Genomic DNA, 57,553 nt, shown 5'->3' with positions numbered 1-57,553 from the left:
CCACGGCCGGTCAGCTCTCCGCACCGCCCGACAACAGCAGGACGACGAAAGGAAACACGTGAGCAGGCAACGGAGAGCCGGTGCGGCCGGCTGTGCCCTGATCCTGTCCGGGGCGGGGCTCTGGCTCGCCTCCGGCCCGGCGCAGGCGGCCGAGTCCTCGTTCAAGACGGAGTGCGTCCCGCCCTCCATCTCGGGGCTGCCACCGGTCCAGGGCACCACGGTGGCGGACGTCACCGCACCGGCGACCGCCAAGGTCGGCGACGAGATCGACGTGGTCTGGAAGACGACCCAGGCCGCCTCGAAGAACCCCGACGTCCTCGACCTCGGCGCCGACACCGTGCAGCCCACGGGCACGGTGAAGGTGGCCGGCGCGCAGAGCGGCGACCTCAAGGTGCAGGGCGAGCGGAAGAACCCGGCGATCAAGAAGAACAGCCCGATGGTGCTGTCCGACATGAAGGGCAAGCTGAAACTGACCGCCGCCGGGGAAGTGACGCTGACCCCGGACGCGTACACCATCAACGTCAGCAAGCCGATCTCCACCGACACCAAATGCACACCGAAGGAGACGGTCAAGCCCGCCGTGACCATCAAGGTCACGGACGGCGGCGGCGCGACCACAGGCGGCGCGACCACAGGCGGTACGGCCGCGGGCGGCACCGACACCGGGGGCGCCTCGACGGGCGGTACCACCGCGGGCGGCACCGACGGCGGCTCGGGCAGCGGCGGCACCGGCTCCGGAGGCACCGGCTCCGGCGGGGCCGCGGCGGGCGGCGGCACCGGCGGCGGTGACGGGAAGACCGACTTCACCGGCAAGGAGGTGTCGATCCCCTACGCGTGCAAGACGCCCATCGGCGACAAGAACGGCACGTCCCCGGTGCGGATCGACGCCAAGAAGGACGGCGGGAACTACGCCCTGACGGTCAAGTTCAAGGGGTCCGTGATGGACAGCCCCGCCGACATCCCGGCCGACTCGGTCAAACCGTCGATGGCGGTGAAGCTGGGCGGCGCCGACAAGGGCACCGTGAACGTGGAGGGCCCGACCAACAAGGAGGCCATCAAGTCCGGCGACCCGATGACGATCCCCGACCTGACCGGCACCTACAAGCCGGGCGCCGACGGCAAGTCGACCCTGTCGCCCGGCGTCCTCATCGTGAAGGCGCTGGGCACGACGACCACCTGTACGCCGACGAAGACGGAGGTCTCCCTGGAGATCGACACGGCGGCGGTGGAAGGCGGCGCGAGCGGCGGCGCCGCCGGCTCGGCGGGCGGCTCGGCGAGCGGCTCGGCGGGCGGTTCGGACGCCACGGGCGGCGGCCTCGCCGAGACGGGCGCCTCGAACGACGGCATGCTGCGCGCCCTCGGCCTGGTGGCCGGCACGGTGATCCTGCTGGGGGGTGCGGTGTTCACGTTCCTGCCGAAGCGCCGCGCGGCCCGGGGCAGGTGACGACACCGGACAAGTGAAAGGGCCCGGCCGCACCATCAGGTGCGGCCGGGCCCCTTCCTCGGCTCAGGCGGACCGAGCGGTGACGGTCAGTGCACGCCGCCCATCAGCGGCTTGACCTTCCGGCGGAACATGAACACCGCGACACCGGCGAGGACCGCGATCGCGCCCTGCGAGGCGAACCACCACTGGCTGTCGGTCGGGGCACCGATCAGCTGGAGCAGCGCGATGACGGAGTCGCCCGCGGTGACCGCGAGGAACCACACGCCCATCATCTGGGAGCCGTACTTCTGCGGCGCCAGCTTGGTGGTGAGCGACAGGCCGACCGGGGAGAGCGTCAGCTCACCGATGGTCTGGATCAGGTAGACCGCGCACAGCCACAGCGGCGTGACCTTCGTGTCGCCGGTGGCGGCGGCCTGCGCCAGCATCATCACGAAGAAGGACAGGCCGATCAGGAAGACGCCGTTGGCGAACTTCGAGATGGTGCTGGGCTCCTTGCCCCGCCGGTTGAGCGCGAGCCACGCCCACGCCGCGACCGGCGCGAACGCCATCACGTACAGCGGGTTCAGGGACTGGAACCAGCTGGAGGGGAACTCGAAGCCGAACAGGGTGTTGGCGGTGTGGTCGTTGGCGAACACCGTCAGCGTGGAACCGGTCTGGTCGTAGATGCCCCAGAACACGGCGGCCACGACGAAGAACCAGATGTACGCGGAGACCCGGGACTGCTCGGTGTCGCTCAGCTCGCGGTCGCGCTTCATCTTGACCAGGTACCAGACCGGCAGCAGCAGGCCGAGGACGGTGAGCGGCCACAGCATCCAGTTCACGGTGAACCAGCCGCCACCGCCGACGATGCCGTAGAAGACGACGGCCAGGGCGGTCCAGAATCCGATCTTCTTCCAGATCGCGGTCTTCTCGGCCGCGGACATGGGGGAGGGGACGACGGTGGACTCGGACGACAGGTGGCGGAAGCCGAAGAGGAAGCACATCAGGCCGAGGGCCATGCCCACACCGGCCATCGCGAAGCCGAGGTGCCAGCTGAACTTCTGGCCGACCGTGCCGATCGTCAGCGGTGCCACGAAGGCGCCGAGGTTGATCGCCATGTAGAAGATCGAGAAGCCGCCGTCACGGCGCGGGTCGTTCTTGTCCGGGTACAGCTGGCCGACCATCGTGGAGATGTTGGCCTTCAGCAGACCCGATCCCGCGGCGATGAGGCCGAGGCCGAGGTAGAACGTGCCGGCCGACGGCAGGGCCAGCGTGAAGTGGCCGACCATGATGATCGCGGCGCCGACCGCGGTGGTCTTGCGCGGGCCCCAGACCCGGTCGCCGAGCCAGCCGCCCGGCAGGGCGAGCAGGTACACCAGAGCGTTGTAGACCGAGTAGATGGCGAACGCCGTCGCGGCCGAGAGACCGAGACCGCCGTCGACCACAGCGGCCGACAGGTACAGCACGAGCAGTGCCCGCATCCCGTAGAAGCTGTAGCGCTCCCACATCTCCGTCAGAAACAGAAAGGCCAGGCCGAGGGGGTGGCCAAGGAAGGTCTTGCCGCCGGCGACAGGCGCGGTGGCTTCCTTCGTCAGGCTGGACGCCATGGTGGTTCCTTGCTCGCTCGGGACGCCGCCGATCCCTTGTGGGGGGTTGGAAACGTGCGCCCGGGTGGGGGGTCGGCCGGCACCGGAGTCCTACCGTCCTCCCCACGCCCGGGGGATCGCCCGCACGAGGTGTCGCACGGGACGAGGTACGGCGGACCCGGGATCCACACCCCGGCGCGCATCCTTACGCGCGGGGCCCGGCCACAGGTCGTTCCTTTTGGCGCTGACCGCGGTCAGCTCACACAGGAAAGGGACCCTGGTGCGCAGTGCGCCCCTAAAGGTCCCCCATTAGTGCATCAGGCGTTCGGTCACCATACGACACGACAGTGCCGGATATGGAAGGACTTGAGAGATGGATCACAGGCCCTCGTGGAACCGGATCGCTGATTCCAAGGTGTTCATCAGGATCGCACCCCACTGCTGGAGGGAGCGACCCCGGAGGGGAAGGTTCCGCTTTGCCCGGGGGAGCGCTCTGGCCGATCGCCCCACAGCCGTCCTCCGGCGCGGACTACCATCACCCCATGACCCGTGTACTGCTCGCCGAGGACGACGCGTCCATCTCGGAGCCGCTGGCTCGCGCCCTGCGCCGGGAGGGTTACGAGGTCGAAGTCCGTGAGGACGGACCCACCGCCGTCGACGCCGGACTCCAGGGAAGCATCGATCTCGTCGTCCTGGACCTGGGCCTGCCCGGGATGGACGGCCTGGAGGTCGCCCGCCGGCTGCGCGCCGAGGGGCACACGGTGCCGATCCTGATCCTCACCGCGCGCGCCGACGAGGTGGACACGGTCGTCGGCCTCGACGCCGGCGCCGACGACTACGTCACCAAGCCGTTCCGCCTCGCCGAACTCCTCGCCCGCGTCCGGGCGCTGCTCCGGCGCGGCTCCGCCGAGCCCAAGGAGACCCCGGCCACGCACGGCGTGCGCATCGACGTCGAGTCGCACCGCGCCTGGATGGGCGACGAGGAACTCCAGCTCACCGCCAAGGAGTTCGACCTGCTGCGGGTCCTCGTGCGCGACGCGGGCCGGGTCGTCACCCGGGACCAGCTGATGCGCGAGGTGTGGGACACGACCTGGTGGTCCTCGACCAAGACGCTGGACATGCACATCTCGTGGCTGCGCAAGAAGCTCGGCGACGACGCGGCGAACCCCCGGTACATCGCGACGGTGCGCGGCGTGGGGTTCCGCTTCGAGAAGAGCTGAAGCCCCGCTTCTGAAGCGGCGCGGCCCCGATCCGGGACACTGAAGCCATGCGCCGCCGACTCATCAACTCCACCCTCGCCGTCGTCCTGGTCGTGATCGCCGTGTTCGGGGTCTCCCTCGTCATCGTGGAGACCCGGACCATCAGCAACAGCGCCCAGGACCGCGTCGAGTCGGAGGCCGTCCGGCTCGCCTCCATCGTGGACAGCCGGCTGCTCAGTGGCGAGCAGGTCACCGGCGACATCCTCGCGGACCAGGTCGCCATCGAGGAGCGCTACGCGATCGTCTCCATCCCGGGCCGGGCCCCCATCGAGCTCGGCGCCGAACCCCAGGGCGACGTCATCACGTACACCGCCGAGGGCGAGCGGGGCGAGAAGGTCACCGTCGAGGAGCCCCGCTCCGCGGTGACCCGCGAGGTCGGCCGGACCCTGCTGATCATCGCGGGGGTGGCGCTGCTCGCGGTCGTCGCCGCCGTGCTGCTCGCCGTCCGCCAGGCCAACCGCCTCGCGTCCCCCCTCACCGACCTCGCCTCCACCGCGGAGCGCCTGGGCTCCGGCGATCCGCGCCCGCGGCACAAGCGCTACGGCGTCCCCGAGCTGGACCGCGTCGCCGACGTCCTCGACGGCTCCGCCGAGCGGATCGCCCGCATGCTGACCGCCGAGCGGCGGCTGGCCGCCGACGCCTCCCACCAGCTGCGTACGCCGCTGACGGCGCTCTCGATGCGCCTGGAGGAGATCACCATGACCGATGACCTGGCCGAGGTGAAGGAGGAGGCGACCATCGCGCTCGCGCAGGTCGAGCGGCTCACCGACGTCGTGCAGCGGCTGCTCACCAACTCCCGTGACCCGCGCACCGGTTCGGCCGTCACCTTCGATCTGGACGAGGTGATCAAGCAGCAGCTGGAGGAGTGGCGCCCGGCCTACCGCAGCGCGGGCCGGGCCATCGTCTCCTCCGGCAAGCACCACCTCACCGCCGTCGGCACGCCCGGCGCGGTCGCCCAGGTCCTCGCCGCGCTCATCGAGAACTCGCTGATGCACGGCGGCGGCACCGTCGCCCTGCGCACCCGCGTCACCGGCAACCAGACGGTGATCGAGGTCACGGACGAGGGACCGGGCGTCCCCTCCGAGCTGGGTTCGCGGATCTTCGAGCGGACCATCAGCGGCCGGAACTCGACGGGCATCGGCCTCGCCGTCGCCCGCGACCTCGCCGAGGCCGACGGCGGCCGCCTCGAAATGCTCCAGGCGTCCCCGCCCGTCTTCGGCCTCTTCCTGTCGCGGACACCGATGAAGCGGCCCGGCAGCGGCGACACGGACGGCACGAACCCCGGGACGGTCCGTTAACGCCTCAGGGACTCAGGACTCAGGACTCAGGGCCTCAGGGCCGCACGCGGTGTACCGGCGGCGCGTCCGACTCGTCCAGGAACGATTCCGCACTGGCCACGGTCTCCCGGGCGGGCAGCGCCTTGAAGACCCAGCTCCGGTAGGACCAGAAGCGGAACAGGGTCGCCAGGCCCATGCCGAGGAACTTGAAGACGTTGCTCTGCAGCTGGCTGTCCCAGCCGAAACCGTACGTCGCCGCGTACAGGACACCGTTCTCGATCACCAGGCCGACGACGCTGAACAGCAGGAACAGCGTCAGCTCCTTGGCGCGGCCGCTCTTGTCCCGGTCGCGGTAGGTGAAGTAACGGAACCCCACGTAGTTGAAGACGATGGCGACGACCGTCGCGATGACGCTGGCCCGCACCACCTGGAGGTCCGTGCCGTGCCGCATCAGGTTGAAGACCGCGAAGTTCACCAGCACACCGAGCGCGCCGACGACGCCGAACTTGGCTATCTCGCGGGCCAGGGTGTCGAAGCGCGGCCGCAGAGCGCCGATGCGGCCCGGTGCCCCGCTCTCCGTACCGGATCGTCGGCCGGTGGTCGCCTTCATAGTGGTCGCCTCAGCCCCCGTCGTCCCCGTGAATGTGGTCGCGCGGCCCGTGAGAACCGTCTCCGCCATGCTAACCACGCACTGTCGAAGCCGCCTCCGGACCCGATCTGTGGACGTTCCTCCAAGACACGGGCCGTGCGAGCACCGGTTGAACGGCCGATATCCTGGAGGCGTGACGTTCCCGGTAGTCGGCATGGTCGGCGGTGGCCAGCTCGCTCGTATGACACACGAGGCGGGCATCCCGCTCGGCATCAGGTTCAAGCTCCTCAGTGACACTCCGCAGGATTCCGCGGCACAGGTCGTCGGTGACGTCGTCGTCGGCGACTACCGCGACCTGGAGACGCTGCGGGAGTTCGCGCGCGGCTGTGACGTGATCACGTTCGATCACGAACACGTGCCGACCGAGCACCTACGGGCCCTGGAGGCGGACGGCATCCCCGTCCGCCCCGGCCCCGCGGCGCTGCTCTACGCCCAGGACAAGGGCGAGATGCGCGCGAAACTCACCGCGCTCGGCGTCCCGTGCCCACGCCACCGCATCGTGCGCGACGCGGCGGACGTCGCCGCGTTCGCCGCCGAGGGCGACGGCTTCCCCGTCATCCTCAAGACGGTGCGCGGCGGCTACGACGGCAAGGGCGTGTGGTTCGTGCGCTCCGAGGCCGACGCGGGCGAGCCGTTCAAGGCGGGCGTACCGGTCCTGGCCGAGGAGAAGGTCGACTTCGTCCGCGAGCTGGCGGCCAACGTCGTGCGCTCGCCGCACGGACAGGCCGTCGCCTACCCCGTCGTCGAGTCCCAGCAGGTCGACGGCGTCTGCGACACGGTCATCGCCCCGGCACCCGGCCTCGACGAGAGCCTCGCGGGCGAGGCGCAGGAGCTGGCGCTGCGCGTCGCCAAGGAACTCGGCGTCGTCGGCCACCTCGCCGTCGAACTCTTCGAGACCCGCGGACCCGACGGAAAGCCCGGCATCCTCGTCAACGAACTGGCGATGCGCCCGCACAACTCCGGCCACTGGACCCAGGACGGCGCGATCACCTCGCAGTTCGCCAACCACGTCCGCGCCGTCCTGGACCTCCCGCTCGGCGACCCGCGCCCGCGCGCCCCCTGGACGGTGATGGGCAACGTCCTGGGCGGCGACTTCCCGGACATGTACAGCGCGTACCTGCACTGCATGGCCCGCGACCCGCAGCTCAAGATCCACATGTACGGCAAGGACGTGAAGCCCGGACGCAAGGTCGGCCACGTCAACACCTACGGCGACGACCTGGACGACGTGCTGGAGCGCGCCCGTCACGCAGCCGGCTATCTCAGAGGAACGATCACGGAATGACCTCTCCCGTTATTGGCATCGTCATGGGATCCGACTCGGACTGGCCCGTCATGGAGGGCGCCGCGAAGGCGCTCGCCGAGTTCGAGATCCCCTACGAGGTCGACGTCGTCTCCGCGCACCGCATGCCCCGCGAGATGATCTCCTACGGCGAGCACGCCGCCGAGCGCGGCCTGAAGGCCATCATCGCGGGCGCGGGCGGCGCCGCCCACCTGCCCGGCATGCTCGCCTCCGTGACCCCGCTGCCCGTCATCGGCGTCCCGGTACCGCTGAAGTACCTCGACGGCATGGACTCGCTGCTCTCCATCGTGCAGATGCCCGCGGGCGTCCCGGTCGCCACCGTCTCCGTCGGCGGCGCGCGCAACGCAGGACTGCTCGCCGCCCGCATCCTCGCCACCCACGACGAGGAACTGCTCACCCGCATGCGCGAGTTCCAGCAGGAGCTGAACGACCAGGCCACCGAGAAGGGCAAGCGACTGCGCGCCAAGGCCGACGGCGCCGGCGCCGGTTTCGGCTTCGGCAAGTGAGCGGGAGGACGAGCGACATGACGGACGCATCGCGGCAGGCCCGGGAGATACTCGCCGAGTTCCCCGTCGTCGACGGCCACAACGACCTGCCGTGGGCACTGCGCGAACAGGTCACGTACGACCTCGCCGCCCGCGACATCGCCGCCGACCAGAGCGCCCACCTCCACACCGACCTGGCACGGCTGCGGGCCGGCGGCGTGGGCGCGCAGTTCTGGTCCGTGTACGTACGCACCGACCTCACCGGGGACGCCGCGGTCAGCGCCACCCTCGAACAGATCGACTGCGTCGACCAGCTGATCGCCCGCTACCCCGGCGACCTGCGGGCCGCCCTGACCGCCGCGGACATGGAAGCGGCGCGCGCGGAAGGCCGTATCGCCTCGCTCAAGGGCGCAGAGGGCGGCCACTCGATCAACAACTCCCTCGCGACGCTCCGCGCCCTGTACGCGCTCGGCGTGCGCTACATGACGCTCACCCACAACGACAACATCGCCTGGGCCGACTCCGCGACGGACGAACCGGGTGTGGGCGGCCTGTCGGCCTTCGGCCGCGAGGTCGTACGCGAGATGAACCGCGAGGGCATGCTCGTCGACCTCTCGCACGTCGCCGCCACCACGATGCGCGCCGCCCTCGACACCTCCACCGCGCCCGTGATCTTCTCCCACTCCTCGGCGCGGGCCGTCTGCGACCACCCCCGCAACATCCCGGACGACGTCCTGGAGCGGCTCCCCGGCAACGGCGGAGTGGCGATGGTGACGTTCGTGCCGAAGTTCGTGCTCCAGGCCGCGGTCGACTGGACCAGCGCGGCCGACGAGAACCTGCGCGCACACGGTTACCACCACCTGGACTCCTCCCCCGAGGCGATGAAGCTGCACCGCGCCTTCGAGGAGTCCACACCGCGCCCCGTCGCCACCGTCTCCACGGTCGCCGACCACCTCGACCACATGCGGGAGGTCGCCGGCGTCGACCACATCGGCATCGGCGGCGACTACGACGGCACGGCGTTCACCCCGGACGGCCTCGACGACGTGTCCGGCTACCCGAACCTGATCGCGGAACTCCTCACCCGCGGCTGGTCCCGGACCGACCTCGCGAAACTCACCTGGAGCAACGCCGTACGGGTCCTGGGCGCCGCCGAGGACGTGGCGCGGGACCTCCGAACCCGGCGCGGCCCCTCGAACGCGACACTGCGACAGCTGGACGGCCAGGACTGACACACCGCGCGGAGCGGACACGGGGCGGGCGCCGGACGGCGCCCGCCCCGTTCGGCTCAGCGGCTCCCCCGAACGGAGCCGCTCACCGCGAAGGGGACCCCGGCGCGTGCCACGGTGGACGCACGCCTGTCCCCACCCTTCTGGCCGGAGCCGTGCCATGGCAGACCTGCAGGACGAACTGAACGCCACCACGGAAGTGGGCGAGCTCGACCGCCCCTCCGCGCCGGCCGAACACCCCGAGCACCCCGAACACCCTGAGCCGCCCCACCCCGAGACCGACCCGCTCCCGGCCCGCGACCTGCTCGCCCGGCACCCCGTCGCGGACGGGTACTGCGGCCTGCCCGGCACCCTGGACACCCTGCCCTGGTACGACCTCGAACTCGGCGAGTGCGCTGTCGAGACCGACCTCCCGCGCCTGCGCGCGGGCGGCACCGGCGCCCTCCTGTGGGCGCTGGCCACCACCGACGACCGGCCGGTCACCTCGACGCTGGAACAGATCGACCTCGTCAACCACGTCGTCGCCCGCTACCCGGACGGCCTCCGCCTGGCCCGCTCCGCCTCCGAGACCGCCGACGCCCGCGCCCACGGCCGGATCGCCGTCCTCATCGGCCCCGCACCCGCCGCCGCGGTCGGCGACTCGCTCGGCACCCTCCGCGCCCTGCACGCACTGGGACTGCGCGTCCTCTCACTGAGCGGCGCCCGCTGGGCACCCCCGGACCAGGGACTGACCCGCTCCGGCGAGGAAATGGTCCGCGAGATGAACCGGCTCGGCATGCTCATCGACCTCACCGGCGCCTCCCCCGTGACGGCCACCCGCGTCCTCGACGTGTCCAAGGCCCCCACGGTCCTCACCCGCTCCGGCGCCCGCGCCCTCAACAACCACCCCGACAACGCCCCCGACGAACTCCTGGCGGCCCTGCGCGTCAACCGCGGCCTGTGCCTGGTGCCCTGCTCCGTGGCGCGCACCGGGCCCGCGCTGCGCGACATGGCGGACCACCTGGACCACGTACGCCGCGTCGCGGGCCCCGAGGCGGTCGGGCTCTCCGGGATGTACGACACCGGGGACACGCACCCCGAGGGCCTCCCCGACGCCGCCGGCTACCCGGCACTGATCGCCGAACTCATCGACCGCGGCTGGCCCGAGCCGGACCTCTCCCTGCTCACCTGGGGCAACGTCCAACGCGTACTGCGCGGCGTCGAGTTCACCGCACGGGCCGCGCGCCGCCGCCGGGGCCCGTCGACGGCGATGCGCTGACCCCGCGCCCTCAGCAGGCGCGGGCAGACCTCAGCCGGCGCAGAGGCAGAACGGATGCCCGACCGGATCGGCGTACACCCGCCAGGTACGGCCGGGGTCGCCCGCGTCGAGCACCGTCGCACCGAGCGCCAGCACCTCCTTCTCCGCGCGGTCCAGGTCCTCGACGGTCAGGTCCAGGTGGAGCTGCTGCCCGCGCTCGGCCGACGGCCAGGACGGCGGCACGTACCCGGGCGACCGCTGGAACGCCAGCTGCCCACCGCCCGGCACCTTCAGGACGAGCCAGTCACCGTCCTCCTCGGAGTGCGTGAGCGTCCCGTCGAGAACAGCCGCGTAGAACCCGGCGAGCTCACGCGGATCGGGACAGTCCAGGGCGACGACATCGAGCTTCGCAATGGCCATGGTTCCTCCTTGAGTCACCCACAGAGGGCTTCTGTCGGTACGACCGTTACCCCATGACCACCCCGCACCGGGCGCCGCCACGCGGAGGCCCGCCGAGGCCGAGCGCCCATCAGGCCGACGGGCGCCCCATCGCCCGGTACGTCCAGCCGGCCTCCCGCCACAGCGAGGCGTCCAGCGCGTTACGGCCGTCCAGGATCGTCCGCGCCGTGACCACCGCGCCCAGCTCCGCCGGGTCCAGCTCCCGGAACTCCCGCCACTCCGTCAGATGCAGCACGACATCCGCGCCCCGCACCGCGTCCAGCGCCGACTCCGCGTACCCCAGCGTCGGGAAGAGCCGCCGCGCGTTGTCCATGCCCTTCGGGTCGTACACCGTGACCTGGCCGCCCTGGAGGTGGATCTGCCCGGCGACGTTCAGCGCCGGCGAGTCCCGTACGTCGTCGGAGTCCGGCTTGAACGCGGCGCCGAGCACGGCGACCCGCTTGCCCAGGAACGACCCGCCGCCGAGCGCCTCACGGGCCATCTCCACCATCGCCCCGCGCCGCCGCATGTTGATCGAGTCGATCTCCCGCAGGAAGGTCAGCGCCTGGTCCGCACCGAGCTCACCTGCGCGCGCCATGAACGCCCGGATGTCCTTGGGCAGACAGCCGCCGCCGAACCCGATGCCGGCCCGCAGGAACTTGTGCCCGATCCGGTCGTCATAGCCGATCGCCTCGGCCAGCTTCGCGACATCGCCGCCGGCCGCCTCGCAGACCTCGGCCATCGCGTTGATGAAGGAGATCTTGGTGGCGAGGAAGGAGTTCGCCGCCGTCTTGACCAGCTCGGCCGTGGGGAAGTCCGTCACCACGAGCGGCGTGCCCTCGCCGAGCGGCGTCGCGTACACGTCCCGCAGCAGCTTCTCGGCGCGCTCGCTGCCGACCCCGATCACGATGCGGTCCGGGTGCAGCGTGTCGTTCACGGCGAAGCCCTCGCGCAGGAACTCCGGGTTCCACGCCAGCTCCACGCCCTCGGGCAGCAGCGCCGCGAGCCGCTGCGCGGAGCCGACCGGCACGGTCGACTTGCCGACGACCAGCGCGCCCGGCTCCAGGTGCGGGGCCAGCGAGGAGAAGGCGGCGTCCACGTAGCTCATGTCGCACGCGTACTCGCCGTGCTTCTGCGGCGTGTTCACGCACACGAAGAGCACATCGCCGAAGGCCGCGGCCTCCGCGAAGTCCATCGTGAACCGCAGCCGCCCGGTGGACTTCTCGAACCCGGCGACGTGCCGCCGCAGCAGCTCCTCCAGGCCGGGCTCGTACATCGGGACCTCGCCCCGCGTGAGCATGTCGATCTTCTCGGGCACGACGTCCAGGCCGAGCACCTCGAAACCGAGCTCGGCCATGGCCGCGGCATGTGTGGCGCCGAGGTATCCGGTACCGATCACGGTGATCTTCAGGGCCATAGCGGGGCTCCAGAGGTGTGGGTGTCGCGTGCGCGGATCGAGCATAGTCGGGGCATACACGAGCCCTTCGGCGGGCAACTTCCCCGCTGTCGCGTAGCTCACGTATCCCTGACGCGGCCCGAGATCTAAAATTTGGGTTACTTAACGGTAATTAGCAGCGCTTGGAGCGTGAGACACCTTGGCCGGATCGGCTTCCACCCCGGAGTTCGACCTGTACCGCCCGTCCGAGGAGCACGACATGCTCCGCGAGGCCATCCGCGCGCTGGCCGAGACGAAGATCGCGCCGTACGCCGCGGCGGTCGACGAGGAGGCCCGCTTCCCGCAGGAGGCGCACGACGCCCTCGTCGCCTCGGACCTGCACGCCGTGCACGTACCCGAGGAGTACGGCGGCTCCGGCGCCGACGCGCTCGCCACGGTCATCGTGATCGAGGAGGTCGCCCGCGCCTGCGTCTCCTCCTCCCTGATCCCGGCCGTGAACAAGCTGGGCTCGCTCCCCGTCATCCTCTCCGGCTCCGAGGAGCTGAAGAAGAAGTACCTGGGCCCGCTGGCCAAGGGCGACGGCATGTTCTCGTACTGCCTCAGCGAGCCGGACGCCGGTTCGGACGCGGCCGGCATGAAGACGCGCGCGGTGCGCGACGGCGACTTCTGGGTCCTCAACGGCGTGAAGCGCTGGATCACCAATGCGGGCGTCTCCGAGTACTACACGGTCATGGCCGTCACCGACCCCGACAAGCGCTCGAAGGGCATCTCCGCCTTCGTCGTCGAGAAGTCCGACGAGGGCGTCTCCTTCGGCGCCCCCGAGAAGAAGCTCGGCATCAAGGGCTCGCCGACCCGCGAGGTCTACTTCGACAACGTCCGCATCCCCGCCGACCGCATGATCGGCGAGGAGGGCACCGGCTTCGCCACGGCGATGAAGACCCTCGACCACACCCGCATCACGATCGCCGCGCAGGCGCTCGGCGTCGCCCAGGGCGCCCTCGACTACGCCAAGGGCTACGTCCGCGAGCGCAAGCAGTTCGGCAAGGCGATCGCCGACTTCCAGGGCATCCAGTTCATGCTCGCGGACATGGCCATGAAGATCGAGGCGGCCCGCCAGCTCACGTACGCCGCCGCCGCCAAGTCGGAGCGCGGCGACAAGGACCTCACCTTCCAGGGCGCCGCCGCCAAGTGCTTCGCCTCGGACGTCGCCATGGAGGTCACCACGGACGCCGTCCAGCTCCTCGGCGGCTACGGCTACACCCGCGACTACCCGGTCGAGCGCATGATGCGTGACGCCAAGATCACGCAGATTTATGAGGGCACGAACCAAGTCCAGCGAATCGTGATGGCCAGGAACCTGCCGTAGCGGGGTTTTTGCAGGTCAGAGGGGTTGCGAGGCGCTCCGAAGGAGAGCGCCCGGAACCGCTCCAACAAACCAAGGAACGCCCTTGCCTCGATTGGCAGGGGTGTTCGGTTGTTGGTGCGCCGAGCAGGTGGTCAATCGCCCCTGGGTGGGATGACGAATCCTCGCATCGGCCCTGAACCCGGTTTCTCCTCCGGGAACCTGGCGGCCACGGCCGCCAGCACGTCTACGGTCACGTCCCGACGTGTGGCGGAATCAGCGGCGTCGTACACCCGCCATCCTCCTGCCGTGTCCTCCGGGTTCTCAGGCGCGACCACACCAGGGATTCCCAACTGCCGCAGCATGGAATCGACTTGTCGGGCCTGCTCAGCGTCCACATTTCCGCCTTCCGTCTGCTCGCGGCCGGCCTAGCCACCGCCACTGCCCGAGCAGTGCGAAGCGCACTTGCCCGGATTGATCGGCCCGCAGCCGCCGGGTTTCGGTGTGTGGGAGCAGTTTGCCGCCACCGGGACCAGGGACTTGGTCGGGCCCGTCCACAGCTCACGGCGTTCGCACAGCTTCTCCTACAGGTTCGTATGAAGGATCAGTGCGTGCCACCCCTCGTCCACCACGTTGGAAGGCGTGATCTTGACGGTGGGGAACTGCGTGGCGGCGTCCATGAACTTGAGCGCTTCCACCACGATCCGCTCAGCCGTCGTCTCGTCCATGCCGGGGTTGTTGTCGATGACGGTCGCGACGACGCCCCCGAGCGCGGCAGGGGTGATTAATGCGCGTACACCGTGCATGGGCGTTCCTCCCTGCCTGTTGTGGCAATTCACAGCCCACCCCGGCGGCTCGACTGTCCAAGGTTTCCGCTGCCGGGGTGGTGGCTCTACTCGGCGCGGACCGCCATCGCGAACGACGTACGGATGCGTCGGAATCCGGCATGACCAGACCGGCCTGTGTGGTTCATGCACTCCACATCCACCGGTGCCGAGTCTGCGGCGGCAGTGGCCTTCCAGCCGCAGTGCAGGCACTCGGCCTCGAACGTCGCGCCCGAGTCCGGGTGTTCGGTAATCCGGTACCTCACGTATCGCAGGGTCCTCTTGGTGCTCACAGGCCACTCCTGCGGCTCCGCTCGTTGGCCTCGGCGACCTTGGCGCTGAGTTCCCCTCGCGCTTGCGCCGCCGTGGCCTGATAGTCGGGGCACCTCGGGCTGCCGCACCGGCATCTCGGCCACTTCAGGCCGTCACCCGGAGCAAAGTCCCCACCTTCGGGTCCGCCTGCGTCGGCCTTGGCCACGAGCACTGCCCCGTCGATACCGAAGGCTCCGGCAAGCTGAGACAGGAAGCGTCTGCTTTCCCCGCTACTCATGTGGTCAGCCGCTCCGATGTCGTGCGTTCCGTTCCCGCCCGCCATGCCAGCCCTCCAGATCGATTCCGCGTCGATGTGGTGACCGTAGGAATCGGGGAGTGCCGAGCTCCACAAACTTGCATGAGCTTGCACGCCAATTGGCTGGCCCAGTAGCGGTATTGACGTCATCCCCGCAGCTCGATGAAGCTGATGCAAGTTCGAGCAAGTACCTAGACCAAGGAGCCGGCCCTGGCCGTAGAGTTCGTCGAAGTCGACCCCGACACCGACCGGGACCACTGCCCCACGGTGTGGGCTGACGCGGTAGCCCAGGAGATCTTGTTGCGGCGATGGAAGCCGAGCCACGAGACGCAGGCGACGTGTGAGGGGAGCAGTCCCGCGAACGGTCCGGTGCCCGACAGCGAGGCCATCGTCAGGATTCCGGCCCGGATGATTCCGATGATCAGAGAGACATGCGATGCCGTCGAGCGTGCCCAGCTTCGCTGAGCTGCTTGGCCGGTGCGAGCGATCCGCCGTCCACCTGGAATTGCGCGACTCATACGCCGCCACTGACCGGTTCGAGGCGTGGAAGCGTGGGGAACGGATCAACTCGGAGTACATCCGCTGGGAGCACTACGTCACTCATGCCAACGCCACGGCAGGGGAGCAAGTCCGTTGGCTGCCCCGGCGACAGGCCACGGCCATTCCCTTGCCAGGAAACGACTTCTGGCTGTTGGATGACGCGCTGCTCCGGGTGCACCACTTCTCCGGTGACGGTGCGGTGGTGAACGACGAGATCACGGCCGACCCGGAGACAGTGAAGCTGTGCTCCACTGCGTTCGAAACGGTCTGGGAGCGAGCGATCCCGCACCATCGGTACAAGGTCTGACGAAAGCCGGCTCCGTGCCCCTGCACCCCTCCTCACGCGTTCAGAAGGCCCGCGAAACCCTTGCCGGCCGTCTGCGGGAGATCCGGAAAGACGCGGGGATCAGTGGGCGGGAGCTGGCCGTCAGGTGCGGTTGGTCCGAGTCGAAATCGTCCCGGATCGAGAACGCCAAGACGCCTCCGTCCGATACCGATATCCGGGTGTGGTGCCGGGCCTGTGCCGTCGAGGACCAAGCCGCGGACCTGATCGCGGCCAACCGGCAGTCCACCGAAGCGCATGTGGAGTGGAAGCGACTCCAGCGGACCGGCCTCAGGAGACTCCAAGAGAGCACCGGCGACCTGTACCGGCAAACCAGGACCTTCCGCGTCTACGTGTCCGATGTGATCCCTGGTTTCCTTCAGACAGCGGGGTACGCCTCCGCCCTGCTGTCCTCCATCGCGGACTTCCGAGGAACACCGGACGACGTGAGCGAAGCCGTGGCGGCTCGGATGCGGCGTAACGAGGTGCTGAGCAAGGGCGGGCGCCGGTTCTCCTTCGTGCTGGAAGAGTCGGTGCTGCGATACCGACTGTGCAGCGCCGAAACCATGGCAGCGCAGCTCGGCCACCTGCTCGGGGTCATGGACCTGCAGAACGTCGCCGTGGGCATCGTCCCGTTCTCGGAGCAACGGGCCGTGTGGCCCATGCCAACCTTCACGATCTTCGACGGCCGGAGGGTACACGCCGACACCCTCGACGCCGCCTCCACCCTCACGCAGCCGAGCCAGGTCGAGCTGTACGCCCGAGCCTTCGAAGGTCTCTCGCAGCAGGCCGCGCGGGGAGCGGCAGCCCGCTCCCTCATCGCGGACGCGGTGGCATCCCTGGGCTGACCGAGGCGGGGCCCTCGCCCTTGCGGCGTACGAGTTCGGCGGCCTGCCAGGCCGAGAGCAGGCCCATGTCGAAGACCCGGTGCCACTGGGCGGGCGTCACCTCGGCCAGCGGGCGCACTCCCACAGCAGGGCGTGCACCAGGACCGGCGGCTTCGGACGCGGAGTCGAAGGCGCGGCCCAGCACGGCGGCGGCGTCAGCCGCTGGACACGGTGACCTTCTCGTCGTTGTTGAACTGGTCGACGAGCTGCTTGACCTTCGTCTTGTCCCAGAGCAGGTTGCCGCCGACCGAGCCGTTCGTCGGCATGTTCATGGACTTGCCGTCGCCGCCGGAGACCGACTTCATCGCCATGAACATGGACGCCAGGTTCCACAGGCTCATGTCCTTGTCCACGACGAGCGAGTCCAGGCCCGCGCCCAGCGTCGGGTAGAGCTTGAAGGGGTTCATGACGGTCGTCGGGGACGCCACCTTGTGGGCGAGCGCCGCGAGGAACGCCTGCTGGTTCTTGGTGCGCTGGAGGTCGGACGCGGCGAACGCGTGGCGCGTACGGACGAAGGCGAGGGCCTGCTGGCCGGTCAGGGTCTGCTTGCCCGCCTTGAAGTCGGCGCCCGACCACTTGTCCTTGAACCCTTCCTTCAGGTTCATCTCGACGCCGCCGACCGCGTCCACGATGCTCGCGAAGCCGCCGAAGCCGATCTCCGCGTAGTGGTCGATGTGCAGGCCGGTGTTGGACTCGACGGTGCGCACGAGCAGCTCGGGGCCGTCCTCGGCGTAGGCGGCGTTCAGCTTCACCTGGCGGCCGGTGGCCGGGTAGAGCTTGCCGGACTCGGCGCCCTTGAAGCTCGGGATCGTCACGTTCGAGTCGCGGGGCAGCGAGACGAGGGTGTCCCCGTTGCCCCCCACGTGCAGGATCATCATGGTGTCCGTGCGCTTGCCCTCGGCGGAGCCGGTGTGCAGCTCCTTCTTCTGGGCGTCGGACATGCCCTCGCGGCTGTCGGTGCCGACGATCAGGTAGTTCGTGCCGTCGCCCGCGTCGGGCCGGTCGATGACCTTGGAGAGGTCGACGTCCCGGTGGAGCTTGGAGTCGGCCCAGAAGTACGTGCTGACGCTGGTCACGACGACCACCGTGACGACGGCGATCGCGGTCCACTTGATGCGCTTGCGCCAGTTCGGCGCGGGGCGCGCGGGCCGGCCGCCGGGCGGCCCGTACCCGTCCCCGGCACCGCCCCCGCCACCGGCGGCGTGGCTGGGCTGGCCGTAGACCTGCCCCGTGTTGTACCCGCTGTCGTACGACGGGTCCTGCCCGCCGGGGCCCGCGGGACCGCCCCGGCCGCCGCGCTCGTCGCGGTAGGGATCGTCGTACGCGTCGTCGTAGCCGGGCTGCTGCGGGACGGGGCGCTGCACGTGTGGCATGACACGCGCGCCTTCGGGGCGTGCGCTCGCGCTGCCACGGCCGTAGCCGCCGCGGCCGCCGCCGCCCTGCTGGTCGCTCCGCCCCTCGGGCCAATCGCTCATGGGGCCAGTGTGCCGTGCAGAGCCATGTCCCTTACAGGGCGGTCGGGAAATCAGGCCATGGCTGTTGCAGAGCTGACACATTCCGGCCGCCCTTAGGGTAGGAGCCATGACAGACCAGGCCCACGGCACGGAATCCGACATTCCGGGCAAGCCGACCGCAGCTTCCCGCACGACGTTGTCGCACATCATGACGCACAGTGACACCAACCTCCTGGGTACGGTGCACGGCGGTGTGATCATGAAACTCGTGGACGACGCGGCGGGCGCGGTGGCCGGCCGGCACTCCGGCGGCCCGGCCGTGACGGCGTCCATGGACGAGATGGCGTTCCTCGAACCGGTCCGTGTCGGCGACCTCGTGCATGTGAAGGCCCAGGTCAACTGGGTCGGCCGGACCTCGATGGAGGTGGGCGTCCGGGTCCTGGCCGAACGCTGGAACGAGTCGGCGCCCGCGCAGCAGGTCGGCTCGGCGTACCTGGTCTTCGCGGCGGTGGACGCCGACGGCAAGCCCCGCGTCGTCCCTCCGGTGCTCCCGGAGACCGACCGCGACCGGCGCCGCTACCAGGAGGCGCAGATCCGCCGCCAGCACCGGCTCGCGCGCCGCCGGGCCATCAAGGAGCTCCGGGCCCGCACCGGCCCGGACGGGGACTGAGGAGCGGCGCCCCGGGCTGCCCCCTGCCCCGGCCGCCCGCGCCGCTCAGCGGCACACCACCTCGTCCCCGGTGACCGCCCCGAACTCCCCCTGGTACGCGTCCTCGGCCCGGACCCGCCGCACCCCCGCGTAATCCGTCCCGACCCGGACCTTCAGCACGGGCCCCTGCCCCGGTACGGGCTGCATCAGCGCGCCGGGCACCGCGGTGGCCAGGGACTTCGCCGAGCGGTCCCAGCGCGGGTCGTACAGCACGACCGTCTGCTTCGCGGTGCGGTCCGCCGCGTCCACCGGCGTCCGGGTCGTACGGAACCGGGTCGCCCTCAGCGCGGCGTCGACCTTCGCGCCGAGCCCCGCCGCCATCGTCGCGTTCTCCACCTGGACCCGGATCTGCTGCGGGGAGACATCGACGACGATCGCCTTCTTGCGGTGGCGGTGCACGGCGAGCGGCTGGTCCTCGCGCAGGGCCCGGAACAGCTTCTCGGACTTCACCGGGTCCCACTTCACCGTGGAGCCGATGCCCTCGACGGGAAAGTCGAGGGTGCCGATGGGCACGGTCGTGAACTCCGACGACGACGGCGTGAACGAGCGCATGGCCCCCGCCAGCTGGACCATCTCGTCCGTCCCGAACCCCTTGTCGGCGCGGACGGAGCTGAGCAGCGTACGGGCGACATCGCGGAACCTGACCGGGTTCAGCAGCACCCCGGACGACGTCGTCCGCGAGATCAGCGAGGCGAGGAAGCGCTGCTGGCGCTGCATCCGGCCGAGGTCGCCTGCGCCGTCCGTGTGCCGGGACCGTACGTACTGGAGCGCCTGGCCGCCGTCCAGCTGGTGCGTGCCGACGCCCAGGTCGAGGCCGGTGTAGGAGTCCTGGAGCGGGCGGGCCGTGCAGACCTCGACGCCGCCCAGCACGTCGACCGTCCTCATGAAGCTGGTGAAGTCGACCTCCAGATAGTGGTCGATCTTCACGTGCGTCATGCTCTCGACGGTACGGACGGTCAGCTGCGGGCCGCCCTCCGCGTAGGCCGCGTTGATCTTCACCGGGTGCGCGTGGTGCTGATCGCCGCTGTTCTGGTCGGTGTGCGGCGGCATCATGGCGTACGAGTCGCGGGGCAGGGAGACGACGGACGCACGCGCGTGGTCGGCCGAGATGTGCACGATCATGATGGTGTCCGTGCAGTGACAGGGTGCACCGCCGAGCCGGTACTTCTGCCGCTCCGCCTCGGTGATCTTGTCGCGGCCGTCGGTGCCGACCAGCAGGACGTTCATGCCGTGCCCGGCGGCCGGGCGGTTCTTCATGTCCCGGAACGGGTCGATCCGGTCGATGCCGGTGTCGAGGCCGGTGACGAGCGCGTGCCCGATCCCGGCCGCCGCCAGCACCGTCGCGGAGAGCGTCGTGGCCATCCGCATCCCCCATCGGGGCTTCTTTCTGCGCAGGGGCTCGATCGGCCGGCTCTGCGCGGGCCGCGGCGGGCGACGGCTCGGACGAGCGGGGGAGCGGGGCGGCGTGGGCACGTGGGGGACACCTCCGCGAAAGCGGGCGTGGGACGCGAGCACCGTAGGCCGATACGATCTCCTGCCCGCGGTAGTGAACCGGGCGGCGCGCACCCGTGTCCCCCGTTAGCGGTAACGTGACCCACGATGAACGTGAACTCCGCGCCGCAGCTTCCGGCCGTATCCGTGATCATGCCCGTCCTCAACGAGGAGCGGCATCTGCGCGAGGCCGTCGAGGCGATCCTCGCTCAGGAGTACGACGGCGAGATGGAGGTCGTGGTGGCCCTCGGGCCGTCCACCGACCGCACGGACGAGATCGCCGCGCAGCTCGTGGCGGAGGACCCCCGGGTGCACACGGTGCCCAACCCGACGGGCCGCACCCCCGCCGCGCTGAACGCCGCGATCAAGGCGTCGCGCCACCCGGTCGTCGTCCGCGTCGACGGGCACGCCGCGCTCTCGCAGGGCTACATCGCGACCGCGGTGCGTCTGCTGGCCGAGACCGGCGCGATGAACGTGGGCGGCATCATGCACGCCCAGGGCACCAACGACTGGGAGAAGGCCGTTGCCGCCGCGATGACCTCGAAGATCGGCGTGGGCAACGCCGTCTTCCACACCGGCGGCTCGGCGCAGACCGCCGACACGGTCTACCTCGGCGTCTTCCGCCGCGAGGCCCTGGAGCAACAGGGCGGCTACAACGAGGAGTTCATCCGCGCCCAGGACTGGGAGCTGAACTTCCGCATCCGCGACGCCGGCGGCCTCATCTGGTTCTCGCCCGAGCTGAAGGTCTCCTACCGCCCGCGGCCCTCCGTGAAGGCGCTGGCCAAGCAGTACAAGGACTACGGCCGCTGGCGCCACGTGGTCGCCCGCTACCACTCGGGCTCCATCAACCTGCGTTACCTCGCCCCGCCGACCGCCCTCGTCGCCGTCGCGGCGGGCATCGTGGCCGGCGCGGCCCTCACGCCGTGGGCCTTCGTCCTCCCGGCCGGCTACCTCGCGGCGATCGTCGCGGGCTCCGTCCCGGCCGGCAAGGGCCTGCCGCTCAAGGCCCGCGCCCAGATCCCGGTCGCGCTGGCGACGATGCACATGTCGTGGGGCTGGGGTTTCCTGACGAGCCCGAAGTCGCTGGCGAAGCGGGTCATCGCGTCCCGCCGCCCGACCGTACGCAACGCGGAAGCGGCGGCCAACTGACGGACAGGGGGCGGGAGTTGGCCTCCCGCCCCCTGTCCATCAAGTCCGGAGGCTCGCTCGCCCGAAGGCTCGCTCGCCGGACCGGCCGGTCGTCGGCTCAGCCGCAGTGCACGCCGTAGTCGATCTGGACGTAGCTGTTGCTGCCGGCCTCGCCGCCGTAGTCGATGCACTTGCCCTTGGCGTACACATAGACGGGGCCCGCGTAGCTGCTGTAGGTGCCCGCGTCCATTTCGTTCGACTTCCACACGGTGTCGGTCCGGTGGATGCGCAGCCGGGCGTCCAGGTACTTGGAAGTGCCCGGGGAGTCGTTGACGGTGACCACGCAGTTGTAACCGGTGGCGCCGCTGTAGGTGATGTAGGCGACGCCGGAGCCGACGTCCTTGGAGCCGATCACGCTGTAGCCGGATCCGCATGCACCGTTGTAGGTCGCGGCCGCGGCCGGGGTGGCCGAGAAGGCGATGCCCGCGGCGGCCAGGCCGAGGGTTGCGGCGATGCCGCCGAGTCGGCGCGTGAGCATGATGGTTCTCCCGATCTGTTCGGCGTATGTCTACGCTTGATCATATAGAGATACGCCCGACCGAGGGCCAGGTTTGCTACCGCCAACTCGCCTGACTGCAGCGTGAGTTGCTGGCCGGGCGGGACGCAGTACCGCCGGACGAGGGGCAGTTGGTCACCAGGCGCACCAGGCGCACCAGGCGCACCAGCCACTCCCCGCCGCCTCGTCACACCGGCCGTTGTCAGCTGCAACCCATCGCGGTGCTCCACCACTCGTCGCCGGGCTGGATCGTGTGCAGGTAGACGCACTGGTCGGGGGCGTGGACGTACACCGGCCCGGCGTACTTGGTGTAATTGCCGTCGTCCTCGTGCCAACTGCCCCCGGCGACACGGATGCCGACGCCCATGTAGCTCGCCTTGTTGTAGTCGCCGTTCTTGCTGTCCTTGATCTGGACCGCGCAGTTGTAGCCGTTGGACGGGTTGTAGAGCAGCACGTGCCAGTAGTAACTGCCGGTCACACCCTGCTCGTCTGCCGCGACGGTGGTGTTGTACGCGGAACCGCACGCGGACCGGGCGACGCTGACGGCATCGCTCTTGGTCGACGCGTCGGCGGTCGTGGCCAGCGGTGCGAGGACCAGGGCGAGGGCCGAGGCGGCTACGGCGGCGAGCTTTTTGCGCATGGGAGTCCTTCGGCGAGTCACGAAGATCGGCGGCGTGAGCTCACCACCTCGCTTCGAACCCGACCAAGACGTTGGCGTGTTCATGGCCGGATCGCGCGGAGGTATGGCCGATTCCGCGTGCCTCGGCGAGCCGTCAAATCCCGCCACGGAAAAGGGCGTTGACCAGCCAGTCGAGACGATGATCAGATGTGCGCGCTTTCCACTCTCATGTGCTTGTGGCAATCAGGCCACAGGCTTCGCACGCATGCCCAGGAGGGGTCGAAGTGCGCTCCAAGATGAGGAATTTCGCTCGTGCAGGTGTGGTGGCCGGAGGGCTCGGTCTCGCGTTGATCGCAGGAACGGGGGGCGCGCAGGCGTACACGTACGACGGTTCGGACCCCTCGTCGGCGGGGTGCGCCAGCGACGCGACGACGGTGCAGTCCGCCGTGGTGAAGAACGCCAACGCGCGGTTCGGCGTCATCGAGATGCGCTACAGCCTCAAGTGTCACACCGGCTGGGCGCGGCTCACGCTCGATTACACCCAGTCGGCGTGCGGGAACGCGTCGGCCGGCTACGACTGTGCGCATGCGTACATCACCCGTAACAACGATGGACGCAGTTACGGCTGCACCATCTCCAAGGGGCAGACCCAGTGCTACACGCCCATGGTCTACGACAAGGGGATGACCGCTTTCGCGCAGGCGGCGATCGACTCGGCAGCGGGTATGGCCAACACCCGGACGGGCTCCTACTAGAGCGCTGAGGGCGGGCATCGCCGCCGGCAGGTGGCGGCGGCACGTCCGTCTTGGTGCGGGGTCCAGGCGGTGGGGTCCCGCCGGGTTCGCGCCCGGCGGGACCCGGCGGCGTGGGGGAGGCCCGCCGCGTCTACCAGGTGAAACCTTCCTGCACGTGCATGCACGCACCGGTGTCGGCGCCGTTCAGGGGCTTGGACGAGTCAGGCGCCTTGCCGTCGGCCGGGACCGCGGACTTCGGATACGTGTCCCCGGTGCGCCAGTCGGTACCCACGGTGAGGGTGATGCCGGAGACGTCCGTCGTCCTGCGCACGGACGTCAACGGCAGATGGATGGCTTTGGCGACAGCCTCGGCACTGCGCCGCAGGTCGGCGGAGGGGTAGGCGATGGAGGTCTTTGCCCCGGCCCGGTCCTGGGTGTCGACTGTTGCTTGTGTGAAGCCCTTTTTCTCGAGCGCGGAGGCCACTGCTGTCGCGCGGTGCGCGACGGCTGCCGCCCCGTCCGCCGCGGTGCCGTTGCGGACCTGCACAGCGATGGTGTCCTCGGCCACGGCGGGTTCGGTGGACGCCTCGTCGGGCTGGTGCTTGGCGCCCTTGCCGTCCAGGGGTTCGTCGTCGCGGACCATGGTGAACAGCTCGTCGGCGTCGGTGGGCATGGGCACCACACGGTTGCGGTTCAGCGACCACTGGACCGTCGGCATGGTGGTCATCGTGATGCGCTCGGTCGGCACCTTCTGCAATTCCTTGGCAAGACCGTAGAGCTCCGAGAGCGAGGCGATGCTCTCGTCGACCGTCAGCGACTTGGTCGCCTGCTCGGCGAGTTTGCGCAGCTTGTTGGGGTTGGTCAACGTCGCGTTCTTCCGCAACTCGCGCACCATCGAGTTCATGTACATGTGCTGGGCGTGCGTGCGGCCGAGGTCGGTCCCGTCCTCGAAGCCGTACCGCGTGCGGAGCCACTTGAGTGCGTCCTCGCCCTTGATGGACGTGGTGCCTCGCTTGAGCTTCAGCCCGGAACCCGAACCGTCCCTGTTCCGCGAGTGGATATTGGCGTCCACGCAGACCGGGACCCCGCCGATCGCGTCCGCCATCGACACCACACCCGAGAAGTCGATCTTCATGAAGTGGTCGATGGGGATACCGGTGAGCTCCTGCCACGTGGCCACGGTGCAGCCGGGGCCACCGCGGCCGAGCGACTGGTTCGTCATCGTGAGACTGGTGCTCGCCGCGTACGTCTTGCCGTCCGGGTCCGTGCACTTCGGAATCTTCACCATCGTGTCGCGCGGCATGCTGACGACCGACATGTTGCTGCGGTCGGCCGACAGGTGCAGCAGCATCTGTACGTCGGCGAGCGGGATGGCCCCCACACTCTCCTTGTGCCCACCAAGCTTGAGGTTCTCCTTGGTGTTGCGGCTGTCGGAGCCGATGAGAAGGATGTTGAGAGGGGTCTGACCCGCCTCGTTCGGCGTCGGTCCGGCGACCTTGGTCTCGCCCAGGTTGAGCTTGTCCTTCTTGATGTTGCTGTTCAGGTGCCGGTAGTAGAGGTAGCCGGCGCCGGCTGTGCCGACCACCAGCACCGCGAGGATGCCCGCGGTCCAGCGCAGCACCCGGTGCCGACGCCGCCGCCTCGTCCGCCCGCCCGCGTGCCGGCGCTCCCGGGGCTTGCGCCCTCCATGCTGTACGCGGTCACCGGCCGGAGCCTCCTCGTGCGGGTCACTGCCTCCACCCGGCCCACCGACGTGCGTGGCTGACTTCCCCTGTGCGTCCGGCTTCTCCTGTGCGTCCGACCGAGAGCTGTCTCCGCGCACACCGCTTCGCCCCATGTCCTGCCCCACCCTCCCCGCCCACGGCCATGACTCGGCCGCCCCGCTGTCTTACAGAGTTAGACAGTTGAAGGGCGGCCGAGGTTGGTCACTTGGCGCACACAGTCTTGTCAGCGGTTGTTTTGGGGGCGTCGACCTTCGCCGTACCGCCGCTGATGGGCGTCCCCGCGCCCTTGAAGTCCTTGCCGAGAATCAGGACGACCGCCGGCAACCCCTGGTCGTTCGTCTCGCTCTTGCCTTCCTTCAGCGCGGACCCCGGAAGACCCATGATGTCGGCGAGACGGCGGGCCTGGTCGGCCTGGTCGGGCGAGTACTCCAGGGTCGTCTTGGCCTGGTCCGGCTTGTTGCCCATCTGGCTGGACTTGGTGACGCCCTCGGTGTTCTGCAACCAGGTGAGCGTCGCCTGCGCCGCGCCGGTCTTGCCACTGCCGTTGTAGAGGTCGACGCGGACGTCACCGGCGGCGGACTTGGTGCCCTTGAGCTTGCTGTCGTCCGCGGCCTTCTGCTTCTTCTTCGTCTCGGTGAGGGAGGCGTCGTTCTTGATGGCGTCGAAGACCTGGGGGGCGGCCGCTTCGTCCAGGATGACGGTCTTGTGCACGACTCCGTCCGCCGGGTTGTCGCGGACCGGCACCGTCAGGAACGACAGGTTCTTCGGCGGCACCTTCTTGATCTCCAGGGCGATGTCCTTGAGCTTGCTCAGACTCCCTATGCCCTGGTCGACGGTGAGCGCCTTGGTCGCGGCCTCGGCCAGACTCGTCAGCTTCGTCGGACTGGTGAGGGTGTCGCCCGAACTCATCTTGCGGGCAAGGGAGCCGAGGAACTGCTGCTGCACCTTGATGCGGTCCAAGTCGCCCTGGTTGCCGAAGCTGTGACGGGTACGCAGGAAGGCGAGTGCCTGCTCGCCCTTGACGACGCTCTCGCCCGCGGGCAGTTGCAGGTGGGAGTCAGGGTCGTCGACAGCTTTCGCGACACACACCTGGACGCCACCCACCGCGCTGGACAGCGTCTTCACCGCGTTGAAGTCCGCCATCATGAAGTGGTCGACGGTGATCCCGGTGACCGCCTTGACGGTCGCCATCGTGCAGCCGGCGTCCCGATCGTCCTGCCCCAGACTGGTGTTGAAACGGACGTTCGGGGTGCCCGCAATCGTCTTGAGCTCGCCGCTCTTGGGGTCCTTGGCCTGGCAGGCCGGTACGTCCACGACGAGGTCGCGCGGAATGCTCAGCGCGGTCGCGTTCGTCCGGTCCTTGGAGACGTGCAGCAGCACGTTCGTGTCGGCGTGGCCGACGCTGCCCTTGTCGCCGTAGCCCTCGTTGCCCTTGCCGGTGCGCTTGTCGGTGCCGATGACGAGGATGTTGAACGCCTCGTCCTTGCTGAAGCCGTTCTTGGCGCCGACGACGTCCTGCGTCGTGATGTTGCCGTCGAGGTGGCGGTAGTAGATGTATCCGCCGGCCGCCGTGGCGAGGACCACGAAGGCCACGCCGCCGGACGTCCACAGCAGGACCTTCTTCGCCGTCGACTTCTTCTTCGGCTTGGAACGCCGTCGCCCTTGCGCTGCGGCAGGCGGCTGTGGCTCACGCCGCCTGCGCTGCGGAGGTACGTCCCGCTGCTCGCGTCTGCCGCCACGGGGTGCGGTGCGGCGGGGCCCCGGCACTGTCGACTGCCCAGCGGAAGGGCCCAGTCGCAGTTCGTAGTCACCAGTTTCGGGGTTGAGTACCCACTGGTCTGCCGGGTCGATGTCATCGGCCCGCCCACGGCCTTGCGCGTCCACGGTTGTTTGCATCCTCCGTCGGGGCCACGCGGCGCCTCGCCCCCCTTAAAGCAGGCGCCCGGTCAGTCGGTAAGCAGTGCGCGACCTCGCCAGGAGCATGGCCGGGTGCACCGGATCGCTCACACTATCCGCCCAGTTCAGCGTCGAGCGACGACGGTGACAAATTCCACTCCCCTACAACTGGGCATTCCGGCTCATATCTGTGAACCTGTGTGCCGACTGATGACTTCCGCTTTACCCGGGGCTGCTGTGACGCCTCACCGACAGGAGTCCTGACGGGCCGTGTTGCCGCGAAAAGTGGGCGCAGGGGACGGCGTGACGGAGGCTGCCGGCTCGGGACCGGGCTTCCCGTCGCCCCCCTGCCCGTACTCGTACGAGTCGTCGTAGCCGGTGCTCTCCTCGTACATCTGATCGCCCTCGGCCTCCACCTCCGCGGGCGTCTGCGGGGAGACGGCGACCGGGGCGTCGCTGCGCAGCCGTTCGAAGAGCCGTTTGGCGGCGGGCTGGACGAGCTGGTCCCGGTTGGCGTCGTAGACGTACGAGCGTCGCGGGACGGTCAGGAACTGGATGCGGTCGGCCGGGATGCCCCGCATCCCCCGCACGAGGTCGTAGAGCCCGCGCAGACTCGCCAGATCCGGGTCGGTGGTCAGCGAGGAGGTGGCCGCGTCGAGCACGGGGTAGAGCTTCGCGGGGTTCAGCAGCACCCCGTCGCTCTGCACCTTGGTGACGAGCGCGCCGAGGAACCGCTGCTGGCGGTCCATCCGGTCGGTGTCGCTGCCGTTGCCGAGGCTCTTGCGGGCGCGCACGTAACCGAGGGCCTGCTCGCCGTCGAGGCGGTGGCGGCCGCGGGCCAGTCGCAGATGCGCGTCCGCGTCGTCGATCGGCCTGTCCAGGCACACCTCGACGCCGTCGACGGCGTCGACCATGTTCTTGAACCCCTTGAAGTCGACGACCATGTGATGGTCGATCCGCACCCCCGTCATCTTCTCGACGGTACGGATGGTGCAGGCCGAACCGCCCACCTCGAACGCGTAGTTGAACATGGCGAACATGGTGTCGCTGCGGTCGCCGTCCATCCCCCGGCAGGCGGGCACGTCGACCATCAGGTCGCGGGGGAAGGAGACGGCGGTCGCGCTCCTCCGGTCCGCCGCGACGTGCAGCAGGATCGTGGTGTCCGAGCGCTGGGTGCCGTCGTTGCGGCCGTACTCGCGGTTCGAACCGGCCCGCGAGTCGGACCCGATGAGCAGCAGGTTCTGCGCGCCCGCGACGAGCACGCTGGGCCGTTCCTTCTCGTAGCGGGCGAGTTCGGCGGTGGCGTCCGCGTCCTCGGTGATGTTCCCGTTGAGCTTCTCGTACGCGATCCAGCCGGTCCCGCCCGCCACGAGGACCAGCAGCGCCGCGCCGATCGCCGAGTACCGCAGCCATCTCCTGCGCCGCCGGGTGCGCCCGGCCCCGGTCGGGGACGAGCCCCCGCCCGGTCCTGCGGGCGCCCCGCCGTCGGCTTGCGGAGGCACGGCTGCGGAGTCGGTCACGTGGGGTCCCCCTCATGGCGACGTAGACGTCACGCATGCGTACGCACGCGTCACTACGACCATGGACCCCGCCGGGACGACGGGCCGGGGGAGCTGAGCCGAACGGGCTACCGGGCGGTGGCGGTGACCCGCTCGCTCTCGATGCGCTTGGCGAGGGCTTCGTCGTCGAGCCGGTCGAGGTTGCGGCAGAGCACGACGGAGCCGCCGGCCGCCAACGGGGCGTACAGCCCGGCGCTCAATCCGCGCCAGGTGTCGAAGTCGAGCCCGGACAGCAGCCGCGACCCGGCCCCGGTCAGCCCGAGCTCCGGAGCGTCGGCGGCGGCCTTCTCGACGACCTCGGCCCCGGTCCACCGGGCCCCGGCGACGACGAGCGCGGGCTCCTCCGGGTCGACGGGGGAGAACGGGGCGAACCGGTCACCCTGCGAGGGCACTTCCACGGCGTAGTCCAGGAACCCCTCCGGCGGCTGCGGGAACCGCCCGCCCAACGGCCGCAACGCGAGCGCGACCCGCTCCCCGGAACACGCCCGGGCGGCGTCCAGGGTCTCCGGCCCGCTGACGACGAGATCGGCGGCGGCCGGATCCCCGCCCACCTCGGCGACGACCCCGACCGACGAACAGGCGAGCAGCCACACGGCTGTCTGCCAGTGCGCGGGCAACAGCACGGCGACCCGGTCCCCGGGCTCGGCGTTCAGCTCGCCTTGCAGCAGGTTGGCGGTCTTGGCCACCCAGTTGGCGAAGGTGGCCACCGACAACTCCACGCGTTCCCCGGTGGCATCGTCGTAGAAGGTGACGAGCGGCCGCCCCGGATCAGCGACGAGAGCGGCCTGAAGGAGAGCGGCAGGAGTACGGTGCGCGACATTCACGCGAACCACCCTACGCGGCCACCCCCACCCCCAACGGACGCGAGACGGCTTCACGACACCCGAGCAGGACACCCCAGAAACCCAGCGCAGGACGCCCCGCCGATGGCGGCAACCGATCCGCCCGAGGAGGCACCCCCGCCATCACAAGGGGGGCAGCGAGCCCGGACGGAAGGCCCACGAACGCGCACCCGCGATCGGACGGGAGGGGCGGCGTCGGGGTGCCCCCGCAGGACTCCGCAGGAACCCAGCGCAGGATGACCCGCCTATGGCGTACAGGTGGCGCGGCAACCGATCCGGCCGAGGAGGCACCCCGACGCCGCCCCGCCACGGAGACGAGGGCAAGGCGCCCCCGGACCGGAACCACCCACGAACGCGCACCCGCGATCGGACGGGAGGGGCGGCGTCGGGGTGCCCCCGCAGGACTCCGCGGGAACCCAGCGCAGGATGACCCGCCTATGGCGTACAGCAGGCGCGGCAACCGATCCGGCCGAGGAGGCACCCCGACGCCGCCCCGCCACCACAAGGGGGGGCAGGCGAGCCCGGAACCCCGCCCAGCCCCACCCCCAGGCACCCATATGGCACCGCCCATTGGCCGGACCCACCCCAACATGCCCAGGATCATATGCATGCGTGGATTTCTTGCTTCTTCCGTAGGCGTCACCTGCGCGGCCGCCCTGGCCCTCCCCCTCGCCCTGCCCAACTCCTCGCACGCCGCCGCCCCGGCCCCGGCGCAGGACTCGGCCCCGGGGAGCACCCAGTCGCTGGCCCTCGCTCCGCTCACCAACGCCACCCGCGCCTCGGGCACGCCTCAGGAACAGGGCCTGCCACAGCGCGACGTCCGCCCGTTCTCCCTGGTCGGCGTCGTCTGGGACGATCCGAACACCGAGCTCCACGGCCACGTACAGGTTCGAACCCGGACCAGCGGCACCACCACGTGGTCCGCATGGCAGGACGTGGAGACGCACAACGACGCGCCGGACCTGGACAGCCCCGAGCACAACTCGGCCCACGTCCGCGGCGCGACGGCCCCTCTGTGGGTCGGCGACTCCGACGGGGTGGAGGTCCGGGTGAACGGCGACGAACCCACCCGAGCCGAACCCCCGGCCCCGCTCCCCAAGGGCCTCCGCCTGGAACTGGTGGACCCGGGCACGGAACCCCCACCCCAGCGCCCGACGACAGACACAGCCCCGCCTAACGCGGCCCCGCCTAACGCAGCCCCGCCGAACACCGAGGCGGCAAACACCCCGGCGCAGAACACCACCGCACCGAACACCACCGCACCGAACACCACCGCACCGAACACCACCGCGGCCAAAACCCCCGCAGCACGCCCCGCCCCCGCGGCCAACACCCCCATCGACGAGTCCCTGGCCACAGAGATCCCGGCGCTGACCAAGAAGGCGACGGAGGACGAACTGATCGAGGCCCGCGGCGGCGACACCGGCGCGACCCAGGCCCGCCCCTACGTGGGCGCCCGCCCGCGCATCGTCACCCGCAGGGGCTGGGGCGCGGACGAGAAGATGCGTGAGCGGAAGTTCGCGTACACGAAGACGGTCAAGGCGGCTTTCGTGCACCACAGCGCGACCGGCAACAACTACAGCTGCTCACAAGCCTCTTCCGTGATTCGCAGTATCTACCGCTACCACGTGAAGAGCAGCGGCTGGCGGGACATTGGATACAACTTCCTCGTAGACAAATGCGGCACCATCTACGAGGGCCGGGCGGGCGGCATCACGAAGCCGGTGATGGGCGCCCACACTCTCGGCTTCAACACCAACAGCATGGGCATCGCGGTCCTGGGTTCGTTCAGCGGCACGAACCCGCCCACCGCCGCGGTGAACGCCATCGCGCGGCTGACGGCCTGGAAGCTCGGTCTGTACGGGGCAAATCCGCGCGGTACGACATATCTCAAGTCGGGCGGTGGCAATCTCTACCGCAAGGGAAAGAATGTGCGACTGCATGTGATCTCCGGCCACCGGGACGGCTTCGCAACCGAATGCCCGGGACGCCGTCTCTACAACAAGCTCGGCAAGGCCCGTAGCAGCTCCGCCCGCCTTCAGGGCCGCTGACGCCGGCCGGCCCGGGTCGCAGACGGTCTGCATACACTGGCCGGCCGAAAGACAGTTCGGCCGGCCCCAGCAGGAAGCAGAGACGACAGGTGACAGAAGCGATCCTCCTGGTCGGCGGCAAGGGCACGAGACTGCGCCCGCTCACGGTGAACACACCGAAGCCGATGGTGCCGGCGGCAGGCGTGCCGTTCCTCACGCACCAACTGGCGCGGGCGAAGGCGGCGGGCGTCGACCACATCGTCCTGGCCACGTCGTATCTGGCGGAGGTGTTCGAGCCGTACTTCGGCGACGGTTCCCGCCTGGGCCTGCACCTGGAGTACGTCACGGAGGTGGAGCCGCTCGGCACCGGCGGGGCGATCCGCAATGTCGCCTCGCATCTGCGCTCGGCCCCCGACGACCCGGTCCTGATCTTCAACGGCGACATCCTCACGGGCCTGGACATCGGGGCGCTGGTCCAGGAACACGAGTCGACGGGCGCGGACGTCTCCCTGCACCTTTCCCGGGTGGAGGACCCGAGGGCGTACGGCTTGGTGCCCACGGACGGGACGGGCCGTGTCACGGCGTTCCTGGAGAAGCCGCAGACGCCTGAAGAGATCGTGACGGACCAGATCAACGCGGGTGCGTACGTGTTCCGCCGCTCGGTGATCGACACGATCCCGACGGGCCGCCCGGTGTCGGTGGAGCGGGAGACGTTCCCGGGTCTGCTGGCCGGTGGCGCCCACTTGCAGGGCATGGTCGACTCCACGTACTGGCTGGACCTGGGGACTCCCGGGGCGTTCGTGCGCGGCTCCGCGGACCTGGTGCTGGGCCGTGCCCCGTCGCCCGCGGTCCCCGGCCGCTGCGGAGACAGTCTGATCCTGCCGACGGCGACGGTCGCCCCGGACGCCAAGCTGACCGGCGGCACGGTCATCGGCGAGGGCGCGCAGGTCGGCGAGGGCGCCCGCGTCTTCGGCTCCACGGTCCTGGACGACGCGGTGATCGAACCGGGCGCGGTCGTCACGGACTCGCTGATCGGCCGGGGCGCCCGCGTCGGGGCCCGCACGATCCTCACGGGCGCGGTGATCGGTGACGGCGCGCACGTCGGACCGGACAACGAACTCCAGACGGGCGTCAGGGTGTGGTGCGAGGCGACGATCCCGGCGGCGGCGGTCCGCTTCTCGTCGGACCAGTAGCCGCCGGCCGAACGGGAAGCTTCACTCGAACCGGAAACTCCAGCCGAACCGGAAACTCCACCCAAAACCGAACCTTCAACCGAACCGGAAGGTCCACCCAAACCAGACACTTCACCCGAACCGGCATCAGCCCCGAAAAAACCCCCAGCCCCGCCCCGAGCGAAAACCCCCTACCCTCGTAGGGCACACCCGCTCCACCCAAGGACCCCCGTGGCCGGCCGCCGATACACCCCTCGTACGCAACCCTCCCCGCCCCGCACGACAACACCCGCAGGCGGATCCCCGCTCCCGGCGATCCCGCCCCAGCCGCAGGCGCCGCTCACCCGCACCTACACCCCCCCGGCCCCCCTCCACCTGGGCCTCACCCTCGGCCCCCTGCGCCGGGGCCCCGCGGACCCCACCTTCCGCGCCACCCCCGACGGCGCCGTCTGGCGTGCGAGCCGCACTCCACAGGGTCCGGGGACGCTGCGGCTGGCGGAGCGGGACGGCACCGTACAAGCGCAGGCGTGGGGCCCGGGGGCCGACTGGTTCCTGGATCAACTACCGGCGCTGCTGGGCGAGTTGGACGACCCGACGCCCTTCGAGCCGCGCCACCGCCTGGTCGCGGAGTCGGCCCGCCGCCGCACCGGCCTGCGGCTGACCCGTACGGGCCTGGTCCTGGAGAACCTGATCCCGTCGATCCTGGAGCAGAAGATCACGACGGACGAGGCGTACCGCGCCTGGCGTCTGCTGCTGCACCGGCACGGCGAACCGGCCCCGGGCCCGGCCGGCGGCCAGGAGCTGCGGATGCGCGTCATGCCGGACCCGCGCGCGTGGACGCTGATCCCGTCCTGGGAGTGGCACCGGGCAGGCGTCGACAACAAGCGCGCCTCGACGATCATCCGCGCCGCCCAGGTGGCCCGTCGCCTGGAGGAGGCGGCCGCCATGGAGCCGGCCCGGGCCCGCGCCCGCCTCGAACTGGTCCCCGGCATCGGCCCCTGGACCTCCGCCGAGACGATCCAGCGTACGAACGGCGCCCCCGACGAGGTGACCACGGGCGACCTGCATCTGCCCCACACCATCGGCTACGCGCTCGCGGGCAACCGGGACGCGACGGACGAGGAGATGCTGGAACTCCTGGTCCCGTACGCGGGCCAGCGCCACCGGGCCGCCCGCCTCATCCTGCTGAGCGGCGTCGCACCGCCCCGCAGGCAGCCCAAGATGCGCCGGGTGAACATCGCCGAGTGGTAGCCCCACGGCCGAACCCACGGCCGAACCCACGGCCGAACCCACGGCCGAACCGACGGCCGAACCCACGATCGAACCCACCCGCCCCGACCCGCCCCCCGTCGGCCGAACCGCAACCGAACCCGCGACGACCCGCGACCTGACCCGCACCGACGGCCCCGCCCCACCCAGACCCAGCCGCCCACCTCCCCGTCCCGCCTACCGAACCGCGACGAACTCCGAGACGACCCGGGCAGCCCGCTCCGCGGGAGCCGCGGCGGCATGCCCCACCGCGACGGCCCCCATGGGGTCCCACTCGGCCGGCAGGTCCAGTACGTCCCGTACGACCTCCCGGCAGAACATGGTCGACGACACCCACGCCGAGCCGAGCCGCTCCCCGGCCAGCGCGACCAGGAAGTTCTGCACGCCGGCCCCGGCGGCCACGACGAACATCTCCCGCTCGGCGGCGTCCCGCCGCGCGTCCCCGTAGGAGTGCGATCCGTCCATGACCAGGCAGGGCACCACGAGGTAGGGCGCGTGACGCAGCACGTCCCCGCGCCGGACCCGCTTGGCGATCGACTCCTCGCTCTTCCCGTCGCGCCGCAGGTCCGCGATCCACGCGTCCCGCATCGCGTCGAGCAGCCGCGTCCGCGACTCCTCGGACTCCAGCAGCACGAACCGCCACGGCGTCGTGTGGTGCGGCGCGGGCGCGGTGACGGCGGCGGCGACGGCCCGCCGCACGGCCCCCGGGTCGACCGGCTCGTCGGTGAAGGCCCGCACGGTACGCCGCTGCGTCACGGCTTCCCGTACGGCCTCGGAGGTGCCGAGCCGGAACATGTCGTCACGTGCCACCCGCACCAGCTCGCGCGCGGAGCCGCCCTTTTCCGCCACCACGCCGCTCAGGCCGCGCACCACGGCGACCGGCAGCCCGCCGGCCTTCCCCTTCACGAGGTCCCCGGCGGCGGCCAGCTCGTCGGCGGTCGCGACCACGGTCGCGCTCAACGGATTGCCGTACGCGTCGACGCCGCCCCGCAGATCGTCGAGGACGCGCACGCCCGCGGCGCCGATGGCGACATCGGTCAGCCCGTTCCGCCAGGGGCGGCCGAAGGTGTCGGTGACGACGACGCCGACCTCGACCCCCAGGGCGTCCCGCACGCCGTCGCGGATCGCGGCCGCGGCGGCGTCGGGGTCCTCGGGCAGCAGGAGCACGGTCCCGGCCGCGGTGTTGGACGCGTCGACACCGGCCGCGGCCATCACCAGGCCCAGCTTGTTCTCCACGATCCGCAGCGGTCCGCGCCGCGCCACGACCCGTACGGTCTCGGCGTCGATCGCGGCCTCCCGGTCGTCGGCGCGGACGATCCGCCCCTCGGCCTTGCTGACGATCTTCGAGGTGACCAGGAGGACGTCCCCGTCGGCGAGCGCCGGTTCGGCGGCGACGATCAGCTTGGCCAGGTCATCACCCGGTCTGACCTCGGGGATCCCGGCCACGGCCCAGGCCCGGAAGGAGGGCGCAGTGGTGGCAGCGCTCACGCGATCCGCACCTCCTCGGCGAGCCGCAGCGCCTCGCGCGCCATCGCGGCCGCGGCGGTGCCCTCCTCGGGGTCCGTCATCATCAACGGCACGGCCCGGCACTTGATCCCGGCCGCCTCGACGCGCTCCACGACCCCGGCGTCCACGGTGTCCACCAGCCAGCCGTCGAGCAGCCCCGACCCGTAGTGCTCGGCGACGGCGGCGGCGCTGGACTCCACGCCCACCGCGGCCAGCACCTTGTCGGCCATGCCGCGCACCGGTGCGTCGCCCACGATGGGGGAGAGCCCGACGACGGGCACGCCCGCCTCCGCGATGGCCTCCCGGATGCCGGGCACGGCCAGGATCGTCCCGACGCTCACCACGGGGTTCGACGGCGGGAACAGGATGACGTCGGCCTCGGCGATGGCCTCCAGCACTCCGGGCGCGGGCTTCGCCTGCTCGGCGCCGACCGGCACCACGGCCTGCGCGTCCACGGAGGCCCGCAGCTTCACCCAGTACTCCTGGAAGTGCACGGCCCTGCGCTCCCCGTCGATGTCGACGGCGACGTGGGTCTCCACGCGATCGTCCGACATGGGAATGAGCCGCACCCCGGGCTGCCACCGCTCGCACAGCGCCGCGGTGACCGCGCTGAGCGGGTACCCGGCCGCGAGCATCTGCGTGCGGACGATGTGGGTCGCGAAGTCGCGGTCGCCGAGCCCGAACCATTCGGGCCCCACCCCGTACGCCGCGAGCTCCTCCTTCACGTGGAAGGACTCGTCCGTACGTCCCCAGCCCTGCTCCTCGTTGATGCCGCCGCCGAGCGTGTACATCACCGTGTCGAGGTCCGGACAGACCTTCAGGCCGAAGAGGTGGATGTCGTCCCCGGTGTTGCCGATGACCGTGATGACCGCGTCGTCCGGTGCCGCCTGCTTCAGACCGCGAAGGAACCGGGCACCACCGATGCCGCCTGCCAGAACCACAATGCGCATGGCCCCAGCATCGCAGGCAGGTACGACAACGCGGCAGCCGGTGTCAGACGGCCGCGCGCTCCGCCGTGGCGCAGGCGGGGGAGTGGAACGGCATCTCGGTCAGGCCGGGGTAGTAGACGTGCAGGCTGACGGCGGGTTCGAGGGAGTCGTTGACGACCTCGTGGACGTACCCGGCGGCGAACACGCGCTGCGCGCCCGCCGAGAGGGTCCGGGCGCGGTTCTCCGTACGCTCCGTCAGTTCGCCCTCCAGGAGGGTCAGTACGCCGGAGGACGGTCCGTGGTCGTGCAGCCCGCTGCCCTGCCCCGGCACCCAGGACAGCAGCCACACCTCGTAACCGGGCCCGGTGCGCAGCCGGTGGTACCAGCGCGTCGTGGCGTCGTACTCGACAAGGTGGGCCCACTGCGAGCGGTCGGCGGCGACGGAGCGCGCCAGCCCGACGAACTCGGCCACCGTCTCGGGGTGTTCACGAGCGGGTGCCAGCAGGTGCGGTACTTCGAGGATGTCGCCGGCGATCTGGAGGTCGCTGTCGATGTTCATGGGTGTGGGGATTCCTCGGAGGGGAGTGCGGGGGTGCCCGAAGGGGCGCGGAGCCGTACAAGGGAGGAGAAAGCGCGGTCGGAGCTCGGTGGCTCAACGACTCAACAGCTGGAACAGCAACAGTGCGCGCGGGCAACGGAGACGGACCCGGCGACGCGGGTCGTCATCAGTGCCAAGTTCGCGAGCATGCACACCAGCACACCGGTTCATGCCTCCGCTGTCAACTCACCGTCCGGATTGCGAGATATGTTTCACCTCATCCGGTATCGCAGGCAGGCGAAAGGTTTGTTCAGCCGCCTCACCGGACATGTGGCGTTTCAACTCAGCGCGGAACGAGATCGAACTCAGCGTCGTCCTCTCCAGTAGTGGCCGCTGGCAAGTGTCACGGTTTTTGCCGATTTGAACACTTTCCGCATAGCCTTGGTTCCGCAGAGTGAATAAGGGGCCCAATAGCAGATCTCGGCTTGACTGCCCCGGATCGGCACACTTGTAATTTCACTCGTGTCGTTCAGCCGAAATCGGTAACGGCAACATCACGGGGACGCACGGACGGACGAGGGGCGCACTATGACCGAGTCGTTTCAGGATCTGCTGGTCGAGGACGCGGAAGAGGAACTCGGCTGGCAGGAGCGCGCGCTGTGCGCCCAGACCGACCCCGAGTCCTTCTTCCCCGAGAAGGGCGGCTCCACGAGGGAGGCCAAGAAGGTCTGCCTGGCGTGCGAGGTCCGCTCCGAGTGCCTGGAGTACGCACTCGCCAACGACGAGCGGTTCGGCATCTGGGGCGGCTTGTCCGAGCGCGAGCGCCGTCGACTGAAGAAGGCCGCTGTCTAGTCCCCCATATGTGCCGTACGTGCGGCCCGTCGCCGGTGGTTGTCCACAGGCGGCGGGCCGCGTTTGTTGTCAGCCGTTAGTGTGGGGCCCCGTCCGAGACGCCTCCGTGCCCCCAGTGGGCACAGACGTCCACCGCAGTCCAACGAACCGGGGCCCGTACCTCGATGTCCGTGCACAGCCACTCGGCAGACCAATTCGGTGCTGCCGCCGCCACGTTCGACCCGGGGCACGACGCAGGGCTCGACCCGAGCGGCGCCCCCGAGTTCCCCAGGCATGTCGTCACCGCCGTCCTCGTCTCGCACGACGGCGCCCGCTGGCTGCCCGACGTCCTGTCGGGCCTCCTCGGCCAGGAGCGCCCCGTGCAGAACGCGGTGGCGGCCGACACCGGCAGCGCCGACGACTCCGCGGCCCTGGTCGGCGGCGCCCTCGGCGACGAGCGCGTCCTGCACCTGGCCCGCCGCACCGGCTTCGGCCAGGCCGTCGAGGAAGCCGTGCGCGGCGCCGGGGTGCTCACCCCGGAAGAGCTGCCCTACCTGAAGCGGCCCAGCGGCTGGGACCCCGTCAGCCGCACCTGGCGCGACGACGCGTACGACCTGCCGGACCTGCCGCACGGCCAACCCGTGCAGTGGCTGTGGCTGCTGCACGACGACTGCGCGCCCGAACCCGACGCACTCGCCCAGCTGTTGCGCGTCGTCGAGGCGGAGCGCGAGGCCGGCGCGGAGGTCGCGATCGTCGGCCCCAAGCTGCGCGGCTGGTACGACCGCAGGCAGTTGCTCGAGGTCGGCGTCTCCATCGCCAACTCCGGGCGGCGCTGGACCGGCCTCGACCGCCGCGAGCAGGACCAGGGCCAGCACGACCACGTGCGGCCCGTCCTGTCCGTCTCCACCGCCGGCATGCTGATCCGGCGCGACGTCTTCGAGCAGCTCGGCGGGTTCGACCGCAGGCTGCCGCTGATGCGCGACGACGTCGACCTGTGCTGGCGCGCCCAGGCCGCCGGACACCGCGTCCTCGTCGCCCCCGAGGCCGTCGTGCGGCACGCGGAGGCATCCTCGCGCGAGCGCCGCACCGTCGACTGCGTGGGACGCACGGCTTCGTCGCCGCACAAGGTCGACAAGGCGGGCGCCGTCTACACGCTGCTCGTCAACGCGCGCGGTGCGACGCTTCCCTGGGTCCTGGTCCGCCTCGTGCTCGGCACCCTGCTGCGCACGGTCGCGTACCTGGTCGGCAAGGTGCCCGGACAGGCCTTCGACGAGATCGCCGGGCTGATGGCGACGCTGCTGCGGCCCGGGCGGATCCTCGCCGGCCGCAAACAGCGCGGCACGGGCCTGGTCGACGCCAAGGAACTACGGCCGTTGTTCCCGCCGCCCGGCGCGACCGTGCGGCTCACCGTCGAGCAGGTCGCCGGGAACCTCTTCGACGGCGCCGACCCGGAGACCTCCAACGCCGGCCGGCACGGTGGCGGCGGCCTCGAATCCGGCCCCGGCGGCGACGACGCCGACTTCATCCAGATCGAGCAGTTCGCCCGCCTCAAGCGCATCGCCCGCAAGCCGGGCCCGGTGCTCTTCGTCGCGCTGCTCTTCGTCTCCCTCATCGCCTGCAGAGGGCTGCTCGGGAGCGGGGCCCTCGCGGGCGGTGCGCTGCTGCCCGCGCCGGGCGACGCCTCCGACCTGTGGGCCCGCTACCTCGACGCCTGGCACGCCACCAGCACGGGCGGCACCCAGGCGGCGCCCCCGTACCTCGCGCTGCTCGCCGCCCTCTCCTCCCTCCTGCTCGGCTCCACCGGCCTCGCGATCACCGTGCTGCTCGTCGGCTCGGTGCCGCTCGCCGGGTTCGCCGCGTACTTCGCCTCCCGGCGGCTCGTCGAATCCCGGCTGCTGCGCGCGTGGGCGGCCGTCGCCTACGCCTTCCTACCCGCCGCCACCGGCTCCCTCGCGGGCGGTCGCGTCGGCACCGCGGTGCTCGTGATCCTGCTGCCGCTCATCGCGCGCGCGGGCCTGTCCGCCTCGGGCCTCACGAACGAACGGGGCGCGCGCGGCAGTTGGCGGGCCACCTGGGCGTACGCGCTGCTGCTGACGATCACGACGGCCTTCACGCCGATCGTCTGGCCGATCGCCCTCGTCCTCGGTGTCGCGCTCCTCGTGGTGCGCCGCGGCGAGATCACCGCGTACGGGCTGCGTTTCCTCGCCGCCCTCGGCACACCGCTGCTGGTGCTCGCGCCGTGGTCCCTGACGCTGCTGCCGTTCGGCTTCTTCAAGGAAGCCGGACTGCCGTACGGAGAGGGCTCCGGGACCGCGCAGAGCCTGCTCGGCGCCTCACCGGGCGGCCCCGGCACCACGGGCAGCCTGCTGCTCGTCGGCATCGTGCTGGCCGCGCTCGCCGCGCTGCTGCGCCAGGAGCGCCGCCTCGCGATCCTCACCGCCTGGACCGCGGCCCTCGTCGCGCTCGTCTTCGCGGTCCTGTCGAACAGCTCGGCGTGGGCCGGCCCCGCCACCCTCGTCTACGGCATCGCACTCCTGGCCGCCGCCGCGCTCGGCGCCGACGGCGCGCGCTCGCGCGTGGCCGAGCAGAGCTTCGGCTGGCGCCAGCCGGTGGCCGCGCTCGTCGCGTTCGCCGCCGCCGCAGGCCCCCTGCTGCTCGCCGCGGGCTGGATGATCGCCGGCGCGTCCGGACCCCTGGAGCGCCGCGACCCGGTCCAGGTGCCCGCGTTCGTCGCCGAAGAGGCGGGCACCCGCGACCAGGCCCGCACCCTGGTCCTCGCCGGCTCCACGGGCCAGGTGTCCTACTCGCTCGTCCGCGGCGCGGGCGCCCGCCTCGGCGACGGCGAGCTGACCGCGGCCGCCGGGGACAACAAGAACCTCGACAAGGTCGTCGCCAACCTGGTCGCGGGCTCCGGCGCCGACCAGGCCGACCAGCTCGGCGGCTTCGCCGTGCGCTACGTCCTCATCCGTGACGGGGCGCCGCGCCAGATGGGCCGTGTCCTGGACGCGACGCCCGGCCTGACCCGGCTCAGCCAGCAGGACGGCACCGCCCTGTGGCGCGTCGACCGGCAGGTGGCGCGGGCCGTCGTCCTGCCCTCGGCCGCCGCCGGTTCGACCTCCGAGGAGGCCAAGCCGGTCGCCGCGGGCCCCGTCGATCTGCACACGAAGCTGCCCGCAGGCGGTGCGGGGCGCGTACTGCGCCTCGCCGACCAGGCCGCCGAGGGCTGGACCGCCACGCTCGACGGCGCGCCCCTGACGAGGACCACGGTCGACGGCTGGGCGCAGGGCTTCGAACTGCCCGCGTCGGGCGGCACCTTGGACGTCACCTACGACGCGCCGGTTACCCACACCGCCTGGCTGTGGGTCCAGGGCGCCCTCGCCCTCGTACTCGTCGTGCTCGCCCTGCCGGGGCGGCGCAAGGACGTCGACGACGACCTCCCCGAGGAGCCCGCCGTGCCCGCCCAGGCCGTCACCGGCGAGGGCCGCAGGGCCCGCAGGCTACGCGCCCAGGCCGAGGCCGAGCAGGCCACCGAGCAGCCCGCGGAGCAGGGCTTCGACGACGCCCTGCCACCGCCCCCGGCGGAGCCGGCCCCGACGGCGGACATCCCGCAGCAGCAGACGTACGGAGAGTGGGAGCAGCCCGAGTACACGGGCGCCGAATACGGCACGTACGCGGGCGAGCAGCAGCAGTACCAGGGCGGCGCCTACGGATACGACCAGCAGGCGGGCCCGTACCAGGCCGACCCCTATCAGGCGGGCCAGTACGACCCGTACGCCTATGGGGGCACGTACGAGACGCAGGCGCCGTACGACCCCACGTACGAGCAGCACGGCCAAGGACACGACAACGGCCAAGGACACGACGGCCAAGGACACGGCGACGGCCAGGGCAACGGCCGTGGCAACGGCACCGACAGTGAGCGCCCCGACGGGAGCCAGCAGTGAACCGCACGACCTTGTCCCTGATCGCCGCGGTGACGGCCCTGGCGGCCGTCACCGGGTTCGCCGCCACGACGTCCGGCGGCACGGACGACACCCCCGCCAAGGCGGCCGCCCAGCTGCCCGTGGAGCGCTCCAGCCTGCTGTGCCCGACGCCCGGCCAGTCCGACCTCGCGGAGACCGCGTACACGTCGTACACGCCGCCCTCGAAGGGCGCCGGTGACGCGGCGGGCAAGGCGCGGCTGATGCCGGTGGAGACCAACTCGGGCGACACCGGCGGCGGCAAGGGCAAGGCCAAGAAGCCCGCGCCGGTCGTCACGCCGAGGGAGCCCGGTACGCCGGCCACGGGCGAGGCGTCCGGCGCCGACGCGCCCGCCCTCATCGGCACCGCCGACGGCGCCCTGGCCCCCGGCTGGACCGTCCAGCAGACCACCACGGTCACGGCCGGCACCGGCCGCGGCCTGCTCGGCCTGAACTGCTCGACGCCCGACACCGACTTCTACTTCCCCGGCGCGAGCACCGCCAAGGACCGCAGCGACTACATCCACCTCACGAACCCGGACGACGAGGCCGCGGTCGTGGACGTGCAGCTGTACGGCCCGGAGGGCGCCATCAAGTCCGACGTCGGCGAGGGCATCCAGATCGGGCCGCACGCGAGCGTGCCGGTCCTGCTGTCGACGCTGACCGGCAAGCCGTACACGAACCTGACGCTGCACGTCACCGCGCGCAGCGGCCGGGTCGCCGCCGCGGTGTCGGCCGCCGACGACAAGTCGGGCGGCGACTGGCTGCCCGCCGCCGCCGACCCGGCCGCCTCCCTCGTCCTGCCCGGCATCCCCAAGGACGCCACCAGCGTGCGCCTGGTCGCCTTCGCGCCGGGCCAGGACGACGCCGACCTGAAGGTCCGGCTCGCCACCTCCAGCGGCACGATCGCGCCCGCGGGCCACGACACTCTGCACGTGAAGTCCGGCATGACGGCCGCCGTCGACCTGGGTGCGGTGACGCGCGGCGACGCGGGCTCCCTGCTCCTGACGCCCACCGACACCTCGGTGCCGATCGTGGCCGCGCTCCGCGTCACCCGCGGCAAGGGCGCCGACCAGGAGAGCGCGTTCATCCCGGCCACCCGCGACATCGGCGGGCGCTCCACGGTCGCCGACAACCGCGCCAAGGGCTCCACGCTCGCCCTGACCGCGCCCGGCGCCACCGGCACGGTGAAGGTCACCGCGTCGGCCGGGGACGAGGGCGGGACCGCGACCTCCAAGGAGTACACGGTCAAGAGCGGTACGACCCTCTCGGTCCCGGCGCCCGTCCCCGACGGCCTGAAGGGCACGTACGCGCTCACCGTGGAGCCCGTGTCGGGCGGCAAGGTCTACGGTTCGCGGACGCTGGAGGAGAAGCAGGACGACGTCCCGGCGTTCACGGTCCAGACGCTGCCGGACGACCGGGGCACGGTCTCGGTGCCGGAGTCCGACGAAGACCTCTCCGTCCTGCAGAAGTAGTCACCGGAGGCGGTCATCGGAGGCGGCCACTGGAGGCAGCCGCCAGAGGTAGTCGTTGGAGGCGGCCACTAGAGGCGGTCGCCAGAGGTAGTCACGCCTCGGGGTTCACTCGTCCCCGTCGCCGTCCCCGTACCGGGGATCGACGGTCTCCGGAGTGATACCGAGGACCTCGGCGACCTGCTCGACGACCACGTCGTGCACCAGCGCGGCCCGTTCGTCGCGTCCCTTGGTACGGAGTTCGACGGGACGCCGGTAGACGACCACGCGCGCGGGTGTCCCGTCCCGCTCGGGGATCATGCCTCCCAGCGGCACCGTGTCGGCGCCCCACGCCTCGTCCTCGGCCGTCAGCCGTGGCACCTCCAGGATGAGGAAGTCGACCTCGGCGAGCTGCGGCCAGCGCCGCTCCAGCCGCTCCACCGAGTCCTGCACAAGGTCGGCGAAGACCTCGGCGCGGCTCGCCGACAGCGGTACCTGCGGTGGCGCCACGGGCCCGCGCATGCCGCGGCCGTGCCGGTCGCGGCGGCGCGGCGGGCGCGGCTCGGCGGGGGAGCGCGGCGGTACCGGGCCGTCGGGGGGTACCGGGTTCTCAGCGTTGGCGGGCCTTTCCATCACCGACGCAGCGTAGTCCTCCGGGGCGGTGGGGGCCGGGCGACTCCGTACGGGGCACGGCATGTCGCTTCCTGACCGATCAAGCCAATCCGGGGCCTGATTTCGCATCCCTCCCAGACCGTTGATCTCGTGACAATTGAAGGTATTTACCCCGAGTGGTGACCGCTTTCAACTGGTCGCCGGGGCGCACGACCCCGGGTCGCCGCAGGTCACGAACGCCTCCGCGGAAGCCGGTGTGCGCCGTCTCACGTCACGACACGGTGGGGTGACCTCGGGGAGAGTCGTCGCGGCCCGCTCAGGAGTGCGGTACCGTCCAACATCGTGAGCCCTGTACGTCGCTGTTCGCGCACCGCTTGCGGCCGTCCCGCCGTCGCGACGCTGACGTACGTCTACGCCGACTCGACCGCGGTCCTCGGCCCGCTCGCCACCTACGCCGAACCCCACTGCTACGACCTGTGCGCCGAGCACTCCGAGCGCCTCACCGCGCCGCGTGGCTGGGAGGTCGTCCGGCTCACCGACGGCAGCGCCCCCTCCCGCCCCAGCGGCGACGACCTGGAGGCCCTGGCCAACGCCGTGCGCGAAGCGGCCCGCCCCCAGGAGCGCGCGGCCGGTGCCGGCGGCTCGGGCGGACGCCACGCGGACCCGATGGAGGTCGCACGCCGCGGCCACCTCCGCGTCCTGCGCTCACCCGACAACTGACGCTCGTCCGATAGCTGATACTCATCCGACAACTGGCCGGTGGACGCTCGCCCGGCAGCTGACCGGTTCGCCGTCGGCCGACCGGCCTTCACGGGATCTTCGCCGTCGTACGCGTTGACCCGCCATTGTCGAGGACACGACGATTTCGCCACCCCGACCCCGGGGATTCCGGGAGGCGCTCGTGTTCGTCCAGCAACTGGAGCCCGTGAACGGCTCACTCGGCCTGTCCGCCCTCGTCGCCACGGTGCCACTCGTCACCGTCCTCGTCCTGCTCGGCGCCGTCCGCATGAAAGCCCACCGCGCGGGCCTGATCGGTCTCGGCGCGGCCGCCCTCGTCGCGTGGCTCGTGTACGACATGCCGCTCGGCCAGACCGCCTCCAGCGCCGCACAAGGAGCGCTGTTCGGCCTCTTCCCCATCATGTGGATCGTCGTCAACGCCCTGTGGGTGTACCGGATGACCGTCCGCACCCAGCACTTCGACATCCTGCGCCGCTCCTTCGGGCGCCTCTCCGACGACCCGCGCATCCAGGCCCTCGTCATCGCGTTCTGCTTCGGCGCGCTCCTGGAGGCCCTCGCCGGATTCGGCGCGCCGGTCGCCATCTGCTCGGTCATGCTCGTCGCGCTCGGCTTCGACCCGGTCAAGGCCGCCGTCGTCTCCCTCGTCGCCAACACGGCGCCCGTCGCCTTCGGCGCCATGGGCACCCCCGTCGTGACGCTCGCCCAGGTCACCGGGCTCCCCCTGGACTCGGTCGCCTCCGTGGTGGGCCGCCAGACGCCGCTGCTCGCGCTCGTCGTGCCGCTGGTGCTCGTGGGCCTGGTGGACGGAGGGCGCGGGCTGCGCGAGACCTGGGGGCCCGCCCTGGCGTGCGGAGCCGCGTTCGCCGTCGTCCAGTTCGCGGCCTCCAACTATGTCTCCGCGCAACTCGCCGACATCGGCGCCGCCCTGGCCGGAGCCGGCGCCCTGGTCGCCGTCCCGAGCGCGCGCAGACCGGCCGCCGAACCCGTACGCGCCGCCGTCCTCACCGGCGTACGCAGCGAAGACCTGGACGAGGCGGACCCGCGCCCCGAAGTACTGCGCGCCTACGCCCCGTACGCGCTCATCGTCGTCATCTTCTCCGTGGCCCAGATCCCCGCCGTCAAGGAGTGGCTGACCAAGGCGAACCAGGTCTTCGACTGGCCCTTCCTGAACGTTGCCGACCCGAGCGGCGAACCCGTGAGCGGCAACGTCTTCACCCTGCCCCTCGTCTCCACCGGAGGCACCCTCGTCCTGCTCGCCGGAGTGTGCACGGCGGTCGTCATCGGCGTGCACGCGCGCGTGGCGGTACGTGAATGGCTGGAGACCCTCTACGAGCTGCGGTTCGCGATCCTCACCGTCACCAGCGTGCTCGCACTCGCCTACGTCATGAACCTGTCGGGGCAGGCCGCCACCATCGGGCACTTCGTGGCCGCGGCGGGCGCGGGACTCGCCTTCCTGTCGCCGGTCCTCGGCTGGTTCGGTGTCGCGGTCTCCGGCTCCGACACCTCGGCGAACGCGCTCTTCGGCGCCCTCCAGGTGACGGCCGCCCAGCAGTCCGGCCTGTCGCCGGAACTCCTTGCGGCGGCGAACAGTTCGGGCGGCGTCCTCGGCAAGATGATCTCGCCGCAGAACCTGACGATCGCGTGCGCGGCCGTCGGACTCGCGGGCCGCGAGGGCGACTTGTTGCGCAAGGTGCTCCCATGGAGCCTCGGGCTCCTGCTGGTGATGTGTCTGATCGTGTTCGCGCAGAGCACCGTGGTGCTGTCCTGGATGCTGCCGTGATCGTCCTACGGGTCCCGCCCGCGGCCCCGCCGGGTGCTCACCAGCGCTGACCTGTGAGGACGCGTGGAGCCGTCTTCTTTGTGAGGAATGCGGGGTTCACGGCCCGTTGTCGGTCCGGCCAGGTAGTTTGTGGGGTCCGTGCAGGACTCCAGGAGGGCTGGGCCGACCGTGGCTGCTGCTGATCTGTCGCAGATCGTGAAGGCGTACGACGTGCGAGGGGTGGTCCCGGACCAGTGGGACGAGGAGCTCGCCGCGCTGTTCGGCGCCGCCTTCGTACGTGTCACCGACGCGACGGCGATCGTGGTCGGGCACGACATGCGGCCCTCATCGCCCGGACTCACGCGGGCCTTCGCGCGCGGGGCCGCGGCCCTCGGCGCCGACGTCACGGAGATCGGCCTGTGCTCCACCGACCAGCTGTACTACGCGTCGGGCGCCCTCGGCCTGCCCGGCGCGATGTTCACCGCCTCGCACAACCCCGCGCGGTACAACGGCATCAAGATGTGCCGGGCCGGCGCGGCCCCGGTCGGCCAGGACACGGGGCTGAGTGAGATCCGGCAACTGGCCGAGGAGTGGAGCGAGTCCGGCGCCCCCGAGCCGGCCGCGACCCCTGGAACCCTCACACGGCGTGACACGTTGACGGATTACGCGGCGCACTTGCGCGGCCTCGTCGACCTCACCTCCATCCGCCCCCTGAAGGTCGTGGTCGACGCGGGCAACGGCATGGGCGGGCACACCGTGCCGACGGTCTTCGAGGGCCTGCCCCTCGACCTCGTACCGATGTACTTCGAGCTGGACGGCACGTTCCCGAACCACGAGGCGAACCCGCTGGACCCGGCCAACATCGTGGACCTCCAGGCCCGCGTCCGCACCGAGGGCGCCGACCTGGGACTGGCCTTCGACGGCGACGCGGACCGCTGCTTCGTCGTCGACGAGAGAGGGGAGCCGGTCTCCCCGTCCGCCATCACCGCGCTGGTCGCCTCCCGCGAGCTGGCCAGGAACGGCGGCTCGGGCACGATCATCCACAACCTGATCACCTCCTGGTCGGTGCCCGAGGTCGTGCGGGAGAACGGCGGCACGCCCGTACGCACCCGCGTGGGCCACTCCTTCATCAAGCAGGAGATGGCCACCAGCGGCGCGATCTTCGGCGGCGAGCACTCCGCGCACTACTACTTCCGTGACTTCTGGAACGCCGACACCGGCATGCTCGCCGCCCTCCACGTCCTGGCGGCGCTGGGCGGCCAGGACGGCCCGCTGTCCGCGCTGGTCTCCTCCTACGACCGCTACGCGGGCTCCGGCGAGATCAACTCCACCGTCGCCGACCAGGCCGACCGCCTCGCCGCGATCAAGGCCGCGTACGGCGACCGCGCCGACACCACCCTGGACGAACTGGACGGCCTCACCGTCACCTCGACCGACTGGTGGTTCAACGTCCGCCCCTCCAACACCGAACCCCTGCTCCGCCTGAACGCGGAGGCACGGGACGCGCCCACCATGGAAAAGATCCGGGACGAGGCGCTGAGCATCATCAGGGGGTAGAGCGCGCGCCGGGTCCGTGGAGTCGGGCCGGGAGGCCGAGGGTTCGCGGGGCCGCGTCGGGCTGCGACGAGAGTGCTGGGGGTGGAGGGGCGGACGTCCGCTGGCCCCAGCCCCTCCCGCCCCCCCCCAGCCCGTCCGGCGAGCTGGAGGGGCGGACGTCCCCATCCCCTCCCAGCCCATCTGGCGAGCTGGAGGGGCGGACGTCCCCTGGCCCCAGCCCCTCCCGGCCCGTCCGGAGGGCTGGAGGGCGGACGTCCCCTGGCCCCAGCCCCTCCGGTGGGCTGGGGGGGGGAGGACGTCCCGTGGCCCCAGCCCCCCAGCCCGTCCGGCGTTTGAGGACGAGCCCTTAAGGCGACCAACCTGGCACCCAGCAGGGGCACTCGTAACCAGCCCCGAAACACAGGCACAGGCACCGCGCACCGCGCACCGCGCACCAGGCACCTGGCACGGCACGGGCGCCCGCCCGAAGGACAAACCCCGGGCCAAGCCCATCCCGGAGCCCGCGCCCCCCGAGCCCCACCCACCCCAATCCACGCAAGCCCAGCGCAGCGCCCCGGCGGTAGGCTGACCAGGCCGCTCGACACACGTCAGGCGCCCGCACCCGTACCCCGAAGGGAAACCCCATGCCGCTCGAAGCCGGCCTCCTGGAGATCCTCGCCTGCCCGGCCTGCCACGCCCCCCTCAAGGAGGCCGACGCCGAGCTGCTCTGCACCAGCACGGAGTGCGGCCTGGCCTACCCGGTCCGCGACGGCATCCCCGTCCTCCTGGTCGACGAGGCCCGCCGCCCCGCGTAACCGTTCCCGCGAGCAGGAGACCCGACGCGATGTTCGACGAAACGCTCCTGGACGACACGGAGGCGCTGGCGAGAGCCGACCGCCGTGGCCTGCTGCGCGGCGCCGCCGAGGCGGGCGCCCGCGTCCGTACGGCGGCCCGGCACGCGGCCGAGGCCGGCATCACCGAGCTCAAGCCGGACGGCCGCCCGCGGGCCGTCCTGATCGCGGGCCCCGGCACCGCGGCCGCGGGGGTCGCCGACCTGGTGGGCCGGCTGGCGGGCGCGGCTTGCCCGGTGATCCGGCTGCGCCCCGTCGGCGTAGCCCCGGCCGCGGGGGCTCTGCGCTGGGACCTGCCCGGCTGGGCGGGCCCGGTCGACCTGCTCCTGATCGCCTCCCCGGGCGGTACCGAGCCCAGCCTGTCGCTCCTGGTCGAACAGGCGTACAGGCGCGGCGTCACCGTCGTCGCCGTATGCCCGCAGGGAGCCCCGCTGACGGAGTCGGTGGCCGGTGCGCACGGTCTGTTCGTGCCGATGGCGACGGCCCCGTACGACCAGGACGAATCGGCCGCGGCCTCCGCGCCCGGCGTGCTCTGGGCCCTGCTGACTCCTCTCCTCGCGCTCCTGGACCGCACCGGGCTGCTGTCCGCACCGGCAGACACCCTGGAGAAGGTCGCCGACCGCCTCGACCGCACGGCCGAGCGGTGCGGCCCGGCCATCACGACGTACAGCAACCCGGCCAAGACCCTCGCCTCCGAGCTTGCCGAGGCGCTGCCGCTGATCTGGACCGAGGGTGCGGCCGCGGGCGCGGTGGGCCGGCGCTTCGCCGCCGCCCTGGCCGAGCTGGCGGGCCGGCCCGCGCTCGCCGCCGACCTGCCCGAGGCGATGCCGGCGCACGGCGCCCTGCTCACCAGCGACCTCGCGGCGGGTGCGGCCCCGGACGACTTCTTCCGCGACCGGGTCGACGAGGGCCAGGGGTTGCGCGCCCGCGTCGTCCTGCTCCGCGACCGGCCCGTCGACGGACTGTCCGCGGCCTTCGCGGCCCGCGAACTCGCGTTGTCGCACGACGCCGCGATCAGCGAGCTGGAACCGGAGGAGGGCACGGATCTGGAGACCCTCGCGGAGCTGATCGCCGTCACGGACTTCGCCGCCGTCTACCTGGGCCTGGCCTCCGGCACCTGACCGAGCCCGGCCCACCGGACGAACCCGCCGCCGCGCCCGGGGCAGAACACGGCGAAGACCAAACCTGCCCCGACCCGGCCGACGCCCCACCCGGCACCCGCCGAGCTCTCTCGGCCCACCGGACGAAGCCCGGCCCCCGCCCCGCACGCGGACCGGCCAACCCAGCACGGAGCTGGCCGACGAAGCCCGGCCGCCACCAGCCCCCTGGTCGGCCGCCAGCCCACTCGGCTGGCCACCACCCCGTCCGGCCGCCCCGAGCCCCCGGCCCCCGACGGAGGCCACCCCGGTACGGGCCGACCGCCCGGCGGCGCCCGGCACGCCCGGTCACGGCGGCACACTCGGGCGCGGCCCCCGCCCCGTACCGCACGCCCGCCCGACGACACCCGCCCGACGACACCCGGCGCCTCCACCCCACCGGCACCACACGCCCCGCACACCACACGCCCGCCCCCGCCCACGTACGGAGAAGACCGCCTGATGGACCGCCTCACCAACACCGTCCGCCCCTACGCCTGGGGCTCCACCACCGCCATCCCGAACCTCCTCGGTGCCGAGCCGACCGGTGAACCCCAGGCCGAGATGTGGATGGGCGCCCACCCGGGCGCCCCCTCGCACACCGACCGCGGCCCGCTCGACAAGCTCATCGCCGCGGACCCGACGGGACAACTCGGTGCGGCGGCAGCCGAGAAGTTCGGCCCGCGTCTGCCGTTCCTCCTCAAGCTGCTCGCCGCGGGCGCACCCCTCTCCCTCCAGGTGCACCCCGACCTCCAGCAGGCGAAGGACGGTTACGCGCGGGAAGAGGCCATGGGCGTACCGGTCTCGGCAGCCGACCGCAACTACAAGGACGCCAACCACAAGCCCGAGCTGATCTGCGCGCTCACCGAGTTCGACGGCCTGTGCGGATTCCGCGCGCCCGAGGAAGCGGCCCGGCTGCTCGAACGCCTCGGCGTGGACAGCCTCAAGCCCTACGTCGACCTGCTGCGCGCCCACCCCGAGGAGGCGGCCCTCCGTGAGGTCCTCACCGCCGTACTGAGCGCGGACCGCGCCGAGATGGAGCGGACGGTCACCGACGCGACGGCCGCCGCCCAGCGCATCGGCGGCGCCTACGAGCCGTACGCGGGCATCGCCCACCACTACCCCGGCGACCCGGGCGTCATCGCCGCGATGTTCCTGAACCACGTCCGGTTGCAGCCCGGCGAGGCCCTCTTCCTCGGCGCCGGCGTCCCGCACGCCTACCTGAACGGCCTCGGCGTCGAGATCATGGCCAACTCCGACAACGTCCTGCGCTGCGGCCTCACCCCCAAGCACGTCGACGTCCCCGAACTGCTGCGCATCGTCCGCTTCGAGGCCACCGACCCCGGCGTCCTGCGCCCCGAGGCGTCACCCGGCGGCGAAGAGGTCTACGACACGCCCATCGACGAGTTCCGGCTCTCCCGCTACGTCCGCCCCGACGGCGCCCCCGCCGACGACCTGACGGCCGCCACCCCGCAGATCCTGCTCTGCACCGCCGGCTCGGTCCACGCGGGCGAACTCGCCCTCGCACCGGGGCAGTCCGCCTTCGTCCCCGCGGGAGAAAAGGTGGAAGTGTCCGGTACCGGCACGCTTTTCCGGGCGACCGTCGTGGCCTGACTCCCGCCCCTCCCGTCCCGTGCTGCAACAATGACCCACCGCAAAGGACGGGCAAAGCGGCAGCATTTCTCGTAGCAGCACGGGACGTACGAAGGGACACCAGGAACAACATGAGTGCTTCAGGCGGAGCAAAGGCGATCGTGGCGGCCCTCGCCGCCAACCTCGCCATCGCGGTATCGAAGTTCGTGGCGTTCCTCTTCAGCGGCTCCTCGTCGATGCTCGCCGAGGCGGTGCACTCGCTGGCCGACTCGGGCAACCAGTTCCTGCTCCTGGTCGGCGGCAAGAAGGCCCAGCGCGAGGCGACCCCGCAACACCCCTTCGGCTACGGCCGCGAGCGCTACATCTACGCCTTCCTCGTATCGATCGTCCTCTTCTCCGTCGGCGGCATGTTCGCCGTCTACGAGGGCTACGAGAAGATCTCCCACCCGCACGACCTCGAACACTGGTACTGGCCGGTCGGTGTCCTCATCTTCGCGATCATCGCCGAGGGCTTCTCCTTCCGTACGGCGATCAAGGAGTCGAACCAGCTGCGCGGCAACCTCTCCTGGGGCCAGTTCATCAAGCGCGCCAAGGCCCCCGAGCTGCCGGTCGTCCTCCTGGAGGACTTCGGCGCCCTGATCGGTCTGGTCCTCGCGCTCCTCGGCGTCGGCCTCACCCTCGCCACCGGCGACGCCGTCTGGGACGGCATCGGCACCCTCTGCATCGGCCTCCTGCTCATCGCCATCGCGATCGTCCTCGCGCTGGAGACCAAGTCCCTGCTGCTCGGTGAGGCCGCCGGCATGGACGAGGTACGCAAGATCGAGGAGGCCGTCGTCGACGGCTCCACGGTCACCGGCCTGATCCACATGCGCACGCTCCACCTCGGCCCCGAGGAGCTCCTCGTCGCCGCGAAGATCGCCGTCCAGCACGACGACACCGCGGCCGAGGTCGCCCGCGCCATCAACGAGGCGGAGGCCCGCATCCGCGCCGCCGTCCCGATCGCCCGCGTCATCTACCTCGAACCCGACATCTACAGCGCGGCCGAGGCCGCCAAGGGCCCCGACCGGGAAGCCGCCCCGGGCGGCCCGGCGCCGGCACCGGAACACTGATCGTTTCTCGTACGCACCCGGACTCCGACGGAGACGGGGTGGGGCCGGCTGACCCGATCGGTGTAGATTCGTAACGAGCCAGACGTCGCTGCTGATGGCGGTCGGGCGGCCCGCGCGACGGGCCGTCCGAGGGAGAGAGGGCCTCCGACGGACTGCGCTGCGAGCGCCAGGGGACACCTGTGTCCCAGGACACCGCAGATCAGCCATGCGCGTACCCGAAGCGGGCATGCGCACCACGCCCACCTCGACCATCTGCAAACGCACCGAGGAGCAGCTCACTTATGACTTCTGTCGCCAACCGACAGGACCAGGACTTCAAGGTCGCCGATCTCTCCCTCGCCGAGTTCGGCCGCAAGGAGATCACTCTCGCCGAGCACGAGATGCCCGGCCTGATGTCGATCCGCAAGGAGTACGCCGCCACGCAGCCGCTCGCCGGCGCCCGCGTCACCGGCTCCCTCCACATGACGGTCCAGACGGCCGTCCTCATCGAGACCCTCGTCGCCCTGGGCGCCGAGGTCCGCTGGGCGTCCTGCAACATCTTCTCCACGCAGGACCACGCCGCCGCCGCCATCGCGGTCGGCCCGAACGGCACGCCGGACAACCCCCAGGGCGTCCCGGTCTTCGCCTGGAAGGGCGAGACGCTGGAGGAGTACTGGTGGTGCACGGAGCAGGCGCTGACCTGGCCGAACACCCCCACCGGCGGCCCGAACATGATCCTGGACGACGGCGGCGACGCCACCATGCTCGTCCACCTGGGAGTCGAGTACGAGAAGGACGGCAAGGTCCCCTCGGTCGACACCGCCGACTCCGACGAGCACCGCGTCGTCCTCCAGCTCCTGGACCGCACGATCTCGAACGGTTCGCAGAAGTGGACCCAGCTCGCCTCCGAGATCCGCGGTGTGACGGAGGAGACCACGACGGGTGTGCACCGGCTGTACGAGATGCAGCGTGAGGGTTCGCTCCTCTTCCCCGCGATCAATGTGAACGACGCGGTGACGAAGTCGAAGTTCGACAACAAGTACGGCTGCCGTCACTCCCTGATCGATGGCATCAACCGTGCGACGGACGTTCTCATCGGTGGGAAGACCGCGCTGGTCTGTGGTTACGGTGATGTGGGCAAGGGCTGTGCGGAGTCGCTGCGGGGCCAGGGCGCCCGCGTGATCGTCACCGAGGTCGACCCGATCTGCGCGCTCCAGGCGGCGATGGACGGTTTCCAGGTCACGACGTTGGACGAGGTCGTGGACAAGGTCGACATCTTCGTCACGACGACCGGCAACAAGGACATCATCATGGCCTCGGACATGGCCAGGATGAAGCACCAGGCGATCGTCGGGAACATCGGCCACTTCGACAACGAGATCGACATGGCCGGCCTGGCCCAGATCCCCGGCATCGTCAAGGACGAGGTGAAGCCGCAGGTCCACACGTGGACGTTCCCCGACGGCAAGGTCCTGATCGTGCTGTCGGAGGGTCGTCTGCTGAACCTGGGCAACGCGACGGGCCACCCGTCGTTCGTGATGTCCAACTCGTTCGCGGACCAGACGCTGGCCCAGATCGAGCTGTTCACGAAGCAGTCGGAGTACCCGACCGACGTCTATGTGCTGCCTAAGCACCTGGACGAGAAGGTCGCGCGGCTGCACCTGGACGCGCTCGGCGTGAAGCTGACCACGCTCCGCCCCGAGCAGGCGTCGTACATCGGTGTCGAGGTCGAGGGCCCGTACAAGTCGGACCACTACCGCTACTGAGCTACGCGGCACCGAGCTGCGCGGCTCCGAGCTGCGCGGCTCCGAGCTGCGCGGCTCCGAGCTGCGCGGCTCCGGTGCTGAGCAGCCGCCGGGCTGCTCAGCACCGCGCCGGTCGCACTCGCCGACCGACACAGGACAGGCCCCCGCACCCCCGTGCCGGGGGCCTGTCCCGTACCGCGCACCACCGCCGGCCACGACCGGCGGAGGCCGTCACCAAGCCAGCCAGAGGACCCCACGAACGCCATGCCCCGAGGCCGATATTCGCTCCACGATCCGCACGATCACACCCCCCTCGGCGAAGAACACTTCCACTGCGCACCCGGCCCCTCGGGCTGGCGCTACGTGGCCCAACGGACGACCCCCGCCAACGACCACGCCGGCTCGATCGACCTCGCCCTCGACGAACTGGGCCGCCCGATCCGCCTCGAAGTGAACGCGGCGAGCTGGCAGGTGCGAGGAGCGGCTATCGATGGCGTCACCTGGGTGCGCACGGACCCCACCGGCACCCACGCCACCGAAGGAAACGCCCCCGCCCACGCCTTCACCGGCACGTCCCCCGCGTTCCTCGTCGCCACCACGCGACTGCTGAACCTCACCCCCGCGTCCCCCTCCACCCGTGTCCGTCTCGTCGCCCTCACGGATCCCGTCCTGGCCCCCCGCACCCTGGACCAGTCCTGGACCTTGCTGAAGAGCGAAGCACACGCCACTGACAACGGCCCGCTCGTCGTGGACGAATACCAGGTCACAGCCCTGGACACGGGGGAGCAGCACATCGTCCACGTCAGCGGTGACGTGGTTCTGTCGGCCCCCGGCATCGACCTCGAGGCCCTCGAGACGCCGCCCTCGACGTTCAGCTGACGACGTCAGGCGGGCGGAGCGAACCCGGTGGCCGGCGGCTCGGAATCCTTGGCGGAGTCAGAGGCCGGCGGCCCCTCGGGCGTGGGAGGGATCGGCCCGCCGTACGCCCCCTGGACCCCCTGGGGTTCCCGCGGCGGAGCAGAAGCGGGCGGCGGAAAAGCACTCGCCGGCGGCATCGCCCCCGCGCCGAAGGCCCGCCGGGCCTCACGCGACTGCCGCTCGTGCACCACCGCGGCCAGGAACGCCGCAGGCGGCACATCGTGCGGCGCGGGCGCACCGGTGTGCGCGGCGAGATCGGCGGCAAGCCGCTCGGCCATGCCCCATCCGATCTGCGGATCCAGCTGTCCCATCCGCGTCAGGTACTGCCGCACGGCCAGCCACAGCCTTTCCGGCACAGCGGACAGATCCAGCTGGGCGAAACGCCCCATCAGCCACGGCGGCGGTGGCGGCACGACCGCCGTCTGCCCGCCCGGCACCCGTTCCCGTACGACGAGCGTCCCCGCGAAGACGTCCCCGACCCGTCGGCCCCGGGCGGACACCAGCGAGGCGATGCACGCCACGACACCGAAGGTCCCGAGGATCTCGACGACGCCTACCGCGCCGCGCACCAGGGCATGACGGAACCGGATCGGCCCTCCGTCGTCGCGCACGACCCGGAGCCCGCACGCGAGTTTCCCGAGCGACCGGCCATGGCTCAGCGTCTCCACGGCTATCGGGATCCCGACCAGCACGAGCAGGAACAACGCCACGGAGACGGCGGCCGAAGCGGCATCGTCCAGCGAAGCGGTCGCGGCCACCACGGCGATCGTCACGACGATGTAGACGCCGAAGGCGACCAGAAGATCGATGAGCACGGCCAGCGCCCGGCTCGGCAGCTTCGCGGGCCGCAGCTCCAGTGCCACGGCCTCGCCCGTCACCAGCTCACTCACGCCGGCCACCTCCCCTTCACTGACCTGCCCCAGGAACCGACAGTCTGCCAAGCTGAGGGCACATTGCGCCGCACAGGTGCCCGAAAGCGAGGAGCAGCAGACCGGATGGACCTCGACGTCTTCGTGTCCGCCCACCGAGCCGAGTGGGACCGCCTGGACGCGCTGCTGCGCCGCCGTCGCCGCCTGACGGGCACGGAAGCGGACGAACTGGTGGCCCTCTACCAGCGCACGGCCACCCATCTCTCCCTCATCCAGTCGAGCGCGCCCGACCCCAGGATCATCGGCCGCCTCACCCAACTCGTGGCACGCGCGCGTAGTGCGGTGACGGGCACGCGCCGCGCTTCATGGCGTGACGTCACCCGTTTCCTCACCCACGGTTTCCCGGCGGCGGTCTACAAGGCACGCCACTGGTGGGTCCCGACCGCGCTCCTCAGCACCGCGATAGCCGCCCTGATCGGCTGGTGGATAGGCACGCACCCCGAAGTGCAGGCATCCATAGCCGCGCCGTCCGAGCTCCGCGACATGACGCGCCCGGGCGGCCAATACGAGACGTACTACTCAAGTCATCCGGCGACGTCCTTCGCGGCCCAGGTCTGGACGAACAACGCTCAGGCAGCCGCCATGTGCCTGGTCCTGGGCATCTTCCTGGGCCTGCCGGTCCTGTGGATCCTCTTCCAGAACGTGCTCAACCTGGGCATCGGTATCGGCCTGATGACCTCGGCCGGCCGCCTCGACACCTTCCTGGGCCTGATCCTCCCGCACGGCCTGCTCGAACTGACCGCGGTCTTCGTGGCGGCCGGTACCGGGCTGCGACTCGGCTGGACGGTCATCGACCCCGGCCCCCGCACACGGCGGACCGCACTCGCGGAAGAGGGCCGCGCGGCCCTGGGCATGGCTATCGGTCTGGCTCTGATCCTCTTCATCTCCGGCGCGATCGAAGGCTTCGTCACCCCTTCCGGCCTCCCGACCTGGGCCCGCATCGGTATCGGCATCGCCGCGGAACTCGCCTTCCTCGCCTACGTCTATGTCCTCGGAGGCCGCGCTGCCCGTGCGGGCGAGACCGGCGACCTGGAACCGGCAGAACGCAGCGCGGTCCTGCCGGCCGCGGCCTGATGTGCGCGCGGCTCCTGTGAGCTGCTAGTCTCCTCTTCGCCCTGGAAAGACCGTTGACACGGCCCGACCGGGGAGGTAGATTCGAACAGTTGCCCCGAGCTCGACAGGTTCGGCCGCGACCGCTAGTATCTAGCGCGCTTCACGAAATAACATTCTTCGAGAAGCCTCCCGATTAATCAGAGAAAAGCGCCGGTCAGTCCGGCCCAAAACTTCTGATAAAGTCGGATCAGCCGAAAGGCAAAGGCCCCCAACGGCCACCGGAAATGAAATCCGAACCGGAAACGGAACGGAAAACGGATCTGGTAAGGTTGGAAACACGAAGGGAAGCGCCCGGAGGAAAGCCCGAGAGGGTGAGTACAAAGGAAGCGTCCGTTCCTTGAGAACTCAACAGCGTGCCAAAAGTCAACGCCAG

General features: G+C 70.9%; 52 protein-coding genes (1 of these 52 cut by a window edge). 31 read left to right on the top strand and 21 right to left on the bottom strand.

What is annotated here, in order from left to right; genetic code table 11:
• Both ACZ45E_RS18755 and ACZ45E_RS18750 read left to right on the top strand, forming a co-directional pair.
• Positions 1–62: the 3' end of a hypothetical protein gene (locus ACZ45E_RS18755; protein ID WP_468222017.1), read on the top strand. It extends 1,087 nt beyond the left edge of the window; 62 of the gene's 1,149 nt are visible here — the last part of the coding sequence; the start codon falls outside the window, past its left edge; it ends in the stop codon at positions 60–62.
• Positions 59–1,444 (top strand): hypothetical protein, encoded by a 1,386-nt coding sequence (locus tag ACZ45E_RS18750; RefSeq protein WP_468222016.1) that lies wholly within the window; start codon positions 59–61, stop codon positions 1,442–1,444. The genes ACZ45E_RS18755 and ACZ45E_RS18750 overlap by 4 nt, the downstream gene beginning before the upstream one ends.
• Positions 1,445–1,530: 86 nt before the next feature.
• Here ACZ45E_RS18750 and ACZ45E_RS18745 read toward each other — a convergent pair whose 3' ends face one another.
• The gene (locus ACZ45E_RS18745) at positions 1,531–3,030 is read right to left on the bottom strand and encodes a peptide MFS transporter (protein WP_468222015.1); all 1,500 of its coding nucleotides are present in this window, start codon (positions 3,028–3,030) and stop codon (positions 1,531–1,533) included.
• A 521-nt stretch (positions 3,031–3,551) separates the two neighbouring features.
• Between ACZ45E_RS18745 and ACZ45E_RS18740 the strand changes: the two genes are divergently transcribed.
• Positions 3,552–4,229 carry a response regulator transcription factor gene (locus ACZ45E_RS18740; RefSeq protein WP_324771572.1) on the top strand — a complete coding sequence of 226 codons (678 nt, stop codon included), beginning with the start codon at positions 3,552–3,554 and terminating at the stop codon, positions 4,227–4,229.
• A gap of 47 nt (positions 4,230–4,276) precedes the next feature.
• The gene (locus ACZ45E_RS18735; protein WP_468222013.1) at positions 4,277–5,566 is read left to right on the top strand and encodes an ATP-binding protein; all 1,290 of its coding nucleotides are present in this window, start codon (positions 4,277–4,279) and stop codon (positions 5,564–5,566) included.
• A 34-nt stretch (positions 5,567–5,600) separates the two neighbouring features.
• Here the strand turns inward: ACZ45E_RS18735 and ACZ45E_RS18730 are convergent, their stop codons facing one another.
• Entirely contained in the window at positions 5,601–6,155 is a 555-nt protein-coding gene (locus ACZ45E_RS18730; protein ID WP_468222012.1) for a GtrA family protein, read from the bottom strand.
• Between the two features lie 109 nt (positions 6,156–6,264).
• Between ACZ45E_RS18730 and ACZ45E_RS18725 the strand changes: the two genes are divergently transcribed.
• The 4 genes from ACZ45E_RS18725 (at position 6,265) to ACZ45E_RS18710 (ending at position 10,469) form a co-directional block, all read left to right on the top strand.
• Positions 6,265–7,479 (top strand): 5-(carboxyamino)imidazole ribonucleotide synthase, encoded by a 1,215-nt coding sequence (locus ACZ45E_RS18725; RefSeq protein ID WP_468222011.1) that lies wholly within the window; start codon positions 6,265–6,267, stop codon positions 7,477–7,479.
• Complete coding sequence (gene purE / locus ACZ45E_RS18720) at positions 7,476–8,003, top strand: 5-(carboxyamino)imidazole ribonucleotide mutase (RefSeq protein WP_468222009.1); 528 nt, start codon at positions 7,476–7,478, stop codon at positions 8,001–8,003. The genes ACZ45E_RS18725 and purE overlap by 4 nt, the downstream gene beginning before the upstream one ends.
• A 17-nt stretch (positions 8,004–8,020) precedes the next feature.
• On the top strand, positions 8,021–9,214 hold the full coding sequence (locus ACZ45E_RS18715) for a dipeptidase (protein ID WP_468222008.1): 1,194 nt from the start codon (positions 8,021–8,023) through the stop codon (positions 9,212–9,214).
• Between the two features lie 157 nt (positions 9,215–9,371).
• Complete coding sequence (locus tag ACZ45E_RS18710; protein WP_468222007.1) at positions 9,372–10,469, top strand: dipeptidase; 1,098 nt, start codon at positions 9,372–9,374, stop codon at positions 10,467–10,469.
• 30 nt (positions 10,470–10,499) lie between these two features.
• Here ACZ45E_RS18710 and ACZ45E_RS18705 read toward each other — a convergent pair whose 3' ends face one another.
• Positions 10,500–10,868: a VOC family protein gene (locus ACZ45E_RS18705; protein WP_468222005.1), complete on the bottom strand. Its 369-nt coding sequence runs from the start codon at positions 10,866–10,868 to the stop codon at positions 10,500–10,502.
• A 109-nt stretch (positions 10,869–10,977) separates the two neighbouring features.
• Complete coding sequence (locus tag ACZ45E_RS18700; RefSeq protein WP_468222004.1) at positions 10,978–12,303, bottom strand: UDP-glucose dehydrogenase family protein; 1,326 nt, start codon at positions 12,301–12,303, stop codon at positions 10,978–10,980.
• A gap of 178 nt (positions 12,304–12,481) precedes the next feature.
• Here ACZ45E_RS18700 and ACZ45E_RS18695 point away from each other — a divergent pair, with 178 nt between their 5' ends.
• Complete coding sequence (locus ACZ45E_RS18695; RefSeq protein ID WP_468222002.1) at positions 12,482–13,648, top strand: acyl-CoA dehydrogenase; 1,167 nt, start codon at positions 12,482–12,484, stop codon at positions 13,646–13,648.
• Positions 13,649–14,208: 560 nt separating this feature from the next.
• On the opposite strand, the gene ACZ45E_RS18690 is transcribed toward ACZ45E_RS18695, so the two are convergent.
• A complete protein-coding gene (locus ACZ45E_RS18690; protein WP_468222001.1) occupies positions 14,209–14,430 on the bottom strand; it encodes a glycine-rich domain-containing protein in 222 nt (73 codons plus the stop codon).
• An 86-nt stretch (positions 14,431–14,516) separates the two neighbouring features.
• On the bottom strand, positions 14,517–14,855 hold the full coding sequence (locus ACZ45E_RS18685) for a DUF7848 domain-containing protein (RefSeq protein ID WP_468222324.1): 339 nt from the start codon (positions 14,853–14,855) through the stop codon (positions 14,517–14,519).
• A 371-nt stretch (positions 14,856–15,226) separates the two neighbouring features.
• On the opposite strand from ACZ45E_RS18685, the gene ACZ45E_RS18680 reads away from it, so the two are divergent.
• The 3 genes from ACZ45E_RS18680 to ACZ45E_RS18670 are packed head-to-tail and all read left to right on the top strand — an operon-like array spanning position 15,227 to position 16,726.
• On the top strand, positions 15,227–15,481 hold the full coding sequence (locus ACZ45E_RS18680; RefSeq protein ID WP_468222322.1) for a hypothetical protein: 255 nt from the start codon (positions 15,227–15,229) through the stop codon (positions 15,479–15,481).
• Positions 15,453–15,863, top strand: a complete 411-nt coding sequence (locus ACZ45E_RS18675) for a DUF6879 family protein (protein ID WP_468222000.1) — start codon at positions 15,453–15,455, stop codon at positions 15,861–15,863. The genes ACZ45E_RS18680 and ACZ45E_RS18675 overlap by 29 nt, the downstream gene beginning before the upstream one ends.
• Before the next feature lie 14 nt (positions 15,864–15,877).
• Positions 15,878–16,726: a helix-turn-helix domain-containing protein gene (locus ACZ45E_RS18670; RefSeq protein WP_468221998.1), complete on the top strand. Its 849-nt coding sequence runs from the start codon at positions 15,878–15,880 to the stop codon at positions 16,724–16,726.
• On the opposite strand, the gene ACZ45E_RS18665 is transcribed toward ACZ45E_RS18670, so the two are convergent.
• Positions 16,695–16,850 carry a hypothetical protein gene (locus tag ACZ45E_RS18665; RefSeq protein WP_468221997.1) on the bottom strand — a complete coding sequence of 52 codons (156 nt, stop codon included), beginning with the start codon at positions 16,848–16,850 and terminating at the stop codon, positions 16,695–16,697. The genes ACZ45E_RS18670 and ACZ45E_RS18665 overlap by 32 nt on opposite strands.
• 70 nt (positions 16,851–16,920) lie before the next feature.
• Positions 16,921–18,240: an LCP family protein gene (locus ACZ45E_RS18660; protein WP_468221996.1), complete on the bottom strand. Its 1,320-nt coding sequence runs from the start codon at positions 18,238–18,240 to the stop codon at positions 16,921–16,923.
• Positions 18,241–18,346: 106 nt separating this feature from the next.
• On the opposite strand from ACZ45E_RS18660, the gene ACZ45E_RS18655 reads away from it, so the two are divergent.
• Positions 18,347–18,889 carry an acyl-CoA thioesterase gene (locus tag ACZ45E_RS18655; protein WP_468221995.1) on the top strand — a complete coding sequence of 181 codons (543 nt, stop codon included), beginning with the start codon at positions 18,347–18,349 and terminating at the stop codon, positions 18,887–18,889.
• Between the two features lie 45 nt (positions 18,890–18,934).
• On the opposite strand, the gene ACZ45E_RS18650 is transcribed toward ACZ45E_RS18655, so the two are convergent.
• Positions 18,935–20,401, bottom strand: coding sequence for an LCP family protein (locus tag ACZ45E_RS18650; protein ID WP_468221993.1), 1,467 nt, complete (start codon positions 20,399–20,401; stop codon positions 18,935–18,937).
• Between the two features lie 126 nt (positions 20,402–20,527).
• Between ACZ45E_RS18650 and ACZ45E_RS18645 the strand changes: the two genes are divergently transcribed.
• A complete protein-coding gene (locus ACZ45E_RS18645; RefSeq protein WP_468221992.1) occupies positions 20,528–21,568 on the top strand; it encodes a glycosyltransferase family 2 protein in 1,041 nt (346 codons plus the stop codon).
• Between the two features lie 97 nt (positions 21,569–21,665).
• On the opposite strand, the gene ACZ45E_RS18640 is transcribed toward ACZ45E_RS18645, so the two are convergent.
• Together ACZ45E_RS18640 and ACZ45E_RS18635 are read right to left on the bottom strand one after the other, a co-directional pair.
• Positions 21,666–22,085 carry a spore-associated protein A gene (locus ACZ45E_RS18640; protein WP_468221990.1) on the bottom strand — a complete coding sequence of 140 codons (420 nt, stop codon included), beginning with the start codon at positions 22,083–22,085 and terminating at the stop codon, positions 21,666–21,668.
• 220 nt (positions 22,086–22,305) lie between these two features.
• Positions 22,306–22,743, bottom strand: a complete 438-nt coding sequence (locus tag ACZ45E_RS18635; RefSeq protein ID WP_468221988.1) for a serine/threonine protein kinase — start codon at positions 22,741–22,743, stop codon at positions 22,306–22,308.
• Between the two features lie 326 nt (positions 22,744–23,069).
• On the opposite strand from ACZ45E_RS18635, the gene ACZ45E_RS18630 reads away from it, so the two are divergent.
• On the top strand, positions 23,070–23,477 hold the full coding sequence (locus ACZ45E_RS18630; protein ID WP_468221987.1) for a DUF2690 domain-containing protein: 408 nt from the start codon (positions 23,070–23,072) through the stop codon (positions 23,475–23,477).
• A 130-nt stretch (positions 23,478–23,607) separates the two neighbouring features.
• Here ACZ45E_RS18630 and ACZ45E_RS18625 read toward each other — a convergent pair whose 3' ends face one another.
• From ACZ45E_RS18625 to ACZ45E_RS18610, 4 genes are all read right to left on the bottom strand, one after another.
• On the bottom strand, positions 23,608–25,293 hold the full coding sequence (locus tag ACZ45E_RS18625) for an LCP family protein (RefSeq protein ID WP_468221985.1): 1,686 nt from the start codon (positions 25,291–25,293) through the stop codon (positions 23,608–23,610).
• A gap of 88 nt (positions 25,294–25,381) precedes the next feature.
• Complete coding sequence (locus ACZ45E_RS18620; protein WP_468221984.1) at positions 25,382–27,064, bottom strand: LCP family protein; 1,683 nt, start codon at positions 27,062–27,064, stop codon at positions 25,382–25,384.
• A gap of 257 nt (positions 27,065–27,321) precedes the next feature.
• Complete coding sequence (locus tag ACZ45E_RS18615) at positions 27,322–28,578, bottom strand: LCP family protein (protein ID WP_468222321.1); 1,257 nt, start codon at positions 28,576–28,578, stop codon at positions 27,322–27,324.
• Between the two features lie 125 nt (positions 28,579–28,703).
• Positions 28,704–29,459, bottom strand: a complete 756-nt coding sequence (locus ACZ45E_RS18610; protein ID WP_468221982.1) for a TIGR03089 family protein — start codon at positions 29,457–29,459, stop codon at positions 28,704–28,706.
• A 626-nt stretch (positions 29,460–30,085) separates the two neighbouring features.
• Between ACZ45E_RS18610 and ACZ45E_RS18605 the strand changes: the two genes are divergently transcribed.
• From ACZ45E_RS18605 to ACZ45E_RS18595, 3 genes are all read left to right on the top strand, one after another.
• Positions 30,086–31,528 carry a peptidoglycan recognition protein family protein gene (locus ACZ45E_RS18605; protein ID WP_468221981.1) on the top strand — a complete coding sequence of 481 codons (1,443 nt, stop codon included), beginning with the start codon at positions 30,086–30,088 and terminating at the stop codon, positions 31,526–31,528.
• 89 nt (positions 31,529–31,617) lie between these two features.
• Positions 31,618–32,700: a mannose-1-phosphate guanylyltransferase gene (manB, locus tag ACZ45E_RS18600; protein ID WP_468221980.1), complete on the top strand. Its 1,083-nt coding sequence runs from the start codon at positions 31,618–31,620 to the stop codon at positions 32,698–32,700.
• A gap of 210 nt (positions 32,701–32,910) precedes the next feature.
• A complete protein-coding gene (locus ACZ45E_RS18595; protein WP_468221978.1) occupies positions 32,911–33,930 on the top strand; it encodes a DNA-3-methyladenine glycosylase family protein in 1,020 nt (339 codons plus the stop codon).
• 195 nt (positions 33,931–34,125) lie between these two features.
• On the opposite strand, the gene ACZ45E_RS18590 is transcribed toward ACZ45E_RS18595, so the two are convergent.
• Genes ACZ45E_RS18590 through ACZ45E_RS18580 form a run of 3 tightly spaced genes read right to left on the bottom strand, consistent with a single transcriptional unit; the run spans position 34,126 to position 36,942 of the window.
• A complete protein-coding gene (locus tag ACZ45E_RS18590; RefSeq protein WP_468221976.1) occupies positions 34,126–35,436 on the bottom strand; it encodes a coenzyme F420-0:L-glutamate ligase in 1,311 nt (436 codons plus the stop codon).
• The gene (gene cofD, locus ACZ45E_RS18585; RefSeq protein ID WP_468221975.1) at positions 35,433–36,404 is read right to left on the bottom strand and encodes a 2-phospho-L-lactate transferase; all 972 of its coding nucleotides are present in this window, start codon (positions 36,402–36,404) and stop codon (positions 35,433–35,435) included. The genes ACZ45E_RS18590 and cofD overlap by 4 nt, the downstream gene beginning before the upstream one ends.
• 43 nt (positions 36,405–36,447) lie before the next feature.
• Positions 36,448–36,942 (bottom strand): cysteine dioxygenase, encoded by a 495-nt coding sequence (locus ACZ45E_RS18580; RefSeq protein WP_468221973.1) that lies wholly within the window; start codon positions 36,940–36,942, stop codon positions 36,448–36,450.
• Between the two features lie 567 nt (positions 36,943–37,509).
• Between ACZ45E_RS18580 and ACZ45E_RS18575 the strand changes: the two genes are divergently transcribed.
• The 3 genes from ACZ45E_RS18575 to ACZ45E_RS18565 all read left to right on the top strand — a co-directional run bounded on the left by ACZ45E_RS18575 (position 37,510) and on the right by ACZ45E_RS18565 (position 43,186).
• Positions 37,510–37,773, top strand: coding sequence for a WhiB family transcriptional regulator (locus tag ACZ45E_RS18575; RefSeq protein WP_127831770.1), 264 nt, complete (start codon positions 37,510–37,512; stop codon positions 37,771–37,773).
• Between the two features lie 164 nt (positions 37,774–37,937).
• Positions 37,938–41,696: a glycosyltransferase family 2 protein gene (locus ACZ45E_RS18570; protein WP_468221972.1), complete on the top strand. Its 3,759-nt coding sequence runs from the start codon at positions 37,938–37,940 to the stop codon at positions 41,694–41,696.
• Positions 41,693–43,186 (top strand): DUF5719 family protein, encoded by a 1,494-nt coding sequence (locus ACZ45E_RS18565; RefSeq protein ID WP_468221971.1) that lies wholly within the window; start codon positions 41,693–41,695, stop codon positions 43,184–43,186. Before ACZ45E_RS18570 ends, ACZ45E_RS18565 begins: the two co-directional genes overlap by 4 nt.
• Positions 43,187–43,291: 105 nt before the next feature.
• Here the strand turns inward: ACZ45E_RS18565 and ACZ45E_RS18560 are convergent, their stop codons facing one another.
• Positions 43,292–43,795, bottom strand: coding sequence for a metallopeptidase family protein (locus ACZ45E_RS18560; protein ID WP_468222320.1), 504 nt, complete (start codon positions 43,793–43,795; stop codon positions 43,292–43,294).
• Between the two features lie 321 nt (positions 43,796–44,116).
• Here ACZ45E_RS18560 and ACZ45E_RS18555 point away from each other — a divergent pair, with 321 nt between their 5' ends.
• The 9 genes from ACZ45E_RS18555 to ACZ45E_RS18515 all read left to right on the top strand — a co-directional run bounded on the left by ACZ45E_RS18555 (position 44,117) and on the right by ACZ45E_RS18515 (position 55,099).
• On the top strand, positions 44,117–44,494 hold the full coding sequence (locus tag ACZ45E_RS18555; RefSeq protein ID WP_324770026.1) for a DUF3499 domain-containing protein: 378 nt from the start codon (positions 44,117–44,119) through the stop codon (positions 44,492–44,494).
• A 181-nt stretch (positions 44,495–44,675) separates the two neighbouring features.
• Positions 44,676–46,292, top strand: coding sequence for an L-lactate permease (locus ACZ45E_RS18550; RefSeq protein ID WP_468221969.1), 1,617 nt, complete (start codon positions 44,676–44,678; stop codon positions 46,290–46,292).
• 168 nt (positions 46,293–46,460) lie between these two features.
• On the top strand, positions 46,461–47,828 hold the full coding sequence (locus ACZ45E_RS18545) for a phosphomannomutase/phosphoglucomutase (protein ID WP_468221968.1): 1,368 nt from the start codon (positions 46,461–46,463) through the stop codon (positions 47,826–47,828).
• Between the two features lie 623 nt (positions 47,829–48,451).
• The gene (locus tag ACZ45E_RS18540) at positions 48,452–48,622 is read left to right on the top strand and encodes a Trm112 family protein (protein ID WP_468221966.1); all 171 of its coding nucleotides are present in this window, start codon (positions 48,452–48,454) and stop codon (positions 48,620–48,622) included.
• Positions 48,623–48,651: 29 nt separating this feature from the next.
• Entirely contained in the window at positions 48,652–49,779 is a 1,128-nt protein-coding gene (locus ACZ45E_RS18535; RefSeq protein ID WP_468221965.1) for an SIS domain-containing protein, read from the top strand.
• 477 nt (positions 49,780–50,256) lie between these two features.
• Complete coding sequence (manA, locus tag ACZ45E_RS18530) at positions 50,257–51,408, top strand: mannose-6-phosphate isomerase, class I (protein ID WP_468221964.1); 1,152 nt, start codon at positions 50,257–50,259, stop codon at positions 51,406–51,408.
• A 110-nt stretch (positions 51,409–51,518) separates the two neighbouring features.
• Complete coding sequence (locus ACZ45E_RS18525) at positions 51,519–52,496, top strand: cation diffusion facilitator family transporter (RefSeq protein WP_468221963.1); 978 nt, start codon at positions 51,519–51,521, stop codon at positions 52,494–52,496.
• 281 nt (positions 52,497–52,777) lie between these two features.
• Positions 52,778–54,241, top strand: a complete 1,464-nt coding sequence (gene ahcY, locus ACZ45E_RS18520) for an adenosylhomocysteinase (RefSeq protein ID WP_468221961.1) — start codon at positions 52,778–52,780, stop codon at positions 54,239–54,241.
• A gap of 243 nt (positions 54,242–54,484) precedes the next feature.
• Positions 54,485–55,099, top strand: a complete 615-nt coding sequence (locus ACZ45E_RS18515) for a hypothetical protein (RefSeq protein ID WP_468221960.1) — start codon at positions 54,485–54,487, stop codon at positions 55,097–55,099.
• A 5-nt stretch (positions 55,100–55,104) separates the two neighbouring features.
• Here the strand turns inward: ACZ45E_RS18515 and ACZ45E_RS18510 are convergent, their stop codons facing one another.
• On the bottom strand, positions 55,105–56,028 hold the full coding sequence (locus tag ACZ45E_RS18510; protein ID WP_468221958.1) for an RDD family protein: 924 nt from the start codon (positions 56,026–56,028) through the stop codon (positions 55,105–55,107).
• Positions 56,029–56,133: 105 nt separating this feature from the next.
• Between ACZ45E_RS18510 and ACZ45E_RS18505 the strand changes: the two genes are divergently transcribed.
• Positions 56,134–57,141 (top strand): stage II sporulation protein M, encoded by a 1,008-nt coding sequence (locus ACZ45E_RS18505; RefSeq protein WP_468221957.1) that lies wholly within the window; start codon positions 56,134–56,136, stop codon positions 57,139–57,141.
• Positions 57,142–57,367: 226 nt separating this feature from the next.
• Here the strand turns inward: ACZ45E_RS18505 and ACZ45E_RS18500 are convergent.
• On the bottom strand, positions 57,368–57,553 hold a 186-nt coding region (locus ACZ45E_RS18500), incomplete at its 5' end, for a hypothetical protein (RefSeq protein WP_468221956.1).

Source organism: Streptomyces sp. NPDC030991, from assembly GCF_055571235.1.
Note: the sequence above shows the minus strand (reverse complement) of the source record. Positions and strands in the feature narration are given on the sequence as shown.

Bases quoted from the DNA above. Each gene is read 5' to 3' on its own strand.
- ACZ45E_RS18745 (WP_468222015.1), bottom strand. From the start codon at position 3,030: ATGGCGTCCAGCCTGACGAAGGAAGCCACCGCGCCTGTCGCCGGCGGC.
- ACZ45E_RS18740 (WP_324771572.1), top strand. From the start codon at position 3,552: ATGACCCGTGTACTGCTCGCCGAGGACGACGCGTCCATCTCGGAGCCG.
- ACZ45E_RS18735 (WP_468222013.1), top strand. From the start codon at position 4,277: ATGCGCCGCCGACTCATCAACTCCACCCTCGCCGTCGTCCTGGTCGTG.
- ACZ45E_RS18730 (WP_468222012.1), bottom strand. From the start codon at position 6,155: ATGAAGGCGACCACCGGCCGACGATCCGGTACGGAGAGCGGGGCACCG.
- purE (WP_468222009.1), top strand. From the start codon at position 7,476: ATGACCTCTCCCGTTATTGGCATCGTCATGGGATCCGACTCGGACTGG.
- ACZ45E_RS18715 (WP_468222008.1), top strand. From the start codon at position 8,021: ATGACGGACGCATCGCGGCAGGCCCGGGAGATACTCGCCGAGTTCCCC.
- ACZ45E_RS18710 (WP_468222007.1), top strand. From the start codon at position 9,372: ATGGCAGACCTGCAGGACGAACTGAACGCCACCACGGAAGTGGGCGAG.
- ACZ45E_RS18705 (WP_468222005.1), bottom strand. From the start codon at position 10,868: ATGGCCATTGCGAAGCTCGATGTCGTCGCCCTGGACTGTCCCGATCCG.
- ACZ45E_RS18700 (WP_468222004.1), bottom strand. From the start codon at position 12,303: ATGGCCCTGAAGATCACCGTGATCGGTACCGGATACCTCGGCGCCACA.
- ACZ45E_RS18690 (WP_468222001.1), bottom strand. From the start codon at position 14,430: ATGCACGGTGTACGCGCATTAATCACCCCTGCCGCGCTCGGGGGCGTC.
- ACZ45E_RS18685 (WP_468222324.1), bottom strand. From the start codon at position 14,855: ATGCCGGTGCGGCAGCCCGAGGTGCCCCGACTATCAGGCCACGGCGGC.
- ACZ45E_RS18675 (WP_468222000.1), top strand. From the start codon at position 15,453: ATGCCGTCGAGCGTGCCCAGCTTCGCTGAGCTGCTTGGCCGGTGCGAG.
- ACZ45E_RS18660 (WP_468221996.1), bottom strand. From the start codon at position 18,240: ATGAGCGATTGGCCCGAGGGGCGGAGCGACCAGCAGGGCGGCGGCGGC.
- ACZ45E_RS18655 (WP_468221995.1), top strand. From the start codon at position 18,347: ATGACAGACCAGGCCCACGGCACGGAATCCGACATTCCGGGCAAGCCG.
- ACZ45E_RS18645 (WP_468221992.1), top strand. From the start codon at position 20,528: ATGAACGTGAACTCCGCGCCGCAGCTTCCGGCCGTATCCGTGATCATG.
- ACZ45E_RS18640 (WP_468221990.1), bottom strand. From the start codon at position 22,085: ATGCTCACGCGCCGACTCGGCGGCATCGCCGCAACCCTCGGCCTGGCC.
- ACZ45E_RS18635 (WP_468221988.1), bottom strand. From the start codon at position 22,743: ATGCGCAAAAAGCTCGCCGCCGTAGCCGCCTCGGCCCTCGCCCTGGTC.
- ACZ45E_RS18625 (WP_468221985.1), bottom strand. From the start codon at position 25,293: ATGGGGCGAAGCGGTGTGCGCGGAGACAGCTCTCGGTCGGACGCACAG.
- ACZ45E_RS18605 (WP_468221981.1), top strand. From the start codon at position 30,086: ATGCGTGGATTTCTTGCTTCTTCCGTAGGCGTCACCTGCGCGGCCGCC.
- cofD (WP_468221975.1), bottom strand. From the start codon at position 36,404: ATGCGCATTGTGGTTCTGGCAGGCGGCATCGGTGGTGCCCGGTTCCTT.
- ACZ45E_RS18580 (WP_468221973.1), bottom strand. From the start codon at position 36,942: ATGAACATCGACAGCGACCTCCAGATCGCCGGCGACATCCTCGAAGTA.
- ACZ45E_RS18575 (WP_127831770.1), top strand. From the start codon at position 37,510: ATGACCGAGTCGTTTCAGGATCTGCTGGTCGAGGACGCGGAAGAGGAA.
- ACZ45E_RS18570 (WP_468221972.1), top strand. From the start codon at position 37,938: ATGTCCGTGCACAGCCACTCGGCAGACCAATTCGGTGCTGCCGCCGCC.
- ACZ45E_RS18560 (WP_468222320.1), bottom strand. From the start codon at position 43,795: ATGGAAAGGCCCGCCAACGCTGAGAACCCGGTACCCCCCGACGGCCCG.
- ACZ45E_RS18540 (WP_468221966.1), top strand. From the start codon at position 48,452: ATGCCGCTCGAAGCCGGCCTCCTGGAGATCCTCGCCTGCCCGGCCTGC.
- ACZ45E_RS18535 (WP_468221965.1), top strand. From the start codon at position 48,652: ATGTTCGACGAAACGCTCCTGGACGACACGGAGGCGCTGGCGAGAGCC.
- manA (WP_468221964.1), top strand. From the start codon at position 50,257: ATGGACCGCCTCACCAACACCGTCCGCCCCTACGCCTGGGGCTCCACC.
- ACZ45E_RS18525 (WP_468221963.1), top strand. From the start codon at position 51,519: ATGAGTGCTTCAGGCGGAGCAAAGGCGATCGTGGCGGCCCTCGCCGCC.
- ahcY (WP_468221961.1), top strand. From the start codon at position 52,778: ATGACTTCTGTCGCCAACCGACAGGACCAGGACTTCAAGGTCGCCGAT.
- ACZ45E_RS18515 (WP_468221960.1), top strand. From the start codon at position 54,485: ATGCCCCGAGGCCGATATTCGCTCCACGATCCGCACGATCACACCCCC.
- ACZ45E_RS18505 (WP_468221957.1), top strand. From the start codon at position 56,134: ATGGACCTCGACGTCTTCGTGTCCGCCCACCGAGCCGAGTGGGACCGC.